The organism is Streptomyces sp. NPDC006368 (assembly GCF_040612535.1).
Classification (GTDB): Bacteria; Actinomycetota; Actinomycetes; order Streptomycetales; family Streptomycetaceae; genus Streptomyces.
Genome location: NZ_JBEXQK010000030.1, coordinates 1 through 57,671 on the forward strand (window position 1 = coordinate 1; position 57,671 = coordinate 57,671).

At 73.6% G+C, this 57,671-nt stretch carries 43 protein-coding genes (1 of these 43 running past the window's edge); 21 read left to right on the forward strand and 22 right to left on the reverse strand.

Translation table 11 applies throughout. The features are described from left to right. Positions 1 to 242: 242 nt before the first annotated feature. On the forward strand, positions 243 to 419 hold the full coding sequence (locus tag ABZZ38_RS21145; RefSeq protein ID WP_356742094.1) for a hypothetical protein: 177 nt from the start codon (positions 243 to 245) through the stop codon (positions 417 to 419). A gap of 70 nt (positions 420 to 489) precedes the next feature. Here the strand turns inward: ABZZ38_RS21145 and ABZZ38_RS21150 are convergent, their stop codons facing one another. From ABZZ38_RS21150 to ABZZ38_RS21180, 7 genes are all read right to left on the reverse strand, one after another. Then, the gene (locus tag ABZZ38_RS21150; protein ID WP_356742097.1) at positions 490 to 2,046 is read right to left on the reverse strand and encodes an NAD(P)/FAD-dependent oxidoreductase; all 1,557 of its coding nucleotides are present in this window, start codon (positions 2,044 to 2,046) and stop codon (positions 490 to 492) included. Positions 2,047 to 2,063: 17 nt separating this feature from the next. Beyond that, entirely contained in the window at positions 2,064 to 4,262 is a 2,199-nt protein-coding gene (locus ABZZ38_RS21155) for a tetratricopeptide repeat protein (protein WP_356742099.1), read from the reverse strand. After that, positions 4,214 to 5,158 (reverse strand): oxygenase MpaB family protein, encoded by a 945-nt coding sequence (locus ABZZ38_RS21160; RefSeq protein WP_356742101.1) that lies wholly within the window; start codon positions 5,156 to 5,158, stop codon positions 4,214 to 4,216. Before ABZZ38_RS21160 ends, ABZZ38_RS21155 begins: the two co-directional genes overlap by 49 nt. A gap of 97 nt (positions 5,159 to 5,255) precedes the next feature. Further along, on the reverse strand, positions 5,256 to 5,672 hold the full coding sequence (locus ABZZ38_RS21165) for a CBS domain-containing protein (protein WP_356742103.1): 417 nt from the start codon (positions 5,670 to 5,672) through the stop codon (positions 5,256 to 5,258). A 19-nt stretch (positions 5,673 to 5,691) separates the two neighbouring features. Next, positions 5,692 to 5,925 (reverse strand): DUF6480 family protein, encoded by a 234-nt coding sequence (locus ABZZ38_RS21170; protein WP_356742105.1) that lies wholly within the window; start codon positions 5,923 to 5,925, stop codon positions 5,692 to 5,694. Positions 5,926 to 6,057: 132 nt separating this feature from the next. Then, positions 6,058 to 6,279, reverse strand: a complete 222-nt coding sequence (locus ABZZ38_RS21175; protein WP_356742107.1) for a CDGSH iron-sulfur domain-containing protein — start codon at positions 6,277 to 6,279, stop codon at positions 6,058 to 6,060. Continuing rightward, complete coding sequence (locus tag ABZZ38_RS21180) at positions 6,263 to 6,922, reverse strand: HemK2/MTQ2 family protein methyltransferase (RefSeq protein WP_356742109.1); 660 nt, start codon at positions 6,920 to 6,922, stop codon at positions 6,263 to 6,265. Before ABZZ38_RS21180 ends, ABZZ38_RS21175 begins: the two co-directional genes overlap by 17 nt. 61 nt (positions 6,923 to 6,983) lie before the next feature. Between ABZZ38_RS21180 and ABZZ38_RS21185 the strand changes: the two genes are divergently transcribed. After that, positions 6,984 to 8,534 carry an FAD-dependent oxidoreductase gene (locus tag ABZZ38_RS21185; RefSeq protein ID WP_356742111.1) on the forward strand — a complete coding sequence of 517 codons (1,551 nt, stop codon included), beginning with the start codon at positions 6,984 to 6,986 and terminating at the stop codon, positions 8,532 to 8,534. Continuing rightward, entirely contained in the window at positions 8,534 to 9,517 is a 984-nt protein-coding gene (locus tag ABZZ38_RS21190) for an iron-containing redox enzyme family protein (protein WP_356742113.1), read from the forward strand. Before ABZZ38_RS21185 ends, ABZZ38_RS21190 begins: the two co-directional genes overlap by 1 nt. Before the next feature lie 584 nt (positions 9,518 to 10,101). Here ABZZ38_RS21190 and ABZZ38_RS21195 read toward each other — a convergent pair. Then, complete coding sequence (locus ABZZ38_RS21195) at positions 10,102 to 10,305, reverse strand: hypothetical protein (RefSeq protein ID WP_356742115.1); 204 nt, start codon at positions 10,303 to 10,305, stop codon at positions 10,102 to 10,104. Positions 10,306 to 10,568: 263 nt separating this feature from the next. On the opposite strand from ABZZ38_RS21195, the gene ABZZ38_RS21200 reads away from it, so the two are divergent. Then, on the forward strand, positions 10,569 to 13,133 hold the full coding sequence (locus tag ABZZ38_RS21200; protein WP_356742226.1) for a glycoside hydrolase family 9 protein: 2,565 nt from the start codon (positions 10,569 to 10,571) through the stop codon (positions 13,131 to 13,133). 12 nt (positions 13,134 to 13,145) lie between these two features. Here the strand turns inward: ABZZ38_RS21200 and ABZZ38_RS21205 are convergent, their stop codons facing one another. The 6 genes from ABZZ38_RS21205 to ABZZ38_RS21230 all read right to left on the reverse strand — a co-directional run bounded on the left by ABZZ38_RS21205 (position 13,146) and on the right by ABZZ38_RS21230 (position 21,527). Continuing rightward, the gene (locus ABZZ38_RS21205; protein WP_356742117.1) at positions 13,146 to 16,415 is read right to left on the reverse strand and encodes a BTAD domain-containing putative transcriptional regulator; all 3,270 of its coding nucleotides are present in this window, start codon (positions 16,413 to 16,415) and stop codon (positions 13,146 to 13,148) included. Between the two features lie 78 nt (positions 16,416 to 16,493). Next, the gene (locus ABZZ38_RS21210; protein WP_356742119.1) at positions 16,494 to 17,855 is read right to left on the reverse strand and encodes a N,N-dimethylformamidase beta subunit family domain-containing protein; all 1,362 of its coding nucleotides are present in this window, start codon (positions 17,853 to 17,855) and stop codon (positions 16,494 to 16,496) included. An 864-nt stretch (positions 17,856 to 18,719) separates the two neighbouring features. After that, positions 18,720 to 19,364 carry a hypothetical protein gene (locus ABZZ38_RS21215; RefSeq protein WP_356742121.1) on the reverse strand — a complete coding sequence of 215 codons (645 nt, stop codon included), beginning with the start codon at positions 19,362 to 19,364 and terminating at the stop codon, positions 18,720 to 18,722. Beyond that, the gene (locus ABZZ38_RS21220) at positions 19,352 to 19,897 is read right to left on the reverse strand and encodes a SigE family RNA polymerase sigma factor (RefSeq protein ID WP_356742123.1); all 546 of its coding nucleotides are present in this window, start codon (positions 19,895 to 19,897) and stop codon (positions 19,352 to 19,354) included. The genes ABZZ38_RS21215 and ABZZ38_RS21220 overlap by 13 nt, the downstream gene beginning before the upstream one ends. A gap of 5 nt (positions 19,898 to 19,902) precedes the next feature. Further along, the gene (locus ABZZ38_RS21225) at positions 19,903 to 20,757 is read right to left on the reverse strand and encodes an SMP-30/gluconolactonase/LRE family protein (RefSeq protein ID WP_356742125.1); all 855 of its coding nucleotides are present in this window, start codon (positions 20,755 to 20,757) and stop codon (positions 19,903 to 19,905) included. Continuing rightward, entirely contained in the window at positions 20,754 to 21,527 is a 774-nt protein-coding gene (locus ABZZ38_RS21230; RefSeq protein ID WP_356742127.1) for an IclR family transcriptional regulator, read from the reverse strand. The genes ABZZ38_RS21225 and ABZZ38_RS21230 overlap by 4 nt, the downstream gene beginning before the upstream one ends. A gap of 189 nt (positions 21,528 to 21,716) precedes the next feature. Between ABZZ38_RS21230 and ABZZ38_RS21235 the strand changes: the two genes are divergently transcribed. From ABZZ38_RS21235 to ABZZ38_RS21265, 7 genes are all read left to right on the forward strand, one after another. After that, entirely contained in the window at positions 21,717 to 22,871 is a 1,155-nt protein-coding gene (locus ABZZ38_RS21235; protein ID WP_356742129.1) for a mandelate racemase/muconate lactonizing enzyme family protein, read from the forward strand. 11 nt (positions 22,872 to 22,882) lie between these two features. After that, complete coding sequence (locus ABZZ38_RS21240) at positions 22,883 to 23,893, forward strand: alcohol dehydrogenase catalytic domain-containing protein (protein WP_356742230.1); 1,011 nt, start codon at positions 22,883 to 22,885, stop codon at positions 23,891 to 23,893. 112 nt (positions 23,894 to 24,005) lie between these two features. After that, the gene (locus ABZZ38_RS21245; RefSeq protein WP_356742131.1) at positions 24,006 to 24,974 is read left to right on the forward strand and encodes a hypothetical protein; all 969 of its coding nucleotides are present in this window, start codon (positions 24,006 to 24,008) and stop codon (positions 24,972 to 24,974) included. A gap of 3 nt (positions 24,975 to 24,977) precedes the next feature. Then, complete coding sequence (gene chvE / locus ABZZ38_RS21250) at positions 24,978 to 26,090, forward strand: multiple monosaccharide ABC transporter substrate-binding protein (protein WP_356742133.1); 1,113 nt, start codon at positions 24,978 to 24,980, stop codon at positions 26,088 to 26,090. A gap of 17 nt (positions 26,091 to 26,107) precedes the next feature. Next, positions 26,108 to 27,643 (forward strand): multiple monosaccharide ABC transporter ATP-binding protein, encoded by a 1,536-nt coding sequence (mmsA, locus tag ABZZ38_RS21255; RefSeq protein WP_356742233.1) that lies wholly within the window; start codon positions 26,108 to 26,110, stop codon positions 27,641 to 27,643. 10 nt (positions 27,644 to 27,653) lie between these two features. Beyond that, a complete protein-coding gene (gene mmsB, locus ABZZ38_RS21260) occupies positions 27,654 to 28,886 on the forward strand; it encodes a multiple monosaccharide ABC transporter permease (protein WP_356742135.1) in 1,233 nt (410 codons plus the stop codon). A gap of 25 nt (positions 28,887 to 28,911) precedes the next feature. Continuing rightward, on the forward strand, positions 28,912 to 30,060 hold the full coding sequence (locus ABZZ38_RS21265; protein ID WP_356742137.1) for an aldose epimerase family protein: 1,149 nt from the start codon (positions 28,912 to 28,914) through the stop codon (positions 30,058 to 30,060). Positions 30,061 to 30,087: 27 nt separating this feature from the next. Here ABZZ38_RS21265 and ABZZ38_RS21270 read toward each other — a convergent pair whose 3' ends face one another. Beyond that, on the reverse strand, positions 30,088 to 30,891 hold the full coding sequence (locus ABZZ38_RS21270) for a class I SAM-dependent methyltransferase (protein WP_356742139.1): 804 nt from the start codon (positions 30,889 to 30,891) through the stop codon (positions 30,088 to 30,090). A 219-nt stretch (positions 30,892 to 31,110) separates the two neighbouring features. Between ABZZ38_RS21270 and ABZZ38_RS21275 the strand changes: the two genes are divergently transcribed. Continuing rightward, the gene (locus ABZZ38_RS21275; protein WP_356742142.1) at positions 31,111 to 32,673 is read left to right on the forward strand and encodes a hypothetical protein; all 1,563 of its coding nucleotides are present in this window, start codon (positions 31,111 to 31,113) and stop codon (positions 32,671 to 32,673) included. Positions 32,674 to 32,856: 183 nt separating this feature from the next. Beyond that, on the forward strand, positions 32,857 to 35,172 hold the full coding sequence (locus ABZZ38_RS21280; protein ID WP_356742144.1) for a glycoside hydrolase N-terminal domain-containing protein: 2,316 nt from the start codon (positions 32,857 to 32,859) through the stop codon (positions 35,170 to 35,172). 176 nt (positions 35,173 to 35,348) lie between these two features. Here ABZZ38_RS21280 and ABZZ38_RS21285 read toward each other — a convergent pair whose 3' ends face one another. Together ABZZ38_RS21285 and ABZZ38_RS21290 are read right to left on the reverse strand one after the other, a co-directional pair. Next, positions 35,349 to 36,377: a LacI family DNA-binding transcriptional regulator gene (locus ABZZ38_RS21285; protein ID WP_356742146.1), complete on the reverse strand. Its 1,029-nt coding sequence runs from the start codon at positions 36,375 to 36,377 to the stop codon at positions 35,349 to 35,351. 238 nt (positions 36,378 to 36,615) lie between these two features. Then, positions 36,616 to 39,156, reverse strand: coding sequence for an alpha-L-arabinofuranosidase C-terminal domain-containing protein (locus ABZZ38_RS21290; protein ID WP_356742148.1), 2,541 nt, complete (start codon positions 39,154 to 39,156; stop codon positions 36,616 to 36,618). Positions 39,157 to 39,316: 160 nt separating this feature from the next. Here ABZZ38_RS21290 and ABZZ38_RS21295 point away from each other — a divergent pair, with 160 nt between their 5' ends. The 6 genes from ABZZ38_RS21295 (at position 39,317) to ABZZ38_RS21320 (ending at position 49,809) form a co-directional block, all read left to right on the forward strand. After that, on the forward strand, positions 39,317 to 41,374 hold the full coding sequence (locus ABZZ38_RS21295; protein WP_356742151.1) for a SpoIIE family protein phosphatase: 2,058 nt from the start codon (positions 39,317 to 39,319) through the stop codon (positions 41,372 to 41,374). 69 nt (positions 41,375 to 41,443) lie between these two features. Continuing rightward, a complete protein-coding gene (locus ABZZ38_RS21300) occupies positions 41,444 to 42,484 on the forward strand; it encodes a PHP domain-containing protein (protein WP_356742153.1) in 1,041 nt (346 codons plus the stop codon). A gap of 220 nt (positions 42,485 to 42,704) precedes the next feature. Then, positions 42,705 to 43,121, forward strand: a complete 417-nt coding sequence (locus ABZZ38_RS21305; RefSeq protein ID WP_356742155.1) for a CU044_2847 family protein — start codon at positions 42,705 to 42,707, stop codon at positions 43,119 to 43,121. Positions 43,122 to 43,123: 2 nt separating this feature from the next. Beyond that, positions 43,124 to 45,328 carry a trypsin-like peptidase domain-containing protein gene (locus ABZZ38_RS21310; RefSeq protein ID WP_356742158.1) on the forward strand — a complete coding sequence of 735 codons (2,205 nt, stop codon included), beginning with the start codon at positions 43,124 to 43,126 and terminating at the stop codon, positions 45,326 to 45,328. A gap of 119 nt (positions 45,329 to 45,447) precedes the next feature. Further along, the gene (locus tag ABZZ38_RS21315; RefSeq protein ID WP_356742160.1) at positions 45,448 to 46,506 is read left to right on the forward strand and encodes an AAA family ATPase; all 1,059 of its coding nucleotides are present in this window, start codon (positions 45,448 to 45,450) and stop codon (positions 46,504 to 46,506) included. Positions 46,507 to 46,509: 3 nt separating this feature from the next. Next, positions 46,510 to 49,809 carry an SAV_2336 N-terminal domain-related protein gene (locus ABZZ38_RS21320; protein ID WP_356742164.1) on the forward strand — a complete coding sequence of 1,100 codons (3,300 nt, stop codon included), beginning with the start codon at positions 46,510 to 46,512 and terminating at the stop codon, positions 49,807 to 49,809. A gap of 283 nt (positions 49,810 to 50,092) precedes the next feature. Here the strand turns inward: ABZZ38_RS21320 and ABZZ38_RS21325 are convergent, their stop codons facing one another. Then, positions 50,093 to 51,145: a hypothetical protein gene (locus tag ABZZ38_RS21325; RefSeq protein WP_356742168.1), complete on the reverse strand. Its 1,053-nt coding sequence runs from the start codon at positions 51,143 to 51,145 to the stop codon at positions 50,093 to 50,095. Between the two features lie 548 nt (positions 51,146 to 51,693). Here ABZZ38_RS21325 and ABZZ38_RS21330 point away from each other — a divergent pair. Together ABZZ38_RS21330 and ABZZ38_RS21335 are read left to right on the forward strand one after the other, a co-directional pair. Next, on the forward strand, positions 51,694 to 52,560 hold the full coding sequence (locus ABZZ38_RS21330) for a helix-turn-helix domain-containing protein (RefSeq protein WP_356742172.1): 867 nt from the start codon (positions 51,694 to 51,696) through the stop codon (positions 52,558 to 52,560). Positions 52,561 to 52,744: 184 nt separating this feature from the next. Continuing rightward, positions 52,745 to 53,728 (forward strand): glutathione S-transferase C-terminal domain-containing protein, encoded by a 984-nt coding sequence (locus ABZZ38_RS21335; RefSeq protein ID WP_356742176.1) that lies wholly within the window; start codon positions 52,745 to 52,747, stop codon positions 53,726 to 53,728. 18 nt (positions 53,729 to 53,746) lie between these two features. On the opposite strand, the gene ABZZ38_RS21340 is transcribed toward ABZZ38_RS21335, so the two are convergent. The 4 genes from ABZZ38_RS21340 to ABZZ38_RS21355 form a co-directional block, all read right to left on the reverse strand. After that, the gene (locus ABZZ38_RS21340; protein ID WP_356742179.1) at positions 53,747 to 55,138 is read right to left on the reverse strand and encodes an NADP-dependent succinic semialdehyde dehydrogenase; all 1,392 of its coding nucleotides are present in this window, start codon (positions 55,136 to 55,138) and stop codon (positions 53,747 to 53,749) included. Between the two features lie 194 nt (positions 55,139 to 55,332). Further along, positions 55,333 to 56,493, reverse strand: a complete 1,161-nt coding sequence (locus ABZZ38_RS21345) for an aromatic acid exporter family protein (protein ID WP_356742183.1) — start codon at positions 56,491 to 56,493, stop codon at positions 55,333 to 55,335. Continuing rightward, positions 56,490 to 57,377 (reverse strand): SDR family oxidoreductase, encoded by an 888-nt coding sequence (locus ABZZ38_RS21350; protein WP_356742186.1) that lies wholly within the window; start codon positions 57,375 to 57,377, stop codon positions 56,490 to 56,492. Before ABZZ38_RS21350 ends, ABZZ38_RS21345 begins: the two co-directional genes overlap by 4 nt. Before the next feature lie 114 nt (positions 57,378 to 57,491). Next, on the reverse strand, positions 57,492 to 57,671 hold the final stretch of the coding sequence (locus ABZZ38_RS21355) for a nuclear transport factor 2 family protein (RefSeq protein ID WP_356742189.1). The gene runs 249 nt beyond the window's last position; the window shows 180 of its 429 coding nt (coding positions 250-429); the start codon falls outside the window, past its right edge — the gene reads right to left on this strand; its stop codon occupies positions 57,492 to 57,494.

Genomic DNA, 57,671 nt, shown 5'->3' on the forward strand with positions numbered 1-57,671 from the left:
CCTCGTTCGGTGGACATCACGACGCGAGACAGCCTAGGGAGTGCAAGGAACGCCGATCGCGGCGCAGTTGTGTTCCGGTTCGGATCGGCGCCCACGCGGCGGTGTCTCCCTCCCCTCACCCATGAGTCACCCCCGGTCATCGCCGTCACCGTCCCGCCACCACCCGGGCGCGCGCCCCGGCGTGCGATGTGCCGACGGCTGGTGAACAGTCGTGCCGAGTCCCTCACTCAAAGGAGAAACCCATGCTTCGGCGCATCTCAGTGATCCTGGCCGGTGTGACGGCCGCCTGCTTCCTCTCCGCCGGACCGGCAGCGGCGGGCGGCGGCGACGTCGACCTCGGCTGGCTGCAGGGCTACAAGGTCAAGGCCGGCAGCGTCCACGTGGGCCACTTCGACGGCGGGTACGCCCACCTGGGCTGACGGGCCGGTACACGCGTGTGGACGGGCGCCTTCCCGGTGCCCGTCCACACGCGTGTACGGCTGCCGCCGGTCAGCGGTCCAGCACCGCCATCGCCGCGTTGTGGCCGGGAACGCCGCTCACACCACCGCCCCGCACCGCGCCCGCCCCGCACAGCAGCACGTTGGGGTGTGCCGTCCCCACTCCCCATCGGCCGACCGGCGAACCGGCCTCCTCGGTGGCGTACGGGAAGGCCAGGTCGCGGTGGAAGATGTGACCGCCCGGCAGCCCCAGGTCCCGTTCCAGGTCGAGCGGCGTCCTCGCCTCGACGCAGGGACGGCCGTCCGCGTCGAGGGCGAGGCAGTCGGCGATCGGTTCTTCGAGGTACTGGTCGAGTTCGGCGAGGGTGGCCGTCAGCAGGGCGGCCCGCACGGCGTCGTTGTCGGCGGTGAACAGCCGCGCCGGGGTGTGCAAACCGAACAGGGTCAGCGTGTGGCAGCCGCGGGCGGCGAGGTCGGGCCCGAGGATGGACGGGTCGGTCAGGGAGTGGCAGTAGATCTCGGAGGGCGGGGCGCTCGGCAGCCGCCCGGCCGCAGCCTCCGCGTACGCCGCCGCCAGCTGCCCGTACCCCTCGGAGATGTGGAACGTGCCCGCGAAGGCGTCGTGCGGGTCGACGGAGCGGTCCGTCAGCCGGGGCAGCCGGGTGAGGAGCATGTTGACCTTGAGCTGGGCGCCCTCGGCGGGCGGTGGGGCCGGTTCGCCCAGCAGGCCGGCCAGGGCGTGGGGTGAGGCGCCGACGAGGACATGGCGGGCGGCGACGGCGCCTTCCGTGTCCCCCGTGCGGAACGTGACCTCGGCGGTGTGACCGTCGGTGTCGATCCGTGTCGCCTCGTGCCCGGTGACGATCTCCGCTCCGGCCGCGCGCGCCGCGTCGGCGAGGGCGTCGGTGAGGGCGCCCATGCCGCCGACCGGTACGTTCCAGTCGCCGGTGCCGCCGCCGATCACGTGGTGGAGGAAGCAGCGGTTCTGGACGAGCGACGGGTCGTGGGCGTCGGCGAAGGTGCCGATGAGCGCGTCGGTGAGGACCACCCCCCGTACGAGGTCGTCCCGGAAGTGCTCCTCGATCGCGACGCCGACGGGCTCCTCGAACAGCATGCGCCACGCCTCGTCGTCCGCGATCCGGGCGCGCAGCGCCTCACGGGTGGGCAAGGGTTCGGTGAGGGTGGGGAAGACGCGTGCGGCGACATGACCGGTCATCGCGTGGAACCGCTGCCAGGCCGTGTACTCGGTGTCGGAGCCGGTGAGCGCCGCGAAGGCGTCACGGGTGCGGGGCCCGCCCACGAGGAGGCCGGCCGCGCGGCCGTCGCGCACGGTGGGCGTGTAGGAGGAGACGGTGCGCCTGCGGACGGTGAACCGCAGGCCCAGCTCGCGCACGATCTTCAGTGGCAGCAGGGACACGAGGTAGGAGTAGCGCGAGAGCCTGGCGTCGACCCCGGTGAAGGGCCGGGTCGAGACGGCGGCCCCGCCGGTGGCCGGGAGCCGCTCCAGAAGGAGGACGGTGCGTCCGGCGCGGGCCAGGTAGGCGGCGGCGACCAGTCCGTTGTGGCCGCCGCCGACGATGACGGCGTCGTAGGAGCGCGGTGCGGTCATGGTCCTTCGTAGCACCCTCACCGCCCGCCCCGCTGCTTCAGGACGGCGACCCGGCGGTACAGCCCGACGGCCTCGGCGTGACGGCCGAGCCGCTCCAGGCAGTGGGCCTCGTCGTTGCGGCCGGCCAGGGCGTCCGGGTGGCCGGAGCCGAGCACCCGTTCACGGGCGGCGGCCACCCGCCGGTACCCGGCGAGCGCCTCGGACCAGCGGCCCAGCCAGCCCAGGGCGACGGCGACCTCGCGGCAGCTGACGAGGGTGTCGGGGTGGTCGGGTCCCAGCACGCGCTCGCGGATCGCGCACACCTCCCGCGCCTCGGCGAGGGCCTCGTCCCAGCGGGCGAGCCGGCCGAGGCTGACGCCGAGGCCGTGCCGGGCGCGCAGGGTCTCCGGGTCGTCCGGGCCGTGCGCCCGGGTGCGGGCGTCGACGAGGTCGCGGTACAGCTCCAGGGCCTCGTGGGTGCGGCCGAGGCGGCCGAGCCCGATGCCCACCTCGTAGCGGGCGGCGAGCGTGTCGGGGTGGTGGGGTCCGAGCGCGTGGGCGCGCGCCGCCGCGACGTCGCGGTGGATCTCCAGCGCCTCGTCCCACCGGCCCAGCATGCCGAGGGCGTACGCCACTTCGTGGCGGGTGGCCAGGGTGTCCGGGTGCTCGGGGCCGAGCAGCAGGGCGCGGGCCCCGGCCACGTCGGCCGCCATCCGGTACGACTCCTCGAACCGTCCCTGTCTGCCGAGGTTGAGGGCGAGGTCGTGGCGGCAGCGCAGAGTGTCGGGGTGGTCGGCGCCCACGGTGCGCTCGCGGGCGGTGAGCACGCCGGCGTACACCCGGTGGGCCTCGACGTGGCGGCCCAGCCGGCCCAGGGCGTACGCCGTCTCCCGGGTGGCCGCGAGGGTGTCGGGGTGGTCGGGGCCGAGGAGGCGTTCACGCTCGGCGGCGACCGCGCGGTGCACGGCGTACGCCTCCTCCCAGCGGCCGAGCCCGGCGAGGCCGAGGCCGGCGTCGTGCCGGCCGGCGAGGTCGGCGAGGTCGGCGAGCAGCCCGGGCGGCGGTGTGGGCCGCTCCGTCCGGCGGGAGCGCCCGGCGCCGCTGGGTGGGGCCGGGCGGGCGCCGGCCCGCGCGGCGGTGGTCCACTCCCCGCTGAGGCCGGCGGCCGGGTCGGGCGGCGTGGAGCGCAGGGTGCCGACGCCGACGGCCTTGGGGCCGGTGGTCATGCCCCGGGCCCAGGACGGCAGGCGCGGGGCGGGCGCGTACGCGCCGCACACCTCGTACGACACGCCCGACGCGTCGTGGGGCGCGCTCGACGGGTTCGGCGCGAGGGACGCGTTCGGCGTGGGGACCGTGGGGGTTTCGCGGGACGGGACCGGCACGGTGACCGCTCGGGCGCCGGTGATGCGACGGCACAGGTCGGCGGCGTCCGGCGGGCGGTCCCCGGGCGTCTTCGCGAGCAGGTCGAGGACGAGCCGCTCGAAGAACACCGGCAGTTCCGGCCGGTGCCGGCGCGGCGGCTCGGGCGGCGTGTCCCGGTGGCCGATCAGGATCGCCCAGGCGTCGTCCAGGTCGAACGGCGGGACGCCGGTGGCGATTTCGTACAGCACGCAGCCCAGCGAGTACAGGTCGCTGCGGTGGTCGACCTGGTTGCCGCTGATCTGCTCGGGCGACATGTAGTGCGGCGTCCCCATGGCGATGCCGGTGCCGGTGAGGCGGGAGGTGAAGCCGATGTCCCCGCCGAGGCGGGCGATGCCGAAGTCGCAGATCTTCACCGTGCCGTCGGTCAGCCGCATGATGTTGGCGGGTTTGAGGTCGCGGTGGACGATGCCCTGCCGATGCGTGTGGGCGAGGGCCTCGGCGACCTGCGCGGCGATGTCGACGACGTCGTGCACGGGCAGCGGGCGGGGGGTGTGGTCCTCCAGCACCTGGCTGAGGTTGCGGCCGTCGAGGAGCTCCATGACGAGGTAGAGCAGCCCGTCCCACTCGCCGAAGTCGTGCACCACGGTCACGCCGCGGTGCTGGAGCGCCGCCGCGACGCGCGCCTCGCGGCGGAAGCGCTCGCGCAGGACGCGCGTGAAGCCCTCGTCGCGCTGCGGCCCGAGCGGCTTGAGGCACTTGACCGCGACACGGCGGCCCAGTGACTCGTCGGTGGCGCGCCACACCTCTCCCATGCCGCCGCGCCCGATCAACTCGTGGAGTCGGTACCGGCCTTGGAGCAGCCTGGTGTCCCCCATCGCGTGTCATCGCCCCCGTCGACTCGCCATGCCCTCCCCGGCCCGTCCAGTATGGCGGCCTGTCTGCGGAGTTCGTACGGGGCCGGGCGGGTGTCGGGGCCCAGTCTGTCGATGGCTTTGAGGATGTGCCGGGGCGGTAGTCGCCAGCGGATACGGGAGGGAACGCAGCGCAGCAGGTTGCCGGTCGCGGTCAGTCGGCGGGTGACGGTTCCGGGGTCCGGCGCGGGTGTTCCGTACACCTCGTGGGCCCAGGGCGGCAGCGCGTCGTACGCCAGTGCCGCCACGCGCCGCCACACCAGGGCGCGGGCCGGGACGAGCGGGGCCGGGACCGGCGGGCGGCGCAGGAACGCGTCGACCGCGCGGGCGTCGTCGCCGGCGGTGAGGTCCGGTCGGATGCCCTCGAAGTAGGCGGCGAGCTGATCGGTGGAGCCGGGCACGCGGGCGGGGTCGAGGCCCACGAGGCGGGCGCCTTCGCGGTGTTCGGCGACGTACCGGTCGGCCTGGGCGTCGCTGACGGGGATGCCCGAACGGCGTGCAACCTGGAGGTACGAGTCGATCTCGGCGCAGTGCACCCACAGCAGGAGCTCGGGGTCGTCGACGCCGAGCAGCCGGTGGATCCTGCGGACGCGGGCGCCGGCCTGCTCGGCGGCTTCGGTGGTGCCGTATGTGACGGTGCCGACGAAGCCGGCGGTGCGCATCAGCCGGCCCCACGCGTCGTCCATGAACGTGCTGTTGATCATCACGCCGCGCACGGCGCGGGGATGGAGGGCCTGGAGCTGGAGGGCGCGGACGCCGGCGATCCACATCATGGGGTCGCTGTGCACCTGCCAGGTCACCGAGTCGGGTCCGAAGAGCCCGGGGTCCGCGCCGCCGCTGTCGCTCGTGGTTGTGCGCACGGTTCGACGGTACCGCCGGAGACGGCAGCGGGCGCCGGTCGGGGCGGGATTCGGCGTGACGTGGGCGCCTGCCCGGCCGGCGGGACGGGCCAAGGGGTCAGTCGGTGGAGAGGGCCGTGAGGAGGTCACCGACCTGGGGGTGCGGGAGGGCGCGGGCGACGTCCGCCTGGGCGATCATGCCCACCAGCCGGTGGTCCTCGATCACCGGCAGCCGGCGCACCTTGTGCGCGGACATCCTGCGCAGCACCAGCTGCGCGTCGTCGTCGGCGTCCACGTACACCACCTCGCCCTGGGCGAGGTCGCCCGCCGTGGTGGAGGCCGGGTCCTTGCCCGCCCCGAGGGCCTTCACGACGATGTCGCGGTCCGTCAGCATGCCCTTCAGCCGGTCGTCATGGCCGCAGATCGGCATGGCGCCGACGCCGAGTTGCCTCATCATCTCGGCGGCCTGCAGCAGCGTGTCGCCCTCGCCGACGCAGTCGACGCCCCTGGTCATCAGCTGACGTGCGGTGGTCATGTGCCGGTTTCCTCCCGCCTCACAGTACGATCATCAGCGCCATCGCGCCGAACAGCGCCGCCACGAGCACGACGATGAGCAGGATGATGGCCAGCGGGGCCTTCGCCCAGCCGGTCGGCGGGTTGTGCGTCTCCCTCGGGAGGGCCCCGGACATGCTCGACTCCGCGGGGGGTGTCTCGCCGGGCGGAACACCGCCGCCGGCGTCGAGGCCGGGGGTCCGGTCCGGATCGGGGTCCGGGTTCATGTGCGTCATGGCGTACGAGTGCGCAGTCCTGGGCGTTTCATTCACGCGGCGGGCCGCGCGTTCCCGCAGCCGTTCGATCTCCGGAAGGCGTTCCTTCGCGTTCCGTGTTCCCTCGCGTGGTCGCTCCTCCACGCGCGCGGTTCACTCACGCGTCCTGCGCCGGTGACTCGTGTCGCACCACGGGTAGCGGCGGCTGCGCCGACAGGTGCAGACGGCGACCAGGAAGCGGTCGGAGGATGCGGTGCCACCGTCCGGCAGCTCGATCTCGACCGGTCCTTCGACCAGCATGGGACCTTCGGGGTCGATGACGAGGCGTACGGGTTCGCACCCCTGCTCACGTGGGAGTTCAGCTTCGCTGGGCACGGATCACCACCAGCTCTTCCTTCCGTTGTCCGGGTCGTATCACTCCGTGCCGCTCCAGCCACGGCGCGTGCCGTTCCATCACGGGTCCGAAGGGGATCATGGTGCGGAGCGCCACCCGCGCGCTCAGCCCGTTGTCGGTGAGCTGCTCCAGCGTCGGGGCGACGCCGGACAGCACGGACTGCACCAGGAGGAGGACTCCCCCCTCGCGCAGCAGTTTCGGCGCCTCGGCGCACAGCCGGTCGAGGACGACACGCCCGTCGGCCCCCGCGTGCCACGTGTGGCTGTCCGCGCCGTCGTCACCGCGGGGCGAGCGGACATAGGGAGGGTTGGACAGGATCAGGTCAAAGCGCCGGTCGGCGACGGGCCCGGTCAGGTCTCCGTGGAAGACCCGCACGGGCAATCCGAGGCGCCAGGCGTTGTACCGCGCGGCGAGCACGGCCCGCCAGGAGATGTCCACCGCGGTCACCCGCGCCGTCGGCCACTCGGCCGCCAGCAGCGCCAGCGCACCGGTTCCGGTTCCCACGTCGAGCACTTCGGCGTGGTGCGGGAGATGCAGGGTACGCAATTCGCTGCGGAGGGCCCGCGCGAGCAGTTCCGTGTCCTCCTGGGGCGCGTACACGCCGCGCGGTCTGAGTAGCTGCATGTGTAACGGGTACCTCGGTGGTCTCCGGTGAAACGGAGTGATCTTGTGTGAGGAGTGAGCGATGACGTACGTCCCCGGTTCCGGTTCCGGTCTCGGCTCCCTGTGGATGGAGTACGCGCCGGGGCCCGCGCGCCCCGCTCTGGACGAGTCCGTGGAGACCGAGGTGGCCGTGGTGGGAGGCGGCATCGCGGGGCTCTGCACGGCGTGGGAGGTGGCGCGCGCGGGGCATCCGGTGGTGCTGCTGGAGGCGGACCGGATCGCGTCCGGGGTGACCGGGCACACGACGGCGAAGCTGTCGGCGCTGCACGGCATGGCCTATGCGGAGATCCAGTCCGTGCACGGGGCGCGCGGCGCCCGGCTGTACGCGCACTCGCAGCAGATCGCCGTGGACCGTGTGGCGGAGGTGTCCGAGGAGCTGGGCATCGACTGCGACCTGGAGCGGCTGCCGGCGTACACGTACACCGAGGATCCGGCCATGGCGGACAAGATGCGCGCGGAGGCCGACGCGGCACGGGCGGCGGGGTTGGCCGCCTCGTACGAGACCGAGGTGCCGCTGCCGTTCCCGGTGGCGGGCGCGGTCAAGGTGGAGAACCAGGCGCAGTTCCATCCGCGCAAGTACCTGCTGGCGCTGGCCGCCGACCTGGAGAGGCTGGGCGGGCGGATCTTCGAACGGACCCGGGTGACGCGGCTCCAGGAAGGCTCGCCGTGCGAGCTGGCCACCAGCGGCGGACACACGGTCAGGGCCCGTGACGTCGTCGTGGCCACGCACTACCCGGTCTTCGACCGGTCGCTGCTGTTCACCCGGCTGGAACCCAAGCGGGAGCTGGTGGTCGCCGGGCCGATCCCGGCCGAGCGGGACCCCGGGGGCATGTTCCTGACGCCCGAGGGCGGTACGCGTTCGGTGCGGACGGCCCCGTACGGCGAGGGGCGCCGGATGCTGATCGTCACCGGCGAGCAGTTCACCCCGGGGAAGGAGGGCGAGGGCGAGGTCGGCAAGCGGTTCGAGAAGCTCGCCTCGTGGGCGCGGGAGCGGTTCCCGGACGTGGAGCTCACGCACCGGTGGGCTACGCAGGACAATTCCTCGACCGACCGGGTCCCGTACGTGGGGCGGCTGCACGCGGGCTCCCGGCACGCGTACGTGGCCGCCGGGTTCGCCGGCTGGGGCATGAGCAACGGGATCATGGCGGGCGAGCTGCTTGCGGCGCGCATCCGGGGTCGTGAACCCGCCTGGACGAGCCTGTACGACCCGGTGCGGCTGCACCCGGTGCGTGAGGCGCCCGCGATGCTGCGGCTCCAGGCGCAGGTGGGCAAGCACTTCATCGGCGACCGGCTGCCGGGCGCGCACGCCGACTCGACGGCCGACATCCAGCCGGGCGGCGGCGCGGTGGTACGGATCGGAGGGCGGCGGCTCGCGGTGCACCGGGACGCGGCGGGGGCACTGCACGCGGTGTCCGCCCGCTGTACGCACCTGGGGTGCATCGTGCACTTCAACGACGAGGAGCGCGCCTGGGAGTGCCCGTGCCACGGCTCGCGTTTCGACGTCGACGGGAAGGTGGTGCAGGGGCCGGCCCTGCGCCCGCTGGAGCAGGCCGAACTGGAGGAGGACAACTGATGGCACCGGCCCCCCTGCCGGAGGCGCGCGGCCCGCTGTCGGCCGCCGTGCGCGACGTACTGCTGGGCGCGGTGACGGCGCCGGAGGTCACCGTGGCGGGCGCCGACCCGCTCGGTGAGGACCTCCAGCTCGCGCTGTACCTCTCGTACGAACCGCACTACCGCGCGCTGGAGGGCGTCGCCGACGAGCGGGAGTGGGACCCGGCGCTGCTGGGGCTGCGCCGCCCCATGGAGGAGGCGTTCCTGGCGGCGCTGCGCGAGGCGGTACCGGCGGACGCCGACGTGGACGCGGCCCTGGAGCCGCTGCTGGTGGAGCCGGTGGACGGGCACGGCGTGTCGCACCGGCTGATGGACGAGGGCGACTGGGACCTGATGCGGGAGTACCTGGTCCACCGGTCGCTCTACCAGCTCAAGGAGTCCGATCCACAGGCGTGGCTGATCCCGCGGCTGGAGGGGCAGGCGAAGGCGTCGCTGGTGGCCGTGGCGTTCGACGAGTTCGGCGGCGGTCACGGCGAGCGGGTGCACGCGCGGCTGTTCGCGGATCTCATGGACGGGGCGGGCCTGGACTCCTCGTACGGGCGCTACCTCGACCTGGCGCCCGCGAGCACCCTGGCCACGGTGAACGTGATGTCGCTGTTCGGACTGCACCGTGCCCTGCGGGGCGCGGCGGCGGGGAACTTCGCGGTGCTGGAGATCACCTCGCCGCCGGGCGCCCGGCGGATGGCGAAGGCGCTGGAGCGGCTCGGCGCCGAGGAGCGGTGCGTCCGGTTCTTCACCGAGCACATCGAGGCGGACGCGGTCCACGAACAGGTGATGCGCCGGTACGTCCTCGGTGACCTGCTTTCCAGGGAGCCGGAACTGGCGGCGGACGTGTCCTTCGGGATCCGGGCGACGGTATGGCTGGACGACCGCTGGGCGGACCAGGTCGTGTCGGCCTGGGACGCGGGCCGCACGTCACTGCGGCGCCCCCTGACGGAGGGGTGAGCGGACGGCGCCCCCGCGGGCCGGGGTGCGCCGTCCGAGCCGGGGCGCGGTGCCCACGATCCGGGGCGGGAAGGCGGAGATACGCTCCGCCGCCCGCCCACCGGGGCGTGACGCCCGGCGCCGGGGGACGTCGCGGAGCCGGCCGGTCACGCTCGCGGAGCCAGGCCCGGTCCGTCACACCCGCGCGGAGCCGGGCTCGGCCCGGTCCGTCACACCCGCGCGGAGCCAGGCCCGGTCCGTCACCCGCGCTGAACGGGCTCGGCCCGGTCCGTCACACCCGCGCTGAACGGGCTGGGCCCGTCACAGCCGTACGGAGCCGAGTGACACGGGAGCCAACCACGCCTGGTGGGTGGGCCGTCCCCGGCCGTGTGGGCTGGACACGGGCCGGCCGCGGCGGCGGGAGCGGTTCCGTCGCCGAGAGCCGGTAGCGCAGCGCACCCTCGGCATGATCCCCCTTGGATGCGCGCCGGGGACGCCGGCTCCCGGGGGCGCCGGAGTCCTCGGCGCGGCGCATGAGAGCGGGCCGCGCGGTCGGTTCCCGGGGCGGGAGGCGGTCGCGCGGCCCGTGGTGGAAGTCGGGTCGGTCAGGGGAGCAGCTCGTCGAGGGCGGCCTTGCCCTTCTCCGCCAGTCGGCGCTCGGCCCAGGCCAGGTTCTTGGGATTCACGTCGCGTCCCGAGGCGAGCACCAGGTCTTCGGCGGTGTAGTCGTCACTTTCGGCGCCGCTGTGCAGCAGGCGGTCCGGCGTGACGCGTTCCCGCCGGGAGGTCGAATCGGGCTCAGCGTTCATGCCGCCTCCTTGTTCGTCCTGGAGTCATTGTCGTCGCCGGGTACCCCGATCGCATCCCCTACACCGGGCGATCGCGGCCCGGTCGCGCGACGGCCGGGGATCCTTGTCGAACGTCTTGACGATGAACCGTCCGACCCCGACATTGGGAGCGCTCCCATTTCCCACCTCGTACCTCACTCCCCCTACTCCCCGAGGAATGAAGCGTGTCCCTTCCCCAACCGCACAGACGCGCACGACGCGGCGCCACGGCCCTCGCCGTCCTCCTGGCCGGGGCACTGGTCGCTCCCGTCCAGGCCACCGCCGCCGCCCCGGCCGACGAGGCACCGGAACTCATCGTCAACGGCGACTTCGCCTCCGGTACCGCCCCCTGGTGGTGGACCGCCAACCTCTCGGGCGCCGCCGTGGACGGACGCCTGTGCGCCGATGTCCCGGCGGGCACCGCCAACCCGTGGGACGCCATCGTCGGGCAGAACGGCCTGTCCCTCACCGCCGGTGAGGGATACACGCTCAGCTACACGGCGACGTCCACCGTGCCGGTCACGATCCGCACGAACGTGCAGATGGCGACGGAGCCCTGGACGACCGAGTTGTCCGTGGCGCAGCGGATCGACGCGAGTGGTGAGCGCGTCACGCACGCGTTCACGGCGGCGGCCGACCACGACGCCGCCCAGCTCGCCTTCCAGATCGGTGGCAGCGAGGAGGCGTTCACCTTCTGCCTCGACGACGTCTCCCTGCGCGGCGGCGCCGCACCGCCCCCGTACGAGCCGGACACGGGCTCGCCGGTCCGGGTCAACCAGGTCGGTTACCTCACCCAGGGCCCCAAGAACGGCACCGTGGTGACCGAGGCGACCGCGCCGCTGACGTGGACGCTGCACGCGGCCGACGGGACGCGGCGGGCCGGTGGCACGACGACCCCGGCCGGGGTGGACCCCACCTCGCGGCAGCCCGTCCACACCTTCGACTTCAGCACGGTGACGACCCCCGGCGAGGGGTACACCGTCACGGTCGGGGAGTGGCGGAGCGAGCCGTTCGAGATTGGCGACGACCTCTACTCGGACCTGCGCACCGACGCGCTCGCGTACTTCTACCACAACCGCAGCGGCATCGAGATCGACGCGGACATCGTCGGTGAGCGGTACGCCCGCCCCGCCGGCCACATCAACGTGAGCCCCAATCAGGGCGACAACGACGTGCCGTGCCAACCGGGCGTGTGCGACTACCGCCTCGACGCGGCCGGTGGCTGGTACGACGCCGGTGACCACGGGAAGTACGTCGTCAACGGAGGCATCTCCGTCGCCCAGTTGATGTCCCTGTTCGAGCGGACGCTGACCGAGGAGCACGCGGACGCCGCTCCCCTCGGGGACGGGGCGCTGCGGCTTCCCGAGCACGGCAACGCGCTTCCCGACATCCTCGACGAGGCCCGCTGGGAGCTCGACTTCCTGATGCGGATGCAGGTGCCGCAGGGCGAACCGCTGGCCGGCATGGTGCACCACAAGCTCCACGACAAGGCGTGGACCGGCCTGCCGACTCCCCCGCACACCGACCCGCAACCCCGTGAGCTGCACCCGCCGTCCACCGCGGCCACCCTCAACGTGGCCGCCACCGCCGCGCAGTGCGCCCGCCTCTTCGCGCCCTACGACGCGGCGTTCGCGGCCCGGTGCCGTACCGCGGCGGTGACCGCGTGGAACGCGGCCAAGGCCCACCCGGACGTCCTGGCCGATCCGGACGACGGCACGGGCGGCGGCGCGTACCCCGACGACGACGTGCGCGACGAGTTCTACTGGGCGGCGGCCGAGCTGTTCCTCACCACCGGGCAGGACGTCTACCGCCAGGAGGTGCTGCGCTCCCCGCTGCACGGCGACACCGACGCGGTCTTCCCGCGCGGTGGCATGTCGTGGGGGTCGGTGGCGGGTCTGGGCGCGCTCGACCTGGCGACCGTGCCCGGCAAGCTGACCGCCGACCAGCTCAGGACGGTGCGGAGCATGGTCACGCGGGCGGCGGACGGCTACGCGGCCGACTCCGCCAGGACCTCGTACGGCCTTCCCTACGCCCCGCCCGACGGCCACTACGTGTGGGGCTCGAACAGTCAGGTCGCCAACAACATGGTGGTCCTGGGCACGGCCCACGATCTGACCGGCAGGACGGTCTACCGCGACGCCGTGCTGCGCGGGTTCGACTACCTGCTGGGCCGCAACCCGCTGAACCAGTCGTACGTCACCGGATACGGCGAGCGGGATTCGCGCAACCAGCACCACCGGTTCTGGGCCCACCAGCTCGACCCCTCGCTGCCCAACCCCGCGCCGGGCTCGCTGGCCGGCGGCCCGAACGACGCCATCCAGGACCCGGTGGCGCAGGACAAGCTGAAGGGCTGCGCCCCCGCGATGTGCTACATCGACCACATCGAGTCGTGGTCGACCAACGAGATCACCATCAACTGGAACGCTCCGCTCGCCTGGGTCGCCGCCTACGTGGACGACCTGGGCGGCGGCGCGGACCGCGAGACGGTCTGTGAGGTGAGCTACACCTCCACTCGGTGGGACGGCGGCTTCAGCAGCCAGGTCGCGGTGAAGAACACCGGCAGCCGGGCCTTCGACCCGTGGCAGCTGACGTGGACGTTCGGCGACACGCAGCGCGTGACCGGCCCGTGGAGCGCCTCCGTCACCCAGAGCGGCCCGTACGTCACGGCCGGGGCGCTGAGCTGGAACGCCCGCCTGGAGCCCGGTGCCACCGTGCGCTTCGGCTTCAACGGGCAGTCCGGTGGACCGGCGCACGACCCGCGGGTCTTCCGGCTGAACGGCCGGGCCTGCGCGACGGCTCCGCCCCGGTAGGGAGCGTTCGCGTCAGCGTACGAGGGCGGCGGCCTCCCTCACGGTGAGGGCGCCGCCTTCGGCGTGGGCGCGGGCGTAGGAGGCGTCGTCGAGGACGGCGCGCAGCTCCCTCTCGGCGCGGTCCCTGACCTCGGCCTCGGCGTCCACCGGCAGTTGACGGAAGCCCGAGCCCGCCGGTCCGCCGACGTGCCGGTCGTACGTGCCGAGGAGCCGTGCGCCGTCGTGCGGGTCGCCCCCGTGGGCCATGGCCCACGCGGCGGTGGGGAACTGGCTGAGGATCATGTGCGGGGCGACCAGGTACGCCAGGGTCTCCAGTCGGCGCACGGCGTCCGCGAGGCGTTCCCTGGCGCGTGCCTCGTCGCCGTCGAGGCAGTCCAGCCAGGCGTGCAGGCCCAGGAGCATCCCGGTGAACATCTCCGCCGTGTCCGGCGGGAGCCCGCGCTCGATGAGCTCCAGTCGGTGCCGGGCGAGGCCGGTGCGGCCGGTGCGGCCGTAGTGCTGGACGAGGAGCAGCCAGGCGGTGCTGACGGCCTCGACGTTGAACTCCGCCGCGTCCCGCGCGGCGTCCACCAGCATGCGTTCGGCACCCTCGCGCTGTTCCTCGCCGGTGGCGCTGCGGAACCGTACGGACGCCAGGCGGGCCCTGAAGATCGTGGCCTGGCTGTGTGCGCCGATCCGCCGGGCGCTCGCCAGCGCCCGTTCGAAGTCCTCGGCCGCCTCGGCGTACCGGCCGGCCCGTTCGTGGGCCTCGCCGCGCGCGCAGAGCGATTCGGCGATGCCCCACCGGTCCCCGGCCGCCCGGAACAGGGCGAGCGCCTCGCCGGCGTCGGCTTCGTCGGTCCGCAGCAGCTTGGTCCGCATGAGCAGGGCGAAGCCGAGGTCCACGTCGTCGCCGTGGGCCCGGCAGCAGGCCACGGTGGCCTCCATGGTGTCGGCGAGGCCGTGGAACTCCCCCAGCAGCATGCGGACGAAGAACCACATGGCGCCGGGTTGGCGGCTGTTCTGCGGCATGCCGGGGCGGTAGGCGTCGGCGATGGCCCGCAGGTAGGCGCGGTTCTCGGGTTTCTCCAGCGCGGCCGTTCCCTGGCTGCCGTCGCCGGCGAAGGCGAGGAGCCGCACGCCGCGCCGGGCCTCCCACAGTGTTTCGTCGTCCCACGGCGGTGGCGTGTCGGTGCACCGCCCGGTCATCGGCACGGCGGGGCGCGGGTCCTGTCCCGGTGGTGGCCGGAACGGGTCGGGGCCGAGCGCGGCGACCGCCGCCGACCAGGTGGCGGCGTCCGTGTGGTGGCCGCGCAGTTGCCAGAACCAGTTCATGGACAGGGCCAGGCACATCCCCTCCTGTTCCTCGCCGAGCTCGACGGCGGTGCGCAGGGCGGCGTGCACGTTGTCGAGCTCGGTCTCAAGAGTGCGCAGCCACGCGGTCTGGCGGGGGCCGCGCAGCTCGTGATCGCCGGCGCGGGCCAGCTCGCGGTGGGCGACGAGGTGGCGGCGGGCGGTGGCCTCCTGTTCGCCGGCCTCGGCGAGCCGGCCGGCGGCGTAGTCGGCGACGGTCTCCAGGAGCCGGTACCGCATGGCGCCGGTGGCCGAGGGGGCGGCGACGACGAGGGATTTGTCGACCAGTGAGGTCAGGCGTTCGAGGGTGTCCGGTTCGGCGCAGACCTGCTCGGCCTGCGCGAGGGTGCAGCCGCCGGAGAAGACGGCGAGGCGCCGCAGCACCGCCCGCTCGGTCTCGTCGAGGAGGTCCCAGGACCAGTCGACGACGGCGCGGAGGGTCTGCTGGCGGGGCAGCGCGGTGCGGCTGCCGCTGGTGAGGAGGCGGAAACGGTCATCGAGGCGGTCGGCGATCTGGCGGGGGGTGAGGGCGCGGAGCCGGGCGGCGGCCAGCTCGATGGCCAGGGGCAGTCCGTCGAGGCGGCGGCACATCTCGGCGCACGCCTCGGGGTCGTCCGCCACGTCGAAGCCGGGGTGGGCGGACGCGCCGCGCTGGGCGAGCAGCCGCAGCGCCGCGTCCTGGGGCAGCGGTTCGACCGGGCGTACGACCTCGCCGGGCACGCCGAGCGGTTCGCGGCTGGTGGCGAGCACGGTGACACCGGGACAGGCGGTGAGGACGGTGTCGGCGAGGCGGGCGGCGGCGCCGATGACGTGCTCGCAGTTGTCGAGGACGAGGAGGAGCCGGCGCCGGCCGCAGTGTTCGACGAGGTGGGCGAGCGGGTCACGGGCCGCCGCGTCGGCCGTCCACCGGAGCGGGGCGCGCGCCCCGAGTGCGGTCAGTGCGGTCTCGGGTACGCCGTCCTCGTCGCGTACGGCGGCGAGTTCGGTGACCCATACGCCGTCGGGCCACTGGTCCCTCACCTCGTCGGCGGCCTCCAGCGCGAGGCGGGTCTTGCCAACGCCGCCCGCCCCGAGCAGGGTGACGAGCCGGTGCCGGCGCAGGTCGCCGGCGAGGGAGGCCAGTTCGGTGTCACGGCCGACGAAGGAGGTGAGACGCGCCCGCAGATTGCCCGGTGCGGCCCGCCCGGGCCCGCGCGCCGGTTCCTCGGCGCCGGCCAGCAGCTCGGCGTGGAGGGCGCGCAGCTCCGGGCCGGGGTCCGTGCCGAGCCGCTCGGCGAGGCCTGCCCGCGCCTCCTCGTAGGCCTGGAGGGCCTCGGCCGGGCGTCCGGCGGCGCGCAGCGCCCGGATCCGCAGGGCGGCCAGGGGTTCGTCCAGGGGGCGGTCCGCGGCCAGTGCGGCGAGCCCGGACAGGGCGTCCTGCGGGCGGCCGAGGGCGACTACGGCGGCGAGGCGGGCGTGACGCGCCTCGGTGTGCCGCAGCTCGGCCCGTATGGCGAGGGGGTCGACGTCGCGGGCGGGCAGGTCGGCCAGCGCGGGCCCGCGCCACAGGCCGAGCGCCTCGTCGAGCAGGCGCGCCGCGGTGGCCGGGTCCCCGGCGGCGAGCGCGGCGGTGCCTTCGGAGGCGAGCCGCTCGAACCGGAACAGGTCGATGTCCTCGGGGCGGGCGGCGAGCCGGTACCCACCGGGTGCGGAGACGACGGCGTCCCGGCCGAGCGTCCGGCGCAGCCGCCCGACGAGGGCTTGCAGAGCCGCCGTTCCGTCGGCCGGCGGGTCGCCGGCCGGGGGCCCCGGCCACAGCTGCGCGGTGAGCTCGGTGACGGGGACGGTCCGCCCGGCGGCGGCCGCGAGCGCGGTGAGGAGCGCCCGCAGCCGGGGCCCCCCGAGCGGGGCCTCGGTGCCGTCGGGGCGGAGGGCCTGGGTGGCGCCGAGGACGCGGTAGCCGTGGATCATCCGGTCATTGTCTCCCCCGGGCCGGTGGACCGTGGCGGGCTGCCCGGGGCCGCTTCCCGACCTCACAGGGCAATACCTCTAGCGCCGCAGCATCCGGTCGACGAGGTTGGCGGTCGCCTTCTGCACATGCCGGTTCAGGTAGTCCTTGTCCGCCAGGGCCAGCGCCCAGTGGAAGGTGCCCGCGACGAACACCATGGCGCCGTTCGGGTACTCGGTGAGCGCGGTGTGCTGAAGGGGCGGGAGGAGCAGTCCGGGGCGGTTGTCCACGTACGGCGACTCGGCCAGCAGGGTGCGCCGGGCGCCGGGCGGGCTGGGGGCCGTGGGGTCGTAGCTGTCGGCCTCGACCCCGACCATGCCCGGCAGGGTGTCGCCGTCGCGCAGCCCGGTGCCGGCCCAGAGCCAGTGGTCGGCCTCCTTGACGACCAGCGGGGCGGGGGCGGCCACGATGCCGTTGAACTGGATGCCGAGCAGGGACTGTTCGGCCTGTCGGCGGTCGGGGCCGAGTTCGCGCCAGCGGGCGGTGCGGCCGGAGGCGTCGGGTGCCGGGTCGGGCGCGGACTTGTAGCAGGCCATGACCCGGTTGTCGCGGCCGGCGGCGGACGGCTCCATGCGGACGTGGAAGTAGACGTTGTTCGACGCGAGGAAGGCGAGGTGCGTCCCGGCGGCGACGGCCTTGTGCGCGGAGTCGAGCATCGGTTTGGACCAGTACTCGTCATGGCCGGGGAAGAAGATCGCCCGGTACCTGGTCGTGTCGACGGTGCCTTGTTCGAGGTCGAGGCTGCTCGCGTAGGTCACGTCCCGGCCGGCCTGCTCGGCCCAGCGGATGAAACTCGTGTCCAGTTCCAGCCAGTTGGGGGAGCCGGCCTTGGTGTAGGGCCGGTCGAAGGAGACCTTGTACGCCCGCTCGTCGGCGCCGCCGATCTTGTTCCGTGCCGCGTATCCCCGGTAGAGGTTCTTGCCCGTTCGCCCGTCCTTGGGCCACATGTTGTACGCCTGGTAGGTGGTGAAGGGCAGCACGCACAGGATGTCGGAGGGGCGCTGCGGCTCACGCACCACGAACGGGACCCTGCTGCTGTAGCCCTCGTCGGAGGTGAGGACGGCCAGGTAGAGGCCGGACATCCAGTCGGAGGGGATGCGCAGACTCCAGGAGACCGGCCAGCGGCAGGCGATGAGGCCGGTCGTGGGATGTGCGGTGGGTATCGCGCGTGTTCTGCCCTGGAGGCGTTCGCTGACGGCGCGGAGCCGGGCGCCGTGGCCGCCGTAGTACCCGATGCGGAAGATCTCGATCCGGTAGCCCTGCGGCCTGTGCACGGAGACGTGGAAGTCGATGACTTCTCCGTGGCCGACGGATGTGGCGGAGGCGTATCCCTGGATGTGGCCGGCCCGGTCGCCGGACCACCGGGGACGGCTGGCGCCGACGCGCCTGTCCTCCACGCTCACGTGCCGGTTCTCCTCCGCCATGGAGCGGGAGGGAGACGAGGCCTTCGGTGCTGCCGTGGCGGGCGCCGCGTCGGGCCCGGTGAGGGCCGGCGCCCCGGGCAGTGGCCGGTTCACGCAGGCATGGGCGGCGACGCCGATCGCTCCGGCTCCGGCCAATCCCAGTATCGCGCGGCGCGACGGTCCCGACATAATGAATTCCCCCCTGCTTGCAGAAGCACCGGAAAACGGCGGACGACATGCGCCACGGGAAAATCCATTACTTTCCGTCGGCGGCTGTCATCGCGCTTCACGATGCCTACGAGTCGACCGCACCGGGCACTGAACAGCAGGTCAGCAGGGTGATGCGCGCGTCCGCGCGAACACGTTCCCAGTCCGGCACGACGCCACCGCACCCCCCTGCGCATTCATTGTGCACACCCCCGGGCGCATTGTCGAAGAAATTACCAGGAAGGTACAACTACGTCAAAATGCGCGAATTATGTTTCCCGTAAGACGGTGAAACGCATTCACACGTTCCACCTCTTCTCGTGATTCGGATCACAGGGAAATTCTGGAACAAGGAATTCCGCACTCCTGCCTCGGAAACGCAGACGGCCGCCGGGGCGGAGGGGGTCCGCCCGGCGGCCGGTCGGGGGTGCGGCTACTGGTGGGTGATGTCCGATGCCGTGCAGCGGCAGTACGTTCCGTCGGGGCCGCTGCTCGTCTGGACGGGCTCGGCACCCGTGTTGTTGCCGGTGCGGCGCACGCACGGCTTGATCCTCCGGGTGCTGTCACCGTGGACGCGGTTGTCGCGCAGGGGCGCGGTGTCCCCGCAGTTTGGTGTCGACGCCCGCGAGGGAGGTGTCCGGGCCGGTCCCGGCGCGGCTACGGGACGAAGTCCCCGCGTACGGTGGCCTCCCGGCCGTCCCTGGTCGTGGCCGTGACGGTGTAGCGGTCGCCGTGGGCGTCGCGTCCGCCCTCGGCGTGGTTGTACTGGGCGGCGAAGACGTGCCGGCCGGGCGGGACGGTGCGGCCGGGCCTGAGCGTCCAGGTGTAGACGAGGCGGCCGTTCTCCTGGCGCACCGAGACGGTGAAGTCCGCTTCGGGCAGGGTGCGCCAGTGCCCGGTGCTCGCCACGCCCGCGGTGCGGACGATCCGGAGGGCGACGGTGAGGGAGGTGAGCGGGCGGTTGTTGCGCAGGGTGAGGTTGTTCTGCGCCCAGAAGCGGTTGGAGTGGGGGTCGACGACGCCGTCCGCGCGCAGGCGCTCGGCGGCCGAGGGGGTGCTCACCGTACGCGCCGGGGCGTGGTCGTGGAGCATCGCGGCGGTCATGTGGCCGCCGATGAGCAGAACGGCGGCGACCGCGGTGAGGGCACCCGCGACCCGCGGCCAGGGCCGGCCCGCGGCCGGGCGGTACGCGGCGGCGGGAGCGGCGGCGGCCATGCCGCGTTCGACCCGCGCGAGGATGCGGGCGCGGTCGGGCTGGTGGGCGTGGGCCGCCTGACGCAGGCGGTGCTTCAGCTCGTCCACTGTTCCCTCCCTCCCACCAGGTGCGACGCCGCGCGGCTGCCGAGCATCTGCTCCAGCTGGGCCATGGCCCTGGACGTCTGGCTCTTCACCGTACCGACCGAGATGCCCAGGGTGAGGGCGGTGTCCCGTTCGGAGAGGTCGAAGGCGTGACGCAGGACGACGCAGGCGCGTTTGCGGAACGGCAGCCGGCGCAGGGCGCCCTGGACGTCGACGACGGCGGGTACGTCGGGTTCGTCGGTGTGTTCGCCGCGCTGCGACCAGAACAGGGCGATGCGGCGGCGCTCGCGGACGGCGCTGCGGATGCGGCTGCGGGCCAGGTTGGCGACGACGCCGCGCGCGTAGGCGGCGGGGTGGTCGGCGGCGCGGACCCGGTCCCAGCGGTGCCAGAGGGCGAGCAGCGCGTCGGCGGCGAGGTCGTCGGCGGCGTCGGCCTCGCCGGTCAGCAGGTGGGCGAGGCGGGCCAGTTCGGCGTAGTGCAGCTCGAAGAACTCGTGGAACTCCGCCGCGGGGTCTTGGGCGGTGCGCGGCCCCATGCCCGTCAGCCCCCGAAGGGCGTGCCCGGCAGGCCCGCCCCCGCCTCCGGCAGGACCAGCAGCGACCCGGACAGGGGGTGGGGCCGGGTCAGACCGGTGCGGGCGGTCGTGATGTAGAGGTCGCGCAGTCGGGGGCCACCGAAGGCGCAGGCGGTGGGGCGGCGTACGGGCAGCGTGACGCGCTTGTCGAGCGTGCCGTCCGGCGTGTAGCGGCGGACCTCCCCGCCGTCCCAGAGGGCGACCCACACACAGCCGTCGGCGTCGACGGTCAGCCCGTCCGGGAAGCCGGCGCCGCGCTCCACCGTGACCAGCGGCGCTCGCTGCGGAACCCCGGCGCCGTCGACGCGGCAGACGTCGATCCGGCGGGTCGGGGAGTCGATGTAGTACATGAGGGTGCCGTCCGGGCTCCAGCCGGTGCCGTTGGAGACCGACACCTCCGGGAAGACGGGCGTGACGGTGCCGTCGGGGGCGATACGGGAGAGGGTGCCGCCGCCGCTCGCCTCGTCGTAGCGCATGGTGCCCGCCCACAGCGCCCCGTCGGGTGCGACGGCCGCGTCGTTGCCGCGCCGTCCGGCCACCGGTTCGCGCACGAGCCAGCGGAACGCGCCCCCCTCGTCGTACAGTCCGACGCCGTCCCGGAGGTTGACGACGAGTCCGCCACCCGCGCGCGGCTTGGCGGCACCGACGTGCTGCGCGGTGAGCATGACCGTGCGCTGGCCGCTGCCCGGTTCGTAGGTGTGGACGCGCGAGCCGAGGATGTCCACCCAGACGAGCCGTCCCCGCGCCGCGTCCCAGGTGGGACCCTCCCCCAGCTCGGCGCGCTCCCGCACGGCGACGTCGAGGCGGTGCGCGGGGTTCACCGGGCGCCGCCGCGGTGGCCGAGGCTGACGGAGAGGTCGTGGGCGCCCTTGGCGGCGAGTTCGGCGAGTTCGGCTTCGCGCTGCTCGCTCCACCGGATCATGGGGACGGAGATGGACAGGGCGGCCACGACCCGGCCCGCGCTGTCGCGTACGGGGGCGGCGACGCAGCTGACGTCCGGGTTGGACTCCCGGTGTTCGGTGGCGATGCCGCGCTCGCGGATGGCGGCGAGCGCGGCGCGCAGCTCGTCGGGGTCGGTGAGGCTGTTGGGCGTCATGGCGACCAGTTCGCGGCCGGCGATGCGGCGGTCCAGCTCGTCGGTGGGGAGGGAGGCGAGGAGCATCTTGCCGACGGAGGTGCAGTGGGCGGGGAGCCTGCGCCCGGCGGCGGAGACCATGCGGACGGCGTGCGTGGAGTCGACCTTGGCGATGTAGATGACGTCCGTGTCCTCCAGGATCGCGACATGGACGGTCTCGTCGCAGGTCTCGGCGACGTCGCCGGCGACGCGCCGGCCCTCGGCGGCGAGGTCGAGCTGTTCGGCGTACCGGCTGCCGAGCTGGTAGGTGCGCACCCCGAGGCGGTACCGGCCGGGCTGGTCGGGTGCGGGCACCAGGTAGGAGCGGGCGGCGAGGGTGGTGAGCAGCTCGTGCACGGTGGTGCGGGGCAGCTGGAGCTTGCGCGTGACCTCGGGCGCGGAGAGCGTTCCGTCGCCGTCCAGGAAGAGCTCCAGGATGTCGAGCGCCCTGGTCACCGCGGGGACAAGACGACCCATACCGGCCACCCACCTCATCGTTCGAAACTCCGGCGCATGACCGGTATGACGAACACAGGCTAACCGCAGCACACTTCGCCGGGCAACGGCCGTGCGCCACCCATTGACACTCTCCGGGTAGCTGATTACGGTCACGCCAAGATTTCGAACGTGTGACGAAATACCGAACAGACTCGAGGGGCAACTGCCGTGCGCATCACCGGAATCAGCACTCATGTCGTCGGGACACCCTGGCGCAATCTGACCTATGTGCTCGTCCACACCGACGAAGGCCTGACCGGCGTCGGCGAGACCCGCATGCTGGGCCACACGGACGCGCTGATCGGCTACCTCCGGGAGGCCGAGGCCAACCACATCGCCGGCTCCGACCCCTTCGCGGTCGAGGACCTCGTCCGCCGGATGAAGTTCGGCGACTACGGCCGGGCCGGTGAGATCGTCATGTCGGGGATCGCGGTCGTCGAGATGGCCTGCTGGGACATCAAGGGCAAGGCCCTGGGCGTGCCGGTCTGGCAGCTGCTCGGCGGCAAGGTGACGGACCGGGTCAAGGCGTACGCCAACGGCTGGTACACGACCGAGCGCACCCCCGAGGCGTACCACAAGGCCGCGCAGGGAGTGGTGGAGCGGGGTTACCGGGCGCTTAAGATCGACCCGTTCGGCACCGGGCACTTCGAGCTGGACGCGGAGCAGACGCGGTACGCGGTCTCCCTGATCGAGGCGGTGCGGGACGCGATCGGGCCGGACGCCGAGCTGATGCTGGAGATGCACGGGCGGTTCAGCCCGGCCACGGCGGTCCGGCTGGCCAAGGAGATGGCGCCGTTCGCCCCGGCCTGGCTGGAGGAGCCGGTGCCGCCGGAGAACCTGAAGGCGCTCAAGAAGGTCGCCGAGAAGGTCGACCTGCCGGTCGCGACGGGCGAGCGGATCCACGACCGGATCGAGTTCCGCGAGCTGTTCGAGTCGCAGGCGGCCGACATCATCCAGCCGGACCTCGGGCACATCGGCGGCATCCTCGAGACGCGGAAGCTGGCGGCGACGGCCGAGACGCACTACATGCTCGTCGCGCCGCACAACGTCGGCGGCTCCGTCCTGACCGCGGCCTCCCTGCAACTGGCGGCCTGCACCCCGAACTTCAAGATCCTGGAGCACTTCAACGACTTCGCGGACGCGGAGATCAAGAAGGTCGTCAAGGGCGCGCCGCGGGTCGACCCGGAGACGGGCTGCTTCGAGGTGTCCCACGCGCCGGGCCTCGGCGTCGAGCTGGACGTGGACGCGGCGGCCGAGTTCCCGCAGCAGAAGGCCCGGTTCGACCTGTGGGCCGAGGGCTGGGAGAAGCGGGCGCCCAAGTGAGCGGCGCGCGAGTGAGCCGGGCGCTGGTCGTCGACCACCCCGGGGCGCACCGCCTCGTGGAGCGGGACGTGCCGCGTCCGGGCCCCGGTGAGGTCCTGGTACGGGTCGCCGCGGCCGGGATCTGCATGAGCGACCGCGAGCTGTACGACGGTCACCGGGACGCCGGCTACGTCCGGTACCCGGTGATCCCGGGCCATGAGTGGGCCGGGACCGTCGAGGAGGTCGGCGAGGGCGTGGACCCGGCGCTGACCGGCCGGAAAGCGGTGGCCGAGGGGTTCCGGGCGTGCGGGATGTGCGAGCGGTGCCGGTGCGGCGAGACCAGCCTGTGCACCGGCGGGTACGCGGAGACCGGGTTCACCGAACCCGGTGCGTTCGCCGACCACGTGACGGTGCCCGCGCGCCTGCTGCACCCGCTGCACGACGAGGCCGATCTGCGGGCGGCGGCCCTGCTGGAGCCGGCCGCGGTGATCGCCGCCGCGGTACGGACCGGGCGGCCCCGCGCCGGTGAACGGATCGCGGTGGTGGGCGCCGGGACGCTCGGGCTGCTCGCCGTGCAATTGCTGGCCGCCTCCTCGCCCGCCGAGCTGGCGGTGATCGATCCGCGGTCGGCGCGCGGTGAGCAGGCGCTGCGGTTCGGGGCCGGCGAGTCGCTGACCCCGGACGAGGCGCGGGCGCTGCGCGGCCGCTTCGACCTGGTGGTGGAGACGGCGGGGGCGCCGTCGACGGCCGCCGCGTCCTGCCTGCTGGCCCGGCGGGGCGGGCGGGTGGTGCTGACCGGGATGTTCACGCCCGGGGCCGCCGGGATCGACCCGGTCCACCTGTCGCTGAGCCAGCTGGAGATCCGCAGCGTCTTCGGCGCCCCGTCCTCGGCCTGGTCGGACGCGGTACGGGCCTTCGGGCTAGGGCTGCTGGACACGGCGCCGCTGATCACCCACGAGTTCCCGCTGGAGCGGTTCGCGGAGGCCGTCGCCCTGGTCGGCGGCGGCGACCCGAAGACGGGCAAGGTGCTGCTGCGCCCGTAGCCCCCTTCGCCGTACGGCGGTACGAGGTGCGTCCTGACCGCCCTCGTACCGCCGTGCACCCCAGCCACGCCAATCGCCGAATGGTGTCCGACATACCGAACATAGGAGTCCCGTGACCGCCCCGTCCCTCCCCCGACGCCCCGGCGCCGACGCGCTCGCCGCGATCGGCCATCCGGCTCCCGCCGTGGACCCGGCCGACGCCTCACCGCACGCCTTCCCCGACGGGGGTACCTGGCGTACCGAGATCCCCTCGGTCGAGGGCCCCGAGGCCCTCGCCGTCGTCCTCAAGGAGAGCTCCCGCCTGGACGTGCCGATCCACCGCGTCAGCCAGGGCAGCGGCGTGTGGATGCTCACCGACACCGAGATCACCGAGATGGTGGAGTCCTGCGCCGAACGCGACATCGAGCTCTGCCTGTTCACCGGCCCGCGCGGCACCTGGGACATCGGCGCGGGCACCCGCACCGACTCGGGGGGCGCCGGGCTGCGCGCCCGCGGCCACGACGCGCTCGCCGGATGCGTGGAGGACGCCCTGCGTGCCACCGCGCTCGGCGTGCGCTGTCTGCTCGTCGCGGACGAGGGCGTGCTGTGGACCCTGCACCGGCTGCGCACGGCGGGCCGGCTCCCGGCCGACACCACCTTCAAGCTGTCGGCGCTGACCGGTCCGGTCAACCCCGCCTCGTACGCCGTGTACGAACAGCTGGGCGCGGACTCCGTCAATGTGCCCTCCGACCTGACCCTGGATCACCTCACCGAGATCCGCCGGGTCAGCCGGGCGCCGATGGACATGTACGTCGAGGCGCCCGACGACCTCGGCGGCTACATCCGGATGTACGAGGCGGCCGAGCTGATCCGGCGCGGCGCCCCGCTCTACCTGAAGTTCGGCCTGAGCCGCTCCCCCGGCATCTACCCGTACGGCGCGCAGCTGCGGGACACCACGCTCGCCACCGCCCGCGAGCGGGTGCGGCGCGGGCGGCTCGTCCTCGACCTGCTGGCCCGGCACGGCGCGGACGGCGGGATGTCACCGCTCGGTTCGCGCCTGCCGGGTGAGCTCCGGCGTTTCCCCGTCCCGGAAGGCCACTGACCCATGCGCATACCCCGCACCACCGGCGCGGTCCTGGTCGCCGCGCTGCTCACCCTTTCCGCCACCGCCTGCGGCCAGGAGGCCCGGGGCGGCAGCCGGTACAAGCCGGAGGGCGGCACGGGCGGCGTCATCGGCCTGGCCATGCCCACCAAGGCGTCGGAGCGGTGGATCGCCGACGGCCGCAACATGGCGAAGCAGTTCCGCGAGGCCGGTTACGAGACCGATCTGCAGTACGGCGACGACAAGGTCGAGAACCAGATCGCCCAGATCGAGAACATGATCACCAAGGGGCGGAAGCTGCTGGTGATCGCCGCGATCGACGGCGCCGCGCTCACCGAGGTGCTCCAGCGCGCCGAGGACGCGGGCATCCCCGTGATCTCGTACGACCGCCTCATCATGGGCACCGAGAACGTCGACTACTACGCCTCCTTCGACAACGAGCGGGTCGGCGAGCTGGAGGCCCGCTACATCGTCGACAGGCTGAGGCTGGGCAAGCCCGCCAAGGGCGCGTCCGACGCGTACAACATCGAGCTGTTCGCCGGTTCGCCGGACGACAACAACACCAAGTACTTCTGGAACGGCGCCATGAAGGTGCTCAAGCCGTACCTGGACACCGGTCAGCTCGTGGTGCGCAGCAAGCAGACCCGGATGAACCAGGCCACCACGCTGCGCTGGGACGGCGGCACCGCGCAGAAGCGGATGGACGACCTGATCAGCAAGAACTACGGCGAGGAGCGGATCGACGCGGTCCTCTCGCCGTACGACGGCATCTCCATCGGGATCATCTCGGCGCTGAAGAGCGCCGGTTACGGCTCGAAGGACCGGCCGCTGCCGGTCGTCACCGGGCAGGACGCGGAGCTGGCGTCGGTCAAGTCGATCATTCGCGGTGAGCAGACCCAGACCGTCTTCAAGGACACCCGCAAGCTGGCCGCGCAGGCCGTGGAAATGGGCGACGCCGTGCTGAACGGCCGCACACCGGAGGTCAACAACACCAAGGACTACCACAACGGCAAGAAGACCGTGCCGTCCTTCCTGCTGGACCCGGTCAGCATCGACCGGTCCAACACCCGGCTCCTCGTCAGCGAGGGCTACTTCACCGCCGGGCAGCTGAAGTGACCGGCCCGGTCCTGGAGATGCGCGGGATCACCAAGACGTTCCCCGGCGTCACCGCGCTGTCCGAGGTGAACCTGACCGTGCGGCCCGGGGAGATCCACGCGATCTGCGGCGAGAACGGCGCCGGCAAGTCGACGTTGATGAAGGTGCTCAGCGGCGTCCACCCGCACGGCTCCTACGAGGGCGAGATCCGCTTCGAGGGCGAGCCGGTGGCCTTCAGGGACATCCGCGCCAGCGAGCGGCACGGCATCGTGATCATCCATCAGGAGCTCACCCTCGTCCCGTACCTGTCGATCGCCGAGAACATCTTCCTCGGCAACGAGCAGGCCACGCGGGGCGTCATCGACTGGAACGACACGCTCCGCAAGGCGAGCCGGCTGCTGAAGCGGGTGGGGCTGCGCGAGAAGCCGCAGACGCCGGTCGCCGACCTCGGGGTGGGCAAGCAGCAACTGGTGGAGATCGCCAAGGCGCTGTCGAAGGAGGTGAAGCTGCTCATCCTCGACGAGCCGACGGCCGCGCTCAACGACGAGGACAGCGCGAAGCTCCTCGATCTGATCCTGGAGCTGCGCGAGCAGGGCATCGCGAGCATCATCATCTCGCACAAGCTGAACGAGATCCGGCGGATCACCGACGCGGTGACCATTCTGCGCGACGGCCGCACCATCGAGACGCTGACGGTGCGTGAGACGCCGGACGCAAAGCCGGAGTTGTCCGAGGACCGGATCATCCGGGGCATGGTCGGCCGCGACCTCGACCAGCGCTTCCCCGAGCGCACCCCGTACGAGGGCGAGGGCGCCGGCCGGGTGGCGCTGAGCATCCGGGGCTGGACGGTCCGGCATCCGGTCGACCACCAGCGCCTGGTCGTCGACGACGTGTCGCTGACCGTGCGGCGCGGCGAGATCGTCGGCGTCGCGGGCCTCATGGGCGCCGGCCGCACCGAGCTCGCGATGTCCGTCTTCGGGCGCTCGTACGGACGGTACGTCGCCGGAACGGTCGAGGTGGGCGGGCGCCGGGTGGTGACGAAGACCGTGCCGGCCGCGATCGACGCGGGCCTCGCGTACTGCACCGAGGACCGCAAGCACTACGGGCTCAACCTCATCGACACCATCAACCGCAACATCTCGCTGGCCTCCCTGCACGGAATGCGGCGCCGAGGTGTCGTCGACGAGCACCATGAACGCAAGGTCGCCGAGCGCTACCGCACGACCATGAACATCAAGGCACCCACCGTGTTCGAGCAGGTGGGGCGCCTGTCGGGCGGCAATCAGCAGAAGGTCGTCCTCAGCAAGTGGATCCACGCCGACCCCGAGGTGCTGATCCTCGACGAGCCGACGCGGGGCATCGACGTCGGCGCCAAGTACGAGATCTACACCGTCATCGACCAGCTCGCGGCGCAGGGCAAGGCCGTGCTGTTCATCTCCTCCGAACTGCCGGAGCTGCTCGGGATGTGCGACCGGATCTACACGATGGCCGAGGGCCGGCTGACCGGTGAGGTCGCCCGCGCCGACGCCACCCAGGAAGTCCTGATGCGCCAGATGACCATGAACAGAAGCTGAGGCACCCGCCATGACCACCACGACCACTCCCCCACGAGACGCCTCCGGCGCGCCCGCCGCCGCGCAGCCGTCGACGGGCGCGCTGCTCCTGCAGGGCCTGCGCGGCAACATGCGCCAGTACGGCATGCTGATCGCACTGGCCTTCATCGTCGTGCTGTTCCAGATCTGGACCGACGGCACGCTCCTGCTGCCGAACAACGTCTCCAACCTGATCCAGCAGAACGGCTACATCCTCATCCTGGCCATGGGCATGATGATCGTCATCATCGCGGGCCACATCGACCTGTCCGTCGGCTCCCTGGTCGCCTTCGTGGGCGCCATGTCGGCGGTGATGATGGTCAGGCACGACATGCCGTGGGTGCTCGCCCTGGTGCTGTCGCTGCTGATCGGCGCGGTGGCCGGCGCCTGGCAGGGCTTCTTCATCGCCTACCTGGGCATTCCGTCGTTCATCGTGACACTGGCGGGCATGCTGCTCTTCCGGGGGCTCACGCAGATCGTGCTGGAGGGCCAGTCGATCGCCCCCTTCCCGGAGGGCTTCCAGAACCTCGCCAAGGGCTTCATCCCGGAGATGGGCCCGTACACCCAGTACCACAACCCGACCCTCGTACTGGGGCTGGTCGCGGTGGTCTTCCTGTTGCTGCGCGAGTGGCGCGACCGCAGGCGGCAGCTCGCCTACGAGCTCGACGTGGTGCCGTTCGGCCTGTGGGCGCTCAAGTGCACGGCGATCGTCGCCGCGGTGGTCGCGTTCACGCTGACGCTCGCCAGCTTCCACGGGGTGCCCGTGGTGATGCTCATCATGTGCGCGCTGCTGATCGGGCTCGGCTATGTGATGCGCAACGCGGTCATCGGACGCCATGTGTACGCGCTGGGCGGCAACAGGGCGGCGGCCAAGCTCTCCGGCGTCAAGGACAAGCGGGTCACCTTCCTCGTCTTCGTCAACATGGGCGTGCTGGCGGCGCTGGCCGGCTGTGTGTACGCGGCGCGGCTCAACGCCGGCACCCCGCAGGCGGGCCTCAACTTCGAACTGGAGGCCATCGCCGCGTCCTTCATCGGCGGCGCGTCGATGAGCGGCGGGGTCGGCACCGTGATGGGCGCCGTGATCGGCGGCCTGGTGCTGGGCGTGCTCAACAACGGCATGTCACTCGTCGGCATCGGCACGGACTACCAGCAGGTCATCAAGGGCCTGGTGCTGCTGGCGGCGGTCGGGTTCGACGTCTGGAACAAGCGCAAGGCCGGCAAGTAACCTTCGCCCCCCTTTGGAGCAGCGGATGGACACGAGCAGACGCACGGTACTGGCGGCAGCGGCCGCCACGGGACTCCTGGCCGCCACGGCCGGTTCCTCGTACGCGTCGGGAAGCAGGAAGCCCGTGAAGGACCTCTTCGGCACCCTCCCCGACGGGACCGAGGTGTACCGCTGGACGCTGGAGAACGGCGGCACCCGGCTGAGGGTGCTGTCCTACGGCGGCATCGTCCAGTCCCTGGAGATACCCGACCGGCGCGGCCGGTACGCCAATGTGACGCTGGGGTTCGACCACCTCGACGACTACCTGTCCGCCACCGCGTTCTTCGGGGCGCTGATCGGCCGCTACGGCAACCGCGTCGGGGGCGGCCGGTTCACCCTGGACGGCACCGCGTACCGGCTGTCCGTCAACGACGGCCCCAACAGCCTGCACGGCGGCGCGAAGGGCTTCGACAAGCGGGTGTGGGACGTCGAGCCCTTCACCGGCCCCTCGGGGGTCGGCCTGGTCCTGAGGTACGTCAGCGCGGACGGCGAGATGGGCTACCCGGGCACGCTGCGCGTGAAGGTCACGTACACCCTGACCGCCGGGGGTGACTGGCGGATCGACTACGCGGCGACGACCGACCGCGCCACCGTGGTGAACCTGACGAACCACGCGTACTACAACCTGGCGGGCGAGGGCAGCGGTGACATCCTCGGCCATGAGCTGCGGCTTGCCGCCTCCCGCTACACACCGACCGACGCGACGCTGATCCCGACCGGGGAGCTGGCGAAGGTCGCGGGCACGCCGTTCGACTTCCGCCACCCCAAGCCCATCGGCGAGGACATCCGCGTGGCGCACGAGCAGCTGGTGACGGCCAAGGGGTACGACCACAACTGGGTGCTGGACAAGGGCGTCACGGACCGGCCCGAGCACGCCGCGACGCTGCGCGACCCGGGTTCGGGGCGCACGATGCGTATCGCGACCACGGAGCCGGGCGTGCAGTTCTACTCGGGGAACTTCCTGGACGGCACCCTGTCCGGCCCGTCCGGACGCACCTACCGGCAGAGCGACGGGCTGTGCCTGGAGACGCAGCACTTCCCCGACTCGCCGAACCGGCCGGCGTTCCCCTCGACGGTGCTGCGGCCCGGCGAGACCTACCGCTCGGCGACGGTGCACCGCTTCTCGGCGGGGTGACCGGCGGCGCGTGGGCCGGCGCGGGGATCAGGTCACCGGTGCGCCCGCGTGCGTGACCCGGAGTTTCGACTGGCCGTGGGGCAGGCGTTCCCAGTCGTCCATGAAGCGGGCGACGAGACCGTGCTTCGCGGCCAGTCGCGTCAGCGTCTCGGTGCGGTAGTAGAAGTCCTCACCCAGCACCTGGTGCTCGCCGGCCTCGGTGCGGTCGTAGGTGAAGTCGAAGAAGCCGCCCGGTGCGAGGACCCGTCCCACATGTGCGAGGCACTCGTCGATGATGTGCAGCGGCGAGTGCGAGAAGACGCTGTGCGCGTGCACGACCGTGAAGTGGGCGTCGGGGAGGAAGTCGAGCCTGAGGTTGTCGACGGGGGTGAGGTGGGGCAGCTTGTGCTGGAGGCCGTGGCGGACGAGCGTCTTCTTGGCCTCGATGAGGATGTCGGGCGAGATGTCGATGCCGTAGTAGTGGCCGGGGTCCAGGTGTTCGATGAACCGCCACCCGGCGCGCAGGTTGCCGCAGCCGATCTCCAGCAACCGGTCCTCCGGCCGCAGCCCGTGCGCCATCAGGTAGTCGAACTGCATCTTTCCGATGGCCAGCCAGCGGTCGTACGACGCCACGCCGCCGACCGCCGCCTCCGGGCTGCGCGCCGTGTCGGACGCCATCACGGCCCGGTAGTAGGCGATGTGGTCGCCGCCGTGGCGCAGCCGCAGGACGGTGTCCCGCCCGGCCCTGCGCAGGTAGGGCACGACGCGCCCGGGGTGGCGCAGGGCGTAGCGCACCTTGTGCCCGAGGCGTGCGCGGTTCGCCGACAGGCGGGATGCGGGTGTCTGCTGCATGGCGGCCTCCGTGGATCGTGCCCTCCATGGGCGGTCCTCCTGTGCGGATGCTAACCATCTGTGACCGCGTGTCCACCGCAAGGCGCCGTCTCACTCGTTCGTGAGGGTCCATTGGGCCGAGTGCCGTCCCGGCGTGGTGGCGGCTCCTAAAGCACCGGAGCGTGGAGGGGACGAGCCGGGGGAAACCGGCACCCGCACACTCCCCAGCGAGGCCGGGCCATGCAGGAATCAGTCATCGTCGGCACGCGCGGCCGTGTGCCGCATGTGGTGCTCCAGGAAAGCCGCGACCCGCGCGCCGGGGCGGGCGGACGCCTGTGGCTCGCGGCCGTCGCCGCCGCCTTCACCGTCGCCCATCTCACCCTGCTCGCCCGGGGCATGGGGCTCGGCTGGGACGAGACGGTGTACGTCAGCCAGGTCAGTCCGCAGGCACCGGCCGCGTTCTTCAGCGCGCCGCGCGCCCGGGGCGTCACGTTCCTCGTCGCGCCGGTCGCCGCGGTGACCACCTCCGTGGCGGCGCTGCGCGTGTACCTCGCCGTACTGGCCGGCTGCGGGCTGTTCCTCGCCCTGTGGGTGTGGCGCCGGCTGCTCCCCCCTGCCGTACTCGCGCTCGCGGGGGCGCTGTTCGCGAGCCTGTGGGTCTCGCTGTTCTACGCCGGGCAGGCGATGCCGAACCTGTGGGTGGCGTACGGGGCGCTGGCGGCGACGGGCTGTTTCCTGCGCGCCGCGCGCGACCCCGGCGACCGGTGGGCGGTGGCGGGCCTGGTCGCCGCGGTGGCGTTCGCCGGGCTGATGCGCCCGTACGACGCGCTGTGGCTGGCGCTGCCGCTCGCCGCGACGGCCGTGGGGATGCGGGCCTGGCGGTGGCCGCTGCTGCTGGTGGCGCTCGGCGCGGGCCTCGCGCTCGGCTGGGCGGAGTGGGTCGTCGAGGCGTACGCCCGGTACGGCGGCCTGTGGGCACGGCTGGAGCGGGCGAGTGAGATCCAGGGCCGGCTGGGCTGGTACCTGGCGGTCGACGACCACGTCCGGGCGCTGGGCGGGCGGACGCTGTGCCGCCCGTGCGACGTGCCCTGGCGGGCCCCGGCCGCCGCGCTGTGGTTCCTCGCGCTGCCGCTGCTGGTGGCTGCCGGGGTGCGGGCGTCGCTGCGGGCCGACCGCCACCGTACGGAGATGGTGGTGGCGACAGCGGTGGGGGGGTCGCTGGCCCTGCCGTACCTGTTCGCCGTCGGCTACGCCGCGCCGCGCTTCCTGTTGCCCGCGTACGCCCTGCTGGCGCTGCCCGTGGCCGGCTTCCTGGTGTGGGTGTGCCGTCCGAGGGCGCGCCGGGGACGGCGGCGCGCCGTGGCCGCGCTGGTCACCCTGGCCGTCGCCGGGCACGTGTTCGTCCAGTACCGGGTGGCCGACTCCGTGGCGGACCGGGTGCGCCGCGACACCCGGGAGCTGACGCGGATCGCCGCCGTGCTGCACGCCCACGGGGTGCGCCCGCCGTGCGTGGTCAGCGGTGAGGACGCGATCCGTGTCGCCTTCCGCGCCGGCTGCGCCTCCCGCCAGCCGGGCGGCCATGACGGCAGCATCACCCCGCGGGGCCTCGTCGCCCTGACCCGGCACCGGCCGGTCGCGGTACTGGTCTCCGGCGCGGCGCGTCCCCCGGCGTACACGCGCGGCTGGCGCGTGCACCGGCTGCCGGACCTGGGCCGCCTGACCGGCTACCGCGCCCACGTGTCGGGGGTGCGGCCGGTGGACGCCGGTCCCGCGGGACCGGCGGGTGGCGCCCGCACCCCCTGAATTGCCCTCGCACCGGCGCGGATCCGTGGCCGGGGACGCGACTCTTGTACGGCCACGGGAGCTCCCCTAGGATCGAAGCGCTTCGACGCCGTCCCCGGTCCCGGTCGTGACGGCCTGTTTCCCGCACACGCAGCCGGCCGGCGGCCCCGCCGGGCGTCCGGCGTGCCATGGAAGGGTGACGCGATGACACGGGACGTTCCCGACGGCCCGGCGCACGGTACGTGGGAGGCGGCACCCGCCGACCGCTGGGAGGACGCCTTCCTCAGCGGCAACGGCATCCACGGCGCGATGGTGTTCGGCGACCCCGAGGACGAGCGGGTCATCGTCAACCACCACGCGCTGGTCCGCCCGGTGGACCCCGCCGACACCCTGCCGCCCCGGCTCGCCGCCGCCCTGCCGGACCTCCAGGACCGGCTGCTGAACGGGGACGCGGACGCGGCGGAGGGCTTCACGGACGGACGGGAGTTGCGCTGGGTGGGCGCCTTCCACCCTGCGTTCCAGGTACGGGTGCGGGGACGGGGCGCGCCCGGGGAACCGCGCGCCACCGCCGGGGCCGTGGCGGGTTACCGGCGCTCGGTCGACTTCACGACGGGCGTGGTCGCCGCCGACTCCCCCGGGCGCGCCGGCCGTGTCTTCGTCTCGCGCGCCGACGACGTCGTCGTCCACCACGTGACCGGACCGCCGGTCACCGCCACCGTCACCCTCGACCCACGGCTGCCCGGCGCCCCGGGCGACCTCGCCGTCGAGCGGGGCTGCGTCCCGACCGGGCGGGGCGGGGCGTTGCTCACCCTGCGCGCCCGTTACCCCGGCGGCGACCTGGCGTTCACGGGCGAGACCCTCGCGGTCGTCGCGGGCGGGCACGCCACGATCGGTCCGGACGGCCTGCGCGTGACATCGGCCGACGAGCTGCTGCTGCTCACCCGCGTGCGCCGGCACGACGGCGGGGACGCGCATCACGGCGAGGACGCGCACCTCGCCGAGGAGGCGGGCCGCGCCGGCACGGCGGCGCTGAGTGCCCTGGCGCCCGGGGACGCCACGCCCGCCGAGGCGTACGCACGGCTGCTCGCCCGCCACGAGCGGCTGCACCGCGCCGCGTACGAGCGGGTGACCCTCGACCTGGGGGCCGGCGCCGCCGAGCGCGCCCTGCCCGGCAGCGTGCTCCTGCGCACACCGGGCAGCCCGGCGCTGGTGGAGCGGTTGTTCGCGTCCGGCCGCTACCACCTGCTGTCCGCCAGTGGCATGCTCCCGCCGCGCCTGACGGGCCTGTGGACCGGCGACTGGAACACCGCCTGGTCCGGAGCGTTCACCACCAACGCCAACCTCAACCTCCAGACGGCGTCCGCCGCCCCGGCCGCCCTGCCCGAGGTCACCGAAGCCCTCGCGGCCCTGGTGTACGGGCAGTGGGCGGACTGGCGGGACAACGCCCGGGCGATCTTCGGCGCACGCGGGGTGGCGGCACCGTGCCACACGGACGGCGTGTCGGGGCACACGTACCACTTCCAGCGCGCCTATCCGCACCATCTGTGGACGGCGGGCGCCGACTGGCTGCTCCAGCCGCTCCTCGAACACGCCGAGACGGCCGGCGGGACGGACCCGCGCCTGACGGACGCGCTCGCCGAAGTGGCCTTGTTCTACGAGGACTTCCTCACCCGCACCGGACCCGACGGGCGGATTGCCATCGTCCCCTCGTACTCCCCCGAGAACCGGCCGATGGGCGGCAGCTGGGGCGCCGTCAACGCGACCATGGACATCGCCGCCGCCCGCCACGCCCTCACCACGGCCGCCGCCCACCACCCACGGGACGCCCAACGGCTCCGCGCCCTCGCGGACCGCCTGCCGGCCTACCGCGTCAACGACGACGGCGCACTGGCCGAATGGGCGTGGCCGGGCCTGGGCGACCGGTACGACCACCGCCATTTGAGCCACCTGTACCCGGTGTGGCCGCTCGGCGAGATCAACCCCTACGACACACCGGAGCTCGCCCGCGCCGCACACCGCGCCCTGGAGCTGCGCGGCGCCGAGAACGACTCCGCCCACGGCCACCTGCACCACGCGCTCGTCGCCGCCCGGCTGCGGGACGGCGAGCGGGCCGCCGCCGCGCTGAACCGGGTCCTGTGCGGCGACTTCTTCCACGCGTCGCTGATGAGCGCGCACTATCCGGGCCGCGACGTCTACAACGCCGATGCCGCCCACGCCCTGCCCGGGCTGCTGATCGAGATGCTCGTCCAGTCCACGCCCGACCGCCTGGTGCTGCTGCCCGCGCTTCCGGCGGCGTACCCGGCCGGCGCGCTGCGCGGGGTCCGCACCCGCTTCGGCGCGGAGCTCGATCTGGTCTGGCGCGACGGCGGCGGCTCCGCCACGATCCGTCCGTCCCGCACGGCCACGGTCGACCTGCGCACCCCGGCCGGCGCGGGCAGGCTCGACCTGCTCGCGGGCGAGGAGGCCGTCCTGGTCCTCGGCGCCGGCGTCGGTCAACCCCCGGCCGCGACTGGCGTGTGACCGCGGGGCGGGGGCGGGGTGAGGACGGGGCCGGGTGGTCCGGTCATCCGCCGGCGCGGTCCGTTCCACCTGTACCGCCGCAGGGCCACCCGGTCGTCCACCGTCCGTCGGTTGTTGCGGCGCCGACGCGTACGACTTCCACCGGACCCATGCGGCACTCGCCGGATCCCGACGGGTCACCCGTTCCCGGGCCGGGGACCGGCCGCCCGGGGGCCCGTGCTCTCGCGGACGGTGAGCTCCGGGGGGAGGAGGACGACGTCGTCCGTGCCGTGTCCCTCCAGCTTGGCGACGACCTGCCGGACGGCGTACCGGCCCATCATCTGGGCCGGTACGGCCACCGACGTGAGCGGTACGGAGGCGTGCGCGGCGACCTGGTCGGGGCAGATGGCCATCACCGAGACGTCCTCGGGGACGGCGCGCCCCTGCTGGCGCAGCAGGGCGAGCAGCGGGTCGGTGGCGGCCTCGTTCTGGACGACGAAGGCGGTGGTCTCCGGCCGTTCGTCGTGGATGCGGGCGAGCGTGGCGGCGACGCCCGCGTAGCTGCCCTCGCAGGGGCGGTGCAGCATGCGCAGGCCGAGTGCGTGGCTGCGCGCGCGCAGCCCGGTGAGGGTGCGTTCGGCGAATCCGGTGTGGCGTTCGTAGACGGCGGCGGCCTCGCCGATGACGGCGATGTCGCGGTGTCCGAGTCCGGCGAGGTGCTCGGCGCAGAGGGCTCCGGCGGCCTCGAAGTCGAGGTCGACGCAGCTCAGTCCGGTGGTGTCGGCGGGCAGGCCGATGAGGACGCCGGGCCGGGTGGCCTCGCGCAGCAGCGGCAGCCGGTCGTCGTCGAGCTCGACGTCCATGAGGATCATCGCGTCCGCCAGCGCGCTGCCCTCGATGCGGCGGACGGCGGCGGTGCCCTCCTCGCCGGTCAGGAGCAGGACGTCGTAGCCGTGGGTGCGGGCGGTGGTGGCGACGGCGATGGCGATCTCCATCATCACCGGTACGTACATGTCGCTGCGGAGCGGGATCATCAGGGCGATGATGTTGGAGCGGCTGCTGGCCAGGGCGCGGGCGCCGGCGTTGGGGTGGTAGCCGAGCTCGGCGATGCTGCGCTCGACGCGCTCGCGGGTGGAGGCGGAGATGGATCGCTTGCCGCTCAGGACGTAGCTCACCGTGCTGGCGGAGACTCCGGCGTGCCGAGCGACATCGGCGAGGGTGACCATTCGGCTCTCCAGACGCGGCGAGAACGCGGCGCAGACGCGGCGGGTGCGGTGAAGCGCTTCGCTTCGTTCGCCTCCGATCAGTGTTCGCCCCGACCCTAGAGGGGCGGCCCGGAACTGTCCAGACAGGTCGTCGAAGCGCTTCAACCGCACGGGGCCGCCCGGCGGGTACGGGAAGGCCGGGGACGGCCTGCTGCCGCCCCCGGCCGGGGTGTGCGAGCGGTACCGTGACCGGCGCCGCCTATCCGGTCCTGATGCGCATGAAGGTGACCGAATGGGCGGGGAAGGTGTACGTGAAGTTCCGTCCGATGCCGCTCAGCGTTGTCTCCCGTGGCTGGATCGGGCGGGCGTCGGCGGTGTTCACGGCGTCCGGCGGGCCCTGGAGCGTGGTCAGCCGGGCCGTCCGTGCGACGTGCGCCGTACCGAGGTCGATCCGCGTGCGGGCGGGGGCGGCCTGGGCGTTGACGACCTTGACGACGAGGTCGCCCTTGTCCCGGGTGACCACCTGCCGGAACGGCTCGGCGGCCTTGTCGTCGGTGAAGCCGCCCCACTTCTCCCCGTCGAGGTAGAGCGTGACCTGCCGGCCCCGCACCTGGACGTGGAGGTCGTAGGTACGTCCGGTCTCGACGGTGGTGGCGCTCTCCATCAGGGTCTGCTTGCCGCCGTCGACGGACTTCTCCACGGCCGAGCGGGTGTTGCCCCAGCCGCCGAGGTTCCACCAGTAGTGGTTGCCGGTGTCGCGTACGCCGAAGGCGACGAGGAAGCCTTCCCTGCCGGACTTCTTGGTGGCCTTGACCCGCAGGTCGTAGTCGTGCCAGCCGGTGTCGCCCGCGGTCACCAGGGTGTTCTCGGCGCTCGCGTCCGACTGGACGAAGGCGCCGTCCACGACCGCCCAGTCACCCCGCCCGGCGGCCCGCGTCCACCGGGTGTCGCCGCCGGAGAAGTCGTCGCTCAGCAGCGTGGTGCCGTCCGCCGCGGTCACCTCCACGTCGTCGTACGCGGCGCCGGTCGCCCAGGTGGACAGGCCGACGGCGCCGGTGATGGGGCCGGAGACGGCGGGGGTGGCGGACGCCCGGCTCGGCACGACCCGGTCGCCGGTGTTGTTCATGAACAGCCGCTGCACCTCGTAGCTGGTCGAGCCCCAGGAGCGGTGGTTGTCGAACCAGATCATGTCGGGCCGCCACTGGTTCTGCTGCACGTCGGCGAGGAGCGGGGCGTACGAGGCCAGCTTGACGATGTCGGCGTTGCGCTCCAGGCCGGTCATGTAGGCGGCTTCGGCGAGCGCGTTGGAGAAGCGGTTGTCGAGGGACGCGTACTCACCGAGGAAGACCTTCGGGCCCTGCCGGTCGTAGGAGTCGTAACGGTCGTTGTTCTCCAGGAACCACTGCGGGCTGTTGTAGTAGTGCTCGTCCACCATGGCGACCCTGCCCTCGCGGTTCAGCTGCCAGGCGCGGTCGAAGACGGCTCCGGTGTCGTCGGGCCCGGAGTTGGAGATGACGGTGATGTCCGGGTACTTCGCCTCGATGGCCTCGCGGAACTCGGTGAAGCGGGCGAAGAACTGATCGGGCAGGTTCTCCTCGTTGCCCACGCCCAGGTGGGTCAGCCCGAAGGGCTTGGGGTGGCCCATGTCGGCCCGCTTGCGGCCCCACTCCGAGGTGACGGGTCCGTTGGCGAACTCGACGAGGTCGAGCGTGTCCTGGATGTGCCGCTTCAGCAGCGCCGGGTCGTCGGTGGCCCTGTTCTCGCCGCAGCCGGTGACGAGGGCGGGCACGACGGGCAGCGGCATCGCGCCGATGTCCTCGGCGAACTGGAAGTACTCGAAGTACCCCAGGCCGTAACTCTGGTGGTAGCCCCAGAAGTTGGCGTTGACGGCCCGCTGCTCGACCGGACCGATGGTGTCCTTCCACTGGTAGGAGCGCCGGCGCTCCCAGTTGGGGGCCTCGTACGCCTGGTGGCTGCCGGTGTTGACGAGGCAGCCGCCCGGGAAGCGCAGGAAGCCGGGGTTCAGGGCGGCGATCTTCTCGGCGAGGTCCCTGCGCAACCCGTTCTCGCGGCCCTTGTAGGTGTCGCGGGGGAAGAGCGAGACCATGTCGAGGCGTACGGTGCCGCTGCCGGCGGCGGTGACCGCGAGCCGCCCGCCGGTGGTGGTCACCTTGGGGGTGAGCGTGCCGGTGTACTTGGTCCAGCGGTCGCCGCGCACGGTGATGCCCAGCGGCGCGGACAGGACGGTGCCGTCGCCGGCGCGCAGCTCGGCGGTGAGGCGGGTGCCGGCGCCGCGGTCCGTCCGCGCCCAGACGGAGAAGTCGTGGCGACGGCCTTCGGTGAGGGCCATGCCCGCGCCGTAGCCGCTGTTGACGACGCCGAAGCGGCCGGCGGCGCCTCCCGTGCCCGCGAGGTCGAGGCGCAGGTGGTGGCGGTTGCGGGTGTGGAGCCGCTCGGCGTCGTCGGCGACCCGGAGCGCGCCGGTGGCGCCGCCGGACGCGGTCTGCTGCCAGGCGGTGAGCGGGGTGTAGGCCCGGTTGTCGACGGGGCCGTACTCGAAGGAACGGTTCTGTACGAGTTCGGCGTAGAGCCCGCCGTCGGCGGCGTTGTTGATGTCCTCGTAGAAGACGCCGTACATGGTGGGGTCGATCGCGGGGCCGGCGCGATCGGGGTGGACCGCGAGCGAGTAGTCGGCCGGCTCGGCCGCCGGGGAGTCGTCGGCCCGGGTGGGCGCGGCCATCACCGTGCCCACGAGGAGAGCCGCCAGCGCGAGGACGAGCCTCGGCCGTGTGCGTGCCATGTGTGTGCTCCTGGATTCTTCAGTTGTTCGATATTTCGGACATTGACCAGGACTTCGAACAGAAGATAGGCAGACGTCAGGGACGCGTCAACCGGTTGGACCTGTCCTGCGTGCGCCAATGCCTTGGCGTTCCACTGCGAGCCGCTCGACAATGAGGGGGATGACGGACAACCGGGCACACAGCGGTGAGATCGGCACGCCGGAGCGGCTCGCCATGAACCGCACGGGCAGCTTCGACTGGGACCTCGACACGGGGATGATCGACGTGGACGAGGCCGGGCTGCTCGTGTTCGGCGTGGCGCCCGGCACGTTCGACTCGCGCCCGGGCACCCTCGTCCACCGGCTGGACGAGGAGGAGCGGGTACGGCTGGAAGGGGTGATCAAGGAGGCCCTGACCAGCGGCCGCACCTCGTACGCCGCGCGCTTCCGGATCGCCCTGGACGACGGCTCGCCGCAGTGGACGCACGTCCAGGCGCGCATCCTGCGGGATGCGGAGGGGCGCGCCCACCGGATCGTCGGGATCGTCCGCGACGCGACCTTCGAGGTAACCCATTCGGAGTTCGTACTGGAGCTGGAGAGGCGTCGGCAGCGCCAGACGAACATGGTCGAACGCACCACGCAGGCGCTGTCCCGCGCGGTGACCGTGGACGACGTCACGGCCGCGCTGACCGGACCGGGCGGGCTGGCGCGGCTCGGCGCCGACGGATTCGCGCTGGGGCTGGTCGAGAACGGCTCGCTGAACATCATCGCGCTCAGCGGGGATTCGCTGGACGTGCTGGAGGACCTGCGGGTGCGGCGCCTCGAACGCGGGATGCCGCTGGCGGAGACGGTGCTGAGCGGGCGCCCGCTGTTCAGCAGCTCCTTCCAGGAGCTCATCCGCGACTATCCGGCGCTCGCTCCGTACGCCGGGCAGCTGAGGTTTCGCGCAGCCGCCTACCTGCCGCTGGTCGCGCAGGCGCGCACCCTCGGCGGCATGGCCCTGTTCTACCGGGACCGCATGGCCTTCAGCGCCGACGAGCGCAATCTCTCCCTCGGCCTGGCGGCCATCGTCGCCCAGTCGCTGCAGCGGGCCATCCTCTTCGACGAGGAGCGCGAACTGGCCACCGGCCTCCAGGCCGCGATGCTGCCGCGCCGCATCCCGGCCGTCGAGGGCGGCGAGATCGCCGTGCGCTACCACTCGGCGTGGAGCGGCCGGCAGGTCGGCGGCGACTGGTACGACGTGGTCCCGCTGCCCAAGAGCCGGGTGGGCATCGTCGTCGGCGATGTGCAGGGGCATGACACGCACGCCGCCGCGATCATGGGACAGCTCAGGATCGCCCTGCGCGCGTACGCCGGCGAGGGCCACGCCCCCTCCACGGTGCTCGCCCGCGCGTCGAGGTTCCTCGCCGAGCTGGACACCGAGCGGTTCGCCACCTGTACGTACGCCCAGGTGGACCTGGACACCGGCACGGTGCGCGTCGTGCGAGCCGGGCACCTGGGGCCGCTGATCCGGCACACCGACGGGCGCGTCGGGCAGCCGAAGGTACCCGGCGGACTCCCGCTGGGGGTGGCGTCGGTCTTCGGTGACGAGGAGTTCCCCGAGACCCGGCTCGACCTGGTGCCCGGCGAGACCCTGGTGATGTGCACCGACGGGCTGGTCGAGGAGCCCGGTGCGGACATCGGGGTGGGGATCACCGCGCTGGAACGGGCGGTGAGCAGCGGGCCGCCCGGCGCCGAGGCGCTGGCCGACCACCTCTCGGAGCGGTTCTGGGAGCGGTGGGGCGCGGGCGACGACGTGGCACTGCTCGTCCTGCGGCGCAGTCCGGACCCGGGGACGCCGCGGGCGCCGCGCATCCACCAGTACATCCACCAGGCCGATCCGCAGGGCCTGTCGGAGGCGCGGGCGGTGGTGCGGCGCGCGCTGCGCGACTGGGGGCTGCGGGAGTTCGCCGACGACGCGGAGCTGGTCACCGGTGAGCTGCTGGGGAATGTGCTGCTGCACACGGAGGGCGGCGCGGTGCTGACGCTGGAGGTCGTGCCGGAGCCGGTGCGCCGGGTGCGGCTGGCGGTGCAGGACCGTTCCAGCGCGTGGCCCCGGCGGCGCACCCCGGGCGAGGCGGCGACGGGCGGACGGGGGCTGCTGCTCCTGGACGCGCTGGCGCTGCGGTGGGGTGTGGAGCCGCGCGGTGAGGGCAAGGCAGTGTGGTGCGAGATCGGGCCGCCGGCGTCGAAGCGCTGACGGCGAACCGGCGGCCGGCCCACGGCGATCGGGGCCGGAGGCGCCCTACGACAGAGCAGGAGGCGTCTGATGGACCCCGTCGAGGCGCTGGACCGGATCGCTTTCCTGCTGGAGCGGTCCCTGGCACCGACCTACCGGGTGCGGGCCTTCCGCACGGCGTCGGCCGCCCTGGCCGCCCTGGACGAGGACGAGGTGGCGCGGCGGGCGGCGGCCGGGACGCTGGAGAACCTCAGGGGTGTGGGCCCGAAGACGGCTCAGGTGGTGCGCGAGGCCCTGGCGGGCAGGGTCCCGGCGTACCTGGAACGGCTGGAGGAGGAGGCGCGGGGCGCCGCGGACCGGGACGCCCCGGTCCAGGGGGCCGCGCTGCGGGCGGCGCTGCGCGGCGACTGCCATCTGCACTCGGACTGGTCGGACGGCGGCAGCCCGATCGACGTCATGGGGCGGGCCGCGGCGGCGCTCGGCCATGAGTGGGCGGTGCTCACCGACCACTCGCCCCGGCTCACGGTGGCCCGCGGACTGTCCGCCGACCGGTTGCGCGAGCAACTGGACGTGGTGGCGGAGCTGAACGAGCGGTGGGCGCCGTTCCGGCTGCTGACCGGGATCGAGTGCGACATCCTGCTGGACGGCTCGCTGGACCAGGAGGACGAGCTGCTCGACCGGCTCGACCTGGTGGTCGCCTCGGTCCACTCCAAGCTGCGGATGGACGCGCCCGCCATGACGCGGCGCATGGTGAAGGCCGTGGAGAACCCCCTGGTGGACGTGTTGGGGCACTGCACCGGCCGACTGGTCGGCGGGAAGCGGCCGGAATCGCAGTTCGACGCGGAGCGGGTCTTCGCCGCGTGCGCCGGGTCGGGCACGGCGGTGGAGATCAACAGCCGCCCGGAGCGGCTGGACCCGCCGCGGCGGCTGCTGCGCCGGGCCGTCGACGCGGGGGTGTTCTTCGCCGTCGACACGGACGCCCACGCACCTGGGCAGCTGGACTGGCAGATCCTCGGCTGCGCGCGGGCCGAGGAGTGCGGCGTGCCGGCCGACCGGGTGATCAACACGTGGTCGGCCGGAGAACTGCTCACCTGGACCCGCACACGGGAGGCGCCGGAGCCGGCCGGTTAGCAGCGGACCGGGGCCCGCGCGGATCCGTCCCGGAGCGCACGAGCCGGTCCGGAGCGTGATCCGGTCCGGAGCGCCCGGATCGGTTCCGGGTCGCACGAGCCGGTCCGGCGCCCGGTCGCGGGCGGTCGTGCGGGAGCGACTGGCTTGATATGCCCGGCGTCCGGTGACGGCTTGTGCAAAGGAGGAGCAGCCCGGACGCATGATCGGACACAATGGCGGCATGCCCGAATACGTAGAACTCGATCTTGCCGGAGCCGCGCTGCGGGTGGAGTTGTCGGACGCCGGAGCACCCGCGTCCGGCGGCGGCGCGGACCACGGGCCCGGCGAGCCGCACGAGGCCGCACCGGACCTGCCCGGCGGGTTCGGCACGCCGACCCCCGTGGCGCGCCGCGCCCGCCGGACGGCCGCGCTGGCGACGGACGCCCTGCGGACGGCGCTGCGCCCGCTCGGCCCGCTGCTCGAAGAGGTGCACACGGCCGTGACGAACGTCCCGCACCCCCCGCGGGAGTTGACGGTGGAGTTCGGCGTACAGATCGGGCAGGACCTCAAGCTGGGCATCGTCGGGGCGAACGGCAACGCGACGATGACCGTGTCCGCCACCTGGCAGCACGACCCGTCCGACCGCCGACAGGACTGAGAATGACCTGGTTCCGCCGCCCGGCGACCGCCGGTACCCGGGTCTCGCTGTTATACGAGGGCAGCACCAAGGCGGCGGGCGCCGCCGCGCTCCTCTCCCCCCGGCGCGTCCTCACCTGCGCCCATGTCGTCAACGACGCCCTGGGCAGGGACCTTTACAGCCCGGAGCGCCCCACCGGGTCCGGCCCGCTGAGGATCGCGTTCCGCGGCTCGGGCGCGACGGGGCATCGCACCGCCACCCTGTCCGTGTGGGTGCCGCCGCAGCGCAGGCCGTCGGCGGTCGAGTGGGAGGGCGACCTCGCCGTCCTCGACCTCGACGAACCGGCCCCGCGGTGGCTGCGGCCCGTGGTGTGGCGGGACATGGTGGAGGGTCAGGAGCTGCGCGCCTGGCACGGCGGCGGTGAGGCGATCACCTTCGCCGACACCGTGGTCCGCCTGAAGGAGGGCCGGTTCGGATACCTGGACGGCCAGTTGTCCGGGGCGGCCATCGGGCCCGGCTACAGCGGCGGTCCGCTGTGGACCCGGGACGCCTCCGCCGCCGCGGGACTGGTCGTCGCCCACCTGATGCCCGCCCAGGCGCAGCCCCTCCAGGCGCAGCAGGCGGTACGCCGCAGCTGGGCGGTGCCGTGGCAGGCGGTGCGGGACGAGCTGGCCCGTGCGGGGGCGGTCGACGTCCTCGACGAGTGCGCCGTCGCGGGGCCGCGGCCGAACTGCGCCCGGCAGGGCGGGCAGGAGGCCGCGCGGTCGGCCGCGGCCCTGACTCCCGTGCTGCGGGCCCTGCTGGACGACCCGGAGCGGCGCGGTGACCACGCCCGTACGCTGGCGGCAGGCCTCGGCTACGCGCTGCCGCCGGCCGACGGCCGTCCCGCGCCCACGGTGGAGGAGTTGGCGGAGTTCCTGGTGGCGGAGGAGCGGGCGCTGGCGACGCTCACCGAGTCGCTGGCGCCCGCGGTCCACGGTGCCGGCCGGGAGGCGCTCAACAGCCTGCTGGCGCTGGGCCGTCTGGAGGAGAACGTCCGGCTGCTGTCCGTCGGGGAACACCGGCAGCTGCTGGAGGATCTGCGCCGGGTCACCGCCGCCGACGCCACGCTGGTACCGCGCGCCGCGCGTGAGGCCCTGCGGTACATGGTGCTGCCCGGACCGCTCGGTGCCTCGGCGCGGCTGACGGAGGCGGACCTCGACACGGTCGTGCTGGGCCTCGAGGGGTATCCGGACGGCCCCTCGGCCGGCGGCGGCGCCCCGCCGGTGCCCGCCCTGCTCAGGCTCGCCGCGTTCGTGGCCTCGGCCGCGCCCGACGCCGCCACCCGCGGCTCGCTGCACGCCTGGTGCGACCGGGTCGCCCAGCGGCTCGGCATCAGCCCCATCGCCCTGGCCGAGCGGCGCGCCGACGCCGCCAACTGGGCCGCGCACCGGCCGTCCCCGGTCAGCCGGATCGTGCTGCGGCTCTCCGCCGACCGCACCGATCCCGACCGCTACCGCTGCCGGATCGACCTGATGCGCAAGGACGGTTCGACGACGGGCGTCGCGTCGCCCGAGGGGACGTGCACGGCGGAGGAGATCGGCCGGCTGGTGCGCGAGGCGGCCGAGGGCTGCGAGGGCGACGACACCTACCCGGTCACCCAGGTGGACGTCGTCGTCGGACGGGACGGGCTGCAACTCCCGGTGGACGGCTGGGACACGGGCAGCGGCGCGCTGGGTGATCTCTTCCCGGACCTCGGGGGTCTGCGGCTGGCGCTGGGCGCCAAGTACCGGGTCGCGCTGCGCTGCCCCGAGATGAGCCGCCGCTCCCCGCGGCGCGACAGCGAGATGCGGCGGCGCTGGGCGGCCGGGCACGCCGGTCTGCTGGTCGTCGACGAGACGTCCGGGACCGTCCAGCAGCTGTACCAGCTGCTGGAGACGAGCCACAAGGACGTGGCGGGGGTGGTGCTGCACGGGCCGCGTGAGGAGCGGGACCGGCTGCTCGACCTCTGTCTGGCCCTGGGGGTCCCGGTGGTGCTGTGGGACCGCGAGGCGGACGGTCACGGTCACACGGCCCGGCTCGACGCCCTGGCGCCGGCCGGCCCGCTGCACCAGCTCCCGGAGCGGGTCCGGGAGTTCCGGGCGGCGGTCTTCGGGTCCTCGGTCTCCTCGGCGGCGAGACCGGCGCTGGTGTGGGAGGACGCCGAACTCCCGGTGCCCGGCTCCCTCGAACTGCTCGACCCCTCATGAGCGCCGCCCCGCCCGTCCCACCGCTCGGATCCGAACCCCCGACGGCCCCTCGGCCGCGGACCCTCCCATCCGATCCCTCTGACACCCCCTCCGACACAGCACGAAGGAACCCACACCTGATGACGGCCAAGGGTCCCGTTAAGGGACACGAGAACGGTGACAGCGGCGCCGACGCCTGGCGGCTGTTCCGGGGCGACGGGCAGACCCGTACGACCGTGTTCCCGCAGGCGCCGCCGTGGCGTCGGTTCGGCGGTTCGGCCGGCGGTGGAACGCCCCGCCCGCGCCCCTATCTGATCGGGCCGGCCGAGGCGGACGTCGTCAACGCCGCCCTGCTGCTGCGGCGGCCCCTGCTCGTCACGGGACAGCCCGGCACCGGCAAGTCGTCGCTGGCGCACGCGATCGCCCACGAGCTGTCCCTGGGCCGGGTCCTGCACTGGCCGGTCAACAGCCGTACCACCCTCCAGGACGCGCTCTACCGGTACGACGCGATCGGCCGGCTGCGCGAGACGAACCTGCGGCGCGACCGGGAGGGCCCGGCGGCCGGAACGGGAAGAGGCGACCGGGCGGTCGCTCCCGAGGAGAGCCTCGGCATCGGCTCGTACGTGCGCCTCGGGCCGCTCGGCACGGCGCTCGTGCCGTCCGCCAAGCCCCGGGTGCTGCTCGTCGACGAGCTCGACAAGGGCGACGTCGACCTGCCCAACGACCTGCTGAACGTCTTCGAGGAAGGTGAGTTCGAGATCTCCGAGCTCGCCCGGCTGCCCGAGGACCACGCGCGGGTACGGGTGATGACGGCCGATCCGCAGACCTGGACGGAGGTCGTCCGGGGCCGGGTGTGCTGCTCGGAGTTCCCCGTCGTCGTCATCACCAGCAACGGCGAGCGGGACTTCCCGCCCGCCTTCCTGCGCCGCTGCGTACGGCTCGACCTGCCGGAGCCGGACGAGGAGCGGCTGCGCGCGATCGTCCGGGCCCATCTGGACGCCGACGACGCCGACGGCGCGGCCGGTTCCGGCCTGGAGGGCGTGGACGACCTCATGCGCGCCTTCCTCGCCCGCAGGGCGCGGGGCGAACTCGCCACCGACCAGCTGCTCAACGCCGTCTTCCTGCGCCGGGGCGGAGTGGACCTCGACGCCGAGGGGCTGCTGGACGCCGTGCTGCACCGGCTCGGCGGGACGGTGTAGCCGGTGCTGGAGCGTGTGCGGGACATCCTGGCGAGCAGCGGTGCGGACCTGTCGTCCGAGGAGCTGCTGGACGCCCTGTGGCTGGCCACCCGGCTGCCCCCCGCGGCGGCGACCGCGCTGGCGCCGTCCGGCGCGCCGGACGGCGCCCCGCAGGCGTCCCCGGCCCCGGCGGGGCCGGCCACGGATGTGCCCGGGCACGCTCCCCAGGCGCCGGCCGGCGACCCGCCCGGCCCGCCGGCCCTGCCCTCCCCGCCCCCCGGGGGGCTCGGCGCCCTGCACGCCGCGCCCGTGCCCGTACAGCGGGAGCACGCCGTCACCGAGGTGCCGGCCATGCCCGTACGCGCTCCCGGGGAGAAGGCCCTCGGCACCGCCGAGCTGCGCCTGGGGCGGGCGCTGCGTCCGCTCAAGCACCGGCGCCCGGACGCGCTGCGCTGGGAGCTCGACGTACCGGCCACCGTCACCGTCATGGCGGAGACGGGGCTGCCCGACGCGGTGGTGCGGCCCGCGGTGACGCGCTGGCTGGACCTGGTGATCCTGGTCGACGACGGCGTCTCGATGCTGCTGTGGCAGCGGCTGGCCGCCGAGGTACGGCTGCTGATGGAGCGCAGCGGGGCCTTCCGGGACGTCCGTGTGTACGGTCTGGACAGCCGCCGCCCCCACGGGCCGATGCTGCGTCACCGGCCCTTCGGCAACGGTCCGGCGACCCTGTCGATGTCCACCGTCGGCGATCCGTCGGGCAACACGCTGCTGCTCGTGGTGAGCGACGGGGTGGGCCGGGCGTGGCGCGACGGGCGGATGCACGCCGCGCTGGAGCGGGCCTCCGCCACGGGCCCGGCCGCGGTGCTCCAGGTGCTGCCGCCCCGGCTGTGGGACGGCTCGGGCATCCGGGCCGAGCGGTGGAAGGTCACCACGCGCCGCCGGGGCGCGGCGGGCGGCTCGTGGCAGATCGCGGATCCCGTGCTGCCGCCCGAGCTCGCTCCCTTCGACGGCATCCCGGTACCGGTCCTGGAGACGACCCCCGAGTCGATCGGCGCCTGGGCCGCGCTCGTGGGGTCGCCGGGCGGCAGCGCCGTGCTGCCGCTGCTGGCGCGGCCGGGGCGCGGCGCCGGGGCGGCGCCCGGGGGCGCGGGCCCGCTGGTGCGCGACGAGGAGCCGGGGTCGGGGGACGCGGTGCTGCGGTTCCGTGAGGCGGCGTCCCCGGAGGCGTACCGGCTCGCCGCGCATCTGGCGGCGGTGGCGCCGCTGCCGGTGCCGGTGATGCGGCTGGTGCAGAGCGCCATGACTCCGGCGGTGGACACGACACACCTGGCGGAGGTGTTCCTGGGCGGGCTGATGCACCGTGACGGAGCGGCGCACCGGGTGCCGCAGCACCACGAGTTCGACTTCCGCGAGGACACCCGCCGCATCCTGCTCGGCACCGTCCCGCCCGCCGAACTGGTCCGCACCACCCGGTCGGTGACCGTCCGGCTGACGCAACTGGCGGGACACTCCCCCGACTTCCCCGCCTGGCTGCCGCACCCGGACGGGCCCGAACGCGTCCCGGCGCACGGCCCCCGGCCGTTCGGCTGGGTGGACGAGCGGGTGATGCGCCGGCTCGGCGTGTCCCCGCCCGCCGCGGCTCCGCCCCAGGCCCCGGCGCCGCCCGCCGCGCGGGAACCTGTGGTGCCGCCGGGTGTCCCGATCACACTCGCCGGGGAGAACTGGGTGCCGGTCCCCCCCGACGACCCCCGGTTCGCCCCGCCGCACGCCCTGCCGTACGACGTGTTCGCCGAGCACCGGGGCGGGTGGCCCGGGCTCGGGCTGTTCCTCGCCCACGACGGCGAGGGAACGCCCCTGGTCATCCGCCGGCCGGAGGACCCCAGGGTCCGCGCCGCCGGCCTGGTCGCCACCGAGGTCGCCGCGCTGACGCGGATGGCCGGCCTCCACGCGCCACGGCTGCTCGCCCATGACCTCGGCTGCGCCAAGCCGTGGTCGGCCGTGGAGTGCGCCCGGGACGACGAGGCGCGACCGGGGCCCGCCCCCAACCTGCGCTCCTTCCTCCACCGGTACGGACCGCTCCACGAGGACGGGCTGCTGGCCGTAGCCCGGCAGTTCGCGGCCGGCCTGGCCCGGGCCCACCGCAGGGGGCTCGTACACGGCTCGCTGATCCCGCAGAACGTGCTGATCGCGGGCCGGGAGGTTCAGCTCACCGGATGGCTCACCGCCAGCGTGGGCGGGCACCGCAGCCCCCATCGGGACCTCTTCCCCCAGCAGCTCGACTACCGGGCCCCCGAACTTCCGGACGCCTCCGCGCCGCCCACCGAGGCCGGGGATGTGTACGCCATGGGTGCCATCCTCCTCGCCGCCGCTTCCGGGACGTGGGAGCGCGAGGGGCAGGGGGACGCGATCCGCCGTGCCGCCGCCGGGTCACGGGAGGGCGAGCGGCGCGACGGCGGCGCTCGGGGGGCGCAGGCCTCCGACGGGGAGCTCCTCGACACCCTGCGCGCCTGCGTCGCGCCCCTGCCCGCGCAGCGGCCCACCGCCGAGGAGGTGCTGCGCGCCCTCAACAGCGTCGTCCATCAGCGGCTGCCCCACCGGCCCCGGCTGCGCGTCGCCCTGGGCCGCGGCGAGTCCGGAATGCCGGTCCATCTCGACATGGCGGGCCCGGAGTCGGGCGGCAGCGGCCCGCACGTGCTGTACCAGGGCGCCCTCGACGCGGGCCGACGGGAGCTGCTGGACACCGTGCTGCGCCAGCTGACCGGGCAGCACACGGCGAACGGCCCGCGGCTGCTGCTGGCCGATTTCACCGGCCGCAGCGGTCTGGACCGGTACGCCGACCGGCCGTCGAGCGGCGCCGCCCTGGGGCTCTCGACCGTGCCGTCCCGGGCGCTGGACCTGCGGGAGACCCTCGCCACCGAGCTGCGCCTGCGCGACGACACGCTGCGGTCGGCCGGATGCGCGGACATCGCCGCGTACGAGACGAAGCGCGGCGCCGCCGCGTCGCCGCTGCCGCTCCTGCCGCGCTTGATCGTGGTGATCGACGAGGTGACGGAGATCCTGCCGCGCCAGCCGGAGTTGAGCAGTGTGCTGCTGCGGGTCGCGCGGACGGGCGGGCGGCTCGGCATACATCTGCTGCTGGGCGTGCGGAACGCGGTGCACCCGTGGTTCGCCAGGTCGTTCCTGGAGTACATCCCCGCCCGGATCACCCTGCGGACGCGGCGGGTGCTGGCGTCCGGGTTCAGCGATGTGCCGGACGGCGGTTACCTCTCCCATGCGGCGTGGCCGCAGAAGGTGTGGTTCAGGCCTGTGCCGGACGAGCGCTGACGCCCGGCACAGAGCCGACGCCCTATCACGGGGGGTGTAACGACGGCTCCTTCTGCGTTCCGCCAAGGCCCTGGCAGCGACCTTGCGGTACCCACGCGATGCCCGGCAGGGCACGCTGCCCGTGCCCTGCGCTGCCCGGTTCTGGCATGAGGCGCGGGTAACGCCCCCCGTAATAGTGGCTTCGCGGACCGGTGGCGCCCCTGTCGGGGCGGGCCGGTCGGCACGTCCAGGATGCCGCACAGGCGTCGGTATTTCATCTGATGCTTCTTCGGGAAAAAAGCGATCAGTTCCCCGGCTCGTCCTCCGGCCGGTCGTGGGTCATCCGCTGCCGCTCGGCGGACAGGGCCCACTGGTAGGACAGGGCGGCGAGGGTGGTCACGCCCCAGCGGGCGCGCAGGTCGCCGAGCTCCTTGCTCAGGGTGCGCAGGCCGATGCGCAGCCGGCGGGCGGTGATGCGCTGGTCGATGCCGGCCGCCGTGTCGATGAGGATCTCGCGCTGGCGGCGGGTCAGGCCGGTGCCGCCCTCGGCGGCGGGCAGGGGGTCGCCGTGCCAGATGTCGGCGCGGCGCCAGGCGTCGGCGAAGCCCTCCGCGATGAACGCGACCAGCGCGCGGTCCACGACGTGCCAGGCGGCGTGGCTGGGGCTGGAGTTGACGATGTGGTCGGGGATGAACGCCTGCCGCCGGTCGACGACCACGCACTGCTGGAAGGGCGCGGCGAGGGTACGGAACCGGCTGCCCTTCGCGGTCATCGTGGTGACCCACGCGCGGGTCGCCGGGTCGTCCCGTTGACTGTCGTGGCACAGCGTGCGCACGGTCACGCCGCGGGCGAGCGCGTGGGCCTCGCGGGCCATGGTGCTGGCGATGAGCTCGGGGCTCCGGGGGCCCCGGGGGCGGGCGGTGAGCAGCTCCGTCTCGGCCCGGCTGATGGCCTCCCCGATGCGGGCGTCGACCTGCTCCGGCTCGGCGAGGAACTCGCTACTGGAGCCGGAGCGCCATTTGGCGCGCTCGAAGTGCACGCCGAGCTCGTCGGCGAGGTCGGGTATCGCGGCCATCCGGGCCGCCCTGTCTGCCATGGCGCGCAGTTCGTCGTCGAGCCGCCGGCGCCCGGCCTCCTGCGGGTCCAGGGCGATGGGCGACCGTGGCCGGTCCGGGTCGACGATGACCAGGCGCCAGGCGACCAGTTCGCGCAGCGCGTCGGCGTCCGCGTCCCCCACGGGTTCGCCTCGGGTGACGCGGGCGTACAGCGACCTGGCGGCGGCCGACAGCACGGGAGCGGCCACCGGGGCCGCGTCCGCCCCGTCCCGAGCCGCCGCGGTCACCCCGAGTGCCACCATCGAGGTCGCCTCCGGCGCCGCACCGGCAGTCGGCGGGGTCCCCTCCGGAGCCATGCCCGGAGCCGGAGCCGGGGCCGGGACCGGGGCCGGAGTCGGACTCGGAGTCGTCGCCGGGGCCGGGGCGGTCGGCGGCGACACGTCCGGCGTCGCCGCGCTCGCCGAGTCGTCCCTGTCCCTCACCCTTGCCCCCGTTTTCGCGGCTGCTGTGCGGCTGCGTGTGTGCGCCGTGCGCATGTACGCACCAGGCAGGCGCTTGATCGCCGACGTCCAACAGGCCAGCGTACCGGTGCGACCCTCCCCGTTCCCGCTTCGCGGGAACGGGCCCGGAACCCGCGCCGTACCGCCGTATGCCCATGAACGGACGCACCCCATGCAGCAACCCGTACCCCGTACCCTCACCCGACCCGTCCCGCTCCCGGCCCTCACCTGTGCCCCGGTCGCGGTGACCGGACCTCCGGTCGTCCCGCAGGACTGATCAGGAACCGTTCGTCACCGCGGCGGCACCGGCCACCCCGGGGCCGCCGCCCGGGCCCCTCGGGAGAACCGTCATGGACAAGGTGGCACTGCGCTGTCTGCTGCGCGAGCGCCGCGCGATGATCGCACCGGAGAGTCACGGGCTGTCGCGCCCCACCCGGCAGGGGCGGCGCGCCCCGGGCCTGTCACAGGCCCAGATCGACCAGATCCTGCACCGTGCGCCGGACACCTACGGCCGCCTGGAGTCCGGCCGGTACACCAATCCGCCGGGCGGTCTGCTCCAGGACGTGGCGCGGCTGTTCGGCCTGAACGAGCAGGAGTGGATCGCGCTGTGGCGGTACGCCCTGGGCCAGGACCCGCCGCACCCGCTGAACTCCCGGGCGGGAGAGGAGATCCCGGGGGTGTGGCGGGCGGTGCTCGACGGCTTCTCCCAGATGGCGTACATCAACGACCGCTCCTGGAACCTGCTCGCCCGCAACTCCCGCTTCGACGCGCTCTTCCCCCGCCGTGAGGTGCCGGACAACACCATGCGGTGGATGGCCGTGGAGCCCGAGGCCCGTACCGTTCTGACGGACTGGGAGACCGCGTGGGCACCGCTGGTGCTGCCCCAGCTGCGCGTGGCGCTCGCCGCCGACCCGGGCGACCGGACGCTCCGCGGGATCGTCAAGGACGTCCTGGCGGACCCGGTCGCCGCCCCCATCTACGAGTCGGCCAGCGCCTGCATCCGGCTGGACGGCGACGAGCGGCCCCTCCGCCACGCGGAGCTCGGCCCCGGCTGGGTCACCATGTGCGCCGCGCAGCCGCTGGCCGCCCCCGGGGCCCGCATGATCCTGCTCGACTTCCACCCCGGTGAGCGCCGCCGCGGCCGGTTCCCGGCGCTGCGCGCCCGCGCCGACACCCAGGTGGTGTCCGCACGGTCCCCGGCCCCGGTCGATCACTGACGAGCGACCTTCCTCGCGCCGCGAGGCCCGGCCCCGCGTGGGGCCGGCGAGCGGGGGCGGCCCCCGGAAGTCCTGACCCAGGAGCCCCCGGTCGCCGCCCGTCCGGGGCGACCGGCCGGTGATATCCGGCGGGGCGAAGCGGGTACGCGTCCGACGTGTGCCGTCACGAGGAAGGGTGGGCACCATGGGCGTCTCCGACGGGTGGGCTCGGTCCGCGAGCCACTTCACGGACCGGATCACCGCCGATGGCCGGGACGGCTGGCCGGTCGAGGCCGGACGGTACCGGCTGGTCGTCAGCCGGGCGTGTCCCTGGGCTAGCCGGTCCCTGGTCGCGCGACGGCTGCTGGGGCTGGAGGGCGCCCTGTCCCTGGCGGTGGCCGATCCGGTCCAGGACGACCGGAGCTGGCGGTTCACCCTCGACCCGGACGGCCGGGACCCCGTGCTCGGGATCCGGTTCCTGAGCGAGGCGTACCGGGCGCGCGAGGAGGGGTACGACGGCGGGGTCAGCGTGCCGGCGATCGTGGACGTGGAGAGCGGACGGCTGGTGACCAACGACTACCAGCGCATCACGCTGGACCTGGCTACCGAGTGGAGCGCGCTGCACCGCGAGGGGGCGCCCGATCTGTACCCCGAGGCGCTGCGCGAGGAGATCGACGAGCGCATGGACGGCGTCTACCGGGACGTCAACAACGCCGTGTACGAAGCCGGGTTCGCCAAACGCCAGGAGAAGTACGACGCCGCGTACGCGCGGCTGTTCGCCCGGCTCGACCAGGTGTCGGAGCACCTGGCCGGGCAGCGCTACCTGGTGGGAGACACGATCACGGAGGCGGACATCCGCCTGTTCACCACGCTGGTGCGGTTCGACGCGGTGTACCACGGTCACTTCAAGTGCAACCGCAACAAGCTCACCGAGGACCGGGTGCTGTGGGCGTACGCGCGTGATCTGTTCCAGACGCCCGGGTTCGGTGACACGGTCGACTTCGACCACATCAAGCGCCACTACCACCAGGTGCACGCGGACATCAATCCGACACGGATCGTCCCCCGGGGCCCGGATCTGTCGGGCTGGCGGGCGCCGCACCACCGTGAGGAGCTGGGCGGCCGGCCCTTCGGCGACGGCACGCCGCCGGGGCCGCCGCCCGGGGACGAGGTCGTCACACCGCTGTGAGGACCCTCGTGCACGGCGTCAGGCGGCCTGCCAGACCGTCGTGGCGTTGCAGAACTCCTTGATGCCGTGGCCGGACAGCTCCCGGCCGTATCCCGAGCGCTTGACGCCGCCGAACGGCAGCGCCGGGTGGGACGCGGTCATGCCGTTGACGAACACGCCGCCCGCCTCCAGGTCGCGTACGAACCGCCGTACGTCCTCGTCGTCGCGGGTCCAGACGTTGGAACTCAGCCCGAAGTACGTGTCGTTGGCGAGCCGTACGGCCTCGTCGAGGTCCGCGACCCGGTGGAGCGCGGCCACCGGGCCGAAGGTCTCCTCCTGGTGGATGCGCATGTCCGGGGTGATGTCGGCCAGCACGGTCGGGGCGTAGAACCAGCCGCGGTCCAGCCCCTCGGGCCGGCGTCCGCCGCACAGCACGGTCGCGCCCGCGCGTACGGCCTCGGCGACGAGCTCCTCCAGCCCGGAGCGGCCCTGCTCACTGGCGAGCGGTCCGACGTCGGTGGACTCGTCCATCGGGTCGCCGACGGTGAGCGCCGCCATGCCGGCGGTGAAGCGTTCGGCGAACGCGTCGTACACGTCGGTGTGGACGATGAACCGCTTGGCCGCGATGCACGACTGGCCGTTGTTCTGGGCCCGGGCGGTGACCGCGACGGCGGCGGCCCGGTCGAGGTCGGCGGACGGCATCACCACGTAGGGGTCGCTGCCGCCGAGCTCCAGGACCGTCTTCTTGATCTCGTCGCCCGCGATCGCGGCGACCGAGCGCCCGGCCGGTTCGCTGCCGGTGAGGGTGGCGGCGGCCACGCGGCGGTCGCGCAGGACGCCCTCGACGGCCCCCGAGCCGATGAGCAGGGTCTGGAAGCAGCCGTCGGGGTAGCCCGCGCGCCGGAAGAGGTCCTGAAGGTAGAGCGCGGTCTGCGGCACGTTCGACGCGTGCTTCAGCAGCCCGACGTTGCCCGCCATGAGCGCGGGCGCGGCGAACCGGATGACCTGCCAGAGCGGGAAGTTCCACGGCATGACGGCCAGCACCGGGCCGAGTGGCCGGTAGTGGACCCGGGCGGTCGCCGCTCCGGCGTCCCGTACGTCGGCGTCGGGCGGGTGTTCGTCGGCGAGGAGCCGCTCGGCGTTGGCGGCGTACCAGCGCATGGCCTTGACGCACTTGGCGGCCTCGGCGCGGGCGGCGCCGATGGGTTTGCCCATCTCGGTGGTCATGGTGCGGGCGATGTCCTGCTGGTCGTTTGCCAGCAGGTCGGCCGCGTGTTCCAGCAGCCGGGCCCGTTCGGCGAACGACGTGGTGCGGTAGTCCCGGAAGGCCGCGTCGGCCGCGGCGAGGCGCCGTTCGATCCCGTCGGCGTCGAGCGCGTCGAAGGTCTTCAGCGTCTCGCCGGTCGCGGGGTTCACCGTCGCGATGGGCATGGGAGTCTCCTCCTCCTCGCGGTCGCCTGTCCGGGCCTCGGTCGCCTACCCGGCCCCTGGTCGTTCACCCGACCCTCCCGTGCCCGGAGCCACCCCGCAACGCGAGCGCCCCGGACGCCCCGGCCGGTCCGTGCCGGGTGGCGCGGCGGGTCGCGGCCGGGGGTCCGGCGGGGGGGGCGGGACCGGGTGGCGGCTCACTCCACCCGGGCGTCCTCGATGTCGTGCAGCAGTTGCTGGGTCTCGGCGGCGACGCCGCCGACCGAGGTGGCCGTCCCGTCGTCCCGGGCGGCCAGCCGCGCCGGCCGCGTCTTGAGCCGGTCGTGGGCGGCCCGGGCGCGGGCGAGCGCGTCGTCCCGCACCCGCTGCGCGTGAGGCCGCTCGTCCCGGTCCGTGAGAGCGGCGCAGTCGGCCTCGCAGGCGTCCGCCAGGGCGCGCAGCAGCGGCAGTACGTCGGCGAGGACGTCACCCGGCGGCGGGCTGAGCCTCGGCTGTTCGCCCGCCATCCCGGAGAGCAGCGCGGTGAGCGAGGTCAGGTGGTCGGCGGCGCGCTCCCAGGCGGCGTCCCACTCGGTGGACGGCAGCTCGGCGTCGGGAAGGCGGCGCATGCGCAGGGCGGGGTTGAAGCGGTAGCTCTCACGCGTCCACATGCGGGCGTTCCGGAGCTGGGTGAGCCGGCCGCTGAGCCGGCGGGCACCGCGGTGCCACTCCTGCGCCTGGCGCGGGCCGTGACCCGCCTCGATCTCGTCGGCCATGACGCGTAGCAGTTGGGCGCAGTCCCGGGGCAGCCCGCACAGCGAGTCGCGGGCGTCGCGCAGGTGGACGGGCGGCAGGACGAGCGCGTTCACGGCGATCCCGATGGCGGCGCCGACCAGGGTCTCCAGCAGCCGGTGCAGGATGTCGAAGCCCGAGTAGGAGCCGTAGACCAGCACGAAGAGCGCGGTGGTGGACGCGTAGATGCCCTGGTCGCCGAAGCGCCCGTAGTTGCCGAGCAGCACGGTGACGGGCAGGACGATCGCCATCGCGGCCATGGTGTCGCCGGTCAGCCGGGCCGCCGCGGCGGCGAGCACGGTGCCGGTGGCGATGAGGACGACCTGCTGGACTCCGGTGCGTACGGAGCGGTAGACGGTGCTCTGCACGAGGGCGACGGCGGTCCAGGGCGCCATCAGCGCGAGCGGCGCCTGCCACCACCAGCCCGCCACCGCCCAGGCGAGGATGGCGGCCCCGGCGGCCTTGAGGGACTGGATGGCCATGTCCCGCTCGCGTCCGGGGCCGGTGAGGGCCCTGCGGCTCGACTGCCCCACCGCGGCGGCCTCCCAGCCGACGCGGCGCCATGCCTCGGTGACCGGTCGTATCACGGAAGGGGCGTACCTCCGGTGGCGTTGACGATCTCCGCGGTGATGTAACTCGCCGCGGAGGAGGCGAGGAAGACGTACGCGGGGGCCATCTCGGCGGGCTGGGCCGCGCGCCCCAGGGGCGCCTGCTTGCCGAACTCGGCCGTGTCGGGCATCGTCGCGGGGATCAGCGGGGTCCACACGGGACCGGGGGCCACGGCGTTGACGCGGATGCCGCGCGGGGCGAGCATCTGCGCCAGTCCCTGCGTGAAGGTGACGATGGCGCCCTTCGTCATGGCGTAGTCGAGCAGGGGCGGGCTGGGCTTGTACGCCTGCACGGACGTGCTGTTGATGACCGAGCCGCCCTTGGGGATGTGCGGCACTGCCGCCTTCGTCAGCCAGAACATGCCGTACAGGTTGGTCTTCATCACCCGGTCGAACTGCTCGGTGGTGATGGCCTCGATGCCGTCCGGCTGCGCCATCTGGAAGGCGGCGTTGTTCACCAGGACGTCGATCCTGCCGAACGCGCCGACGGCCCGCTCGATCAGGGCGCGGCACTGCTCCTCGTCCCTGATGTCGCAGGCCACGGCGATGGCCTTGCGGCCGGCCTCCTCGATCAGGCGGGCGGTCTCGCGTGCGTCGTCCTCCTCCTCGGGGAGGTGGGTGAAGAGGATGTCGGCGCCTTCGCGGGCGTACGCCAGGCAGACGGCCCTGCCGATGCCGGAGTCGCCGCCGGTGATCACGGCGGCGCGGTCCGTCAGCAGTCCGCTGCCCCGGTACGACTCCTCGCCGTGGTCGGGCCGTGGTTCCATCTCCTCGGTCCGGCCGGGGTGCTGCTGTTCCTGCTCGGGGAAGTCGGGCCTGGGGTGGCGCGTGACGGGGTCCTGCGGCCGGCGGTCGTCGGTCATGGCGTTCCTGCCTCCTGGGAGTCACGGTTGCGGTGTCCGGGTCTTCGCGTTCCCGGCAGGCGCGTACCGAATCACCGCGTACCGCCGACCGGCCGCACGCGGCGCCGGTCGATGTCAGGCGGTGTCGACCGCGATGCGGCGTTCGGCGGCGGTGATGGGGACGTCGTTGATGCTCGCGAAACGCTTGCGCATCAGGCCGTGCTCGTCGAACTCCCAGTTCTCGTTGCCGTGGGCGCGGAACCACCGGCCGTCGGTGTCGTGGTACTCGTAGGCGAACCGGACGGCGATGCGGTT

Excerpts from the sequence above, each read along its gene's own strand:
- ABZZ38_RS21145 (WP_356742094.1), top strand. The coding sequence starts at position 243 with ATGCTTCGGCGCATCTCAGTGATCCTGGCCGGTGTGACGGCCGCCTGC.
- ABZZ38_RS21150 (WP_356742097.1), bottom strand. The coding sequence starts at position 2,046 with ATGACCGCACCGCGCTCCTACGACGCCGTCATCGTCGGCGGCGGCCAC.
- ABZZ38_RS21155 (WP_356742099.1), bottom strand. The coding sequence starts at position 4,262 with ATGGGGGACACCAGGCTGCTCCAAGGCCGGTACCGACTCCACGAGTTG.
- ABZZ38_RS21165 (WP_356742103.1), bottom strand. The coding sequence starts at position 5,672 with ATGACCACCGCACGTCAGCTGATGACCAGGGGCGTCGACTGCGTCGGC.
- ABZZ38_RS21170 (WP_356742105.1), bottom strand. The coding sequence starts at position 5,925 with ATGACGCACATGAACCCGGACCCCGATCCGGACCGGACCCCCGGCCTC.
- ABZZ38_RS21180 (WP_356742109.1), bottom strand. The coding sequence starts at position 6,922 with ATGCAGCTACTCAGACCGCGCGGCGTGTACGCGCCCCAGGAGGACACG.
- ABZZ38_RS21185 (WP_356742111.1), top strand. The coding sequence starts at position 6,984 with ATGACGTACGTCCCCGGTTCCGGTTCCGGTCTCGGCTCCCTGTGGATG.
- ABZZ38_RS21190 (WP_356742113.1), top strand. The coding sequence starts at position 8,534 with ATGGCACCGGCCCCCCTGCCGGAGGCGCGCGGCCCGCTGTCGGCCGCC.
- ABZZ38_RS21195 (WP_356742115.1), bottom strand. The coding sequence starts at position 10,305 with ATGAACGCTGAGCCCGATTCGACCTCCCGGCGGGAACGCGTCACGCCG.
- ABZZ38_RS21205 (WP_356742117.1), bottom strand. The coding sequence starts at position 16,415 with ATGATCCACGGCTACCGCGTCCTCGGCGCCACCCAGGCCCTCCGCCCC.
- ABZZ38_RS21220 (WP_356742123.1), bottom strand. The coding sequence starts at position 19,897 with ATGGGGCCGCGCACCGCCCAAGACCCCGCGGCGGAGTTCCACGAGTTC.
- ABZZ38_RS21230 (WP_356742127.1), bottom strand. The coding sequence starts at position 21,527 with ATGGGTCGTCTTGTCCCCGCGGTGACCAGGGCGCTCGACATCCTGGAG.
- chvE (WP_356742133.1), top strand. The coding sequence starts at position 24,978 with ATGCGCATACCCCGCACCACCGGCGCGGTCCTGGTCGCCGCGCTGCTC.
- mmsA (WP_356742233.1), top strand. The coding sequence starts at position 26,108 with ATGCGCGGGATCACCAAGACGTTCCCCGGCGTCACCGCGCTGTCCGAG.
- mmsB (WP_356742135.1), top strand. The coding sequence starts at position 27,654 with ATGACCACCACGACCACTCCCCCACGAGACGCCTCCGGCGCGCCCGCC.
- ABZZ38_RS21265 (WP_356742137.1), top strand. The coding sequence starts at position 28,912 with ATGGACACGAGCAGACGCACGGTACTGGCGGCAGCGGCCGCCACGGGA.
- ABZZ38_RS21270 (WP_356742139.1), bottom strand. The coding sequence starts at position 30,891 with ATGCAGCAGACACCCGCATCCCGCCTGTCGGCGAACCGCGCACGCCTC.
- ABZZ38_RS21275 (WP_356742142.1), top strand. The coding sequence starts at position 31,111 with ATGCAGGAATCAGTCATCGTCGGCACGCGCGGCCGTGTGCCGCATGTG.
- ABZZ38_RS21280 (WP_356742144.1), top strand. The coding sequence starts at position 32,857 with ATGACACGGGACGTTCCCGACGGCCCGGCGCACGGTACGTGGGAGGCG.
- ABZZ38_RS21285 (WP_356742146.1), bottom strand. The coding sequence starts at position 36,377 with ATGGTCACCCTCGCCGATGTCGCTCGGCACGCCGGAGTCTCCGCCAGC.
- ABZZ38_RS21290 (WP_356742148.1), bottom strand. The coding sequence starts at position 39,156 with ATGGCACGCACACGGCCGAGGCTCGTCCTCGCGCTGGCGGCTCTCCTC.
- ABZZ38_RS21295 (WP_356742151.1), top strand. The coding sequence starts at position 39,317 with ATGACGGACAACCGGGCACACAGCGGTGAGATCGGCACGCCGGAGCGG.
- ABZZ38_RS21300 (WP_356742153.1), top strand. The coding sequence starts at position 41,444 with ATGGACCCCGTCGAGGCGCTGGACCGGATCGCTTTCCTGCTGGAGCGG.
- ABZZ38_RS21305 (WP_356742155.1), top strand. The coding sequence starts at position 42,705 with ATGCCCGAATACGTAGAACTCGATCTTGCCGGAGCCGCGCTGCGGGTG.
- ABZZ38_RS21310 (WP_356742158.1), top strand. The coding sequence starts at position 43,124 with ATGACCTGGTTCCGCCGCCCGGCGACCGCCGGTACCCGGGTCTCGCTG.
- ABZZ38_RS21315 (WP_356742160.1), top strand. The coding sequence starts at position 45,448 with ATGACGGCCAAGGGTCCCGTTAAGGGACACGAGAACGGTGACAGCGGC.
- ABZZ38_RS21325 (WP_356742168.1), bottom strand. The coding sequence starts at position 51,145 with ATGGTGGCACTCGGGGTGACCGCGGCGGCTCGGGACGGGGCGGACGCG.
- ABZZ38_RS21330 (WP_356742172.1), top strand. The coding sequence starts at position 51,694 with ATGGACAAGGTGGCACTGCGCTGTCTGCTGCGCGAGCGCCGCGCGATG.
- ABZZ38_RS21335 (WP_356742176.1), top strand. The coding sequence starts at position 52,745 with ATGGGCGTCTCCGACGGGTGGGCTCGGTCCGCGAGCCACTTCACGGAC.
- ABZZ38_RS21340 (WP_356742179.1), bottom strand. The coding sequence starts at position 55,138 with ATGCCCATCGCGACGGTGAACCCCGCGACCGGCGAGACGCTGAAGACC.
- ABZZ38_RS21350 (WP_356742186.1), bottom strand. The coding sequence starts at position 57,377 with ATGACCGACGACCGCCGGCCGCAGGACCCCGTCACGCGCCACCCCAGG.